General features: G+C 58.6%; 66 protein-coding genes, 1 tRNA gene, 1 pseudogene and 1 other annotated feature (2 of these 69 only partly in view). Of the genes and pseudogenes, 48 read left to right on the top strand and 20 right to left on the bottom strand.

Annotated features, from left to right (window positions below; all coding sequences use genetic code 11):
• Together EKL29_RS08060 and EKL29_RS08055 are read left to right on the top strand one after the other, a co-directional pair.
• Nucleotides 1-46, top strand: the 3' portion of a protein-coding gene (locus EKL29_RS08060) for a Panacea domain-containing protein (RefSeq protein WP_033748113.1). It extends 524 nt beyond the left edge of the window; the window shows 46 of its 570 coding nt (coding positions 525-570); the start codon falls outside the window, past its left edge; the stop codon is at nt 44-46.
• A complete protein-coding gene (locus EKL29_RS08055) occupies nt 43-447 on the top strand; it encodes a hypothetical protein (protein WP_072010385.1) in 405 nt (134 codons plus the stop codon). The genes EKL29_RS08060 and EKL29_RS08055 overlap by 4 nt, the downstream gene beginning before the upstream one ends.
• A 466-nt stretch (nt 448-913) precedes the next feature.
• Here EKL29_RS08055 and EKL29_RS08050 read toward each other — a convergent pair whose 3' ends face one another.
• The gene (locus tag EKL29_RS08050) at nt 914-1,120 is read right to left on the bottom strand and encodes a hypothetical protein (RefSeq protein ID WP_033748118.1); all 207 of its coding nucleotides are present in this window, start codon (nt 1,118-1,120) and stop codon (nt 914-916) included.
• A gap of 331 nt (nt 1,121-1,451) precedes the next feature.
• Here EKL29_RS08050 and EKL29_RS08045 point away from each other — a divergent pair, with 331 nt between their 5' ends.
• The 24 genes and pseudogenes from EKL29_RS08045 to EKL29_RS07940 all read left to right on the top strand — a co-directional run bounded on the left by EKL29_RS08045 (nt 1,452) and on the right by EKL29_RS07940 (nt 11,868).
• Complete coding sequence (locus tag EKL29_RS08045; protein WP_033748120.1) at nt 1,452-1,820, top strand: hypothetical protein; 369 nt, start codon at nt 1,452-1,454, stop codon at nt 1,818-1,820.
• 6 nt (nt 1,821-1,826) lie between these two features.
• Nucleotides 1,827-2,330: an HNH endonuclease gene (locus tag EKL29_RS08040; protein WP_033748122.1), complete on the top strand. Its 504-nt coding sequence runs from the start codon at nt 1,827-1,829 to the stop codon at nt 2,328-2,330.
• A gap of 102 nt (nt 2,331-2,432) precedes the next feature.
• Nucleotides 2,433-2,711 carry a hypothetical protein gene (locus EKL29_RS08035; protein ID WP_126689306.1) on the top strand — a complete coding sequence of 93 codons (279 nt, stop codon included), beginning with the start codon at nt 2,433-2,435 and terminating at the stop codon, nt 2,709-2,711.
• Between the two features lie 19 nt (nt 2,712-2,730).
• Nucleotides 2,731-2,979, top strand: a complete 249-nt coding sequence (locus EKL29_RS08030) for a hypothetical protein (protein WP_126689305.1) — start codon at nt 2,731-2,733, stop codon at nt 2,977-2,979.
• Nucleotides 2,980-3,288: 309 nt separating this feature from the next.
• The gene (locus EKL29_RS23085) at nt 3,289-3,429 is read left to right on the top strand and encodes a hypothetical protein (RefSeq protein WP_158618923.1); all 141 of its coding nucleotides are present in this window, start codon (nt 3,289-3,291) and stop codon (nt 3,427-3,429) included.
• Nucleotides 3,426-3,737 (top strand): hypothetical protein, encoded by a 312-nt coding sequence (locus tag EKL29_RS08025; RefSeq protein ID WP_126689304.1) that lies wholly within the window; start codon nt 3,426-3,428, stop codon nt 3,735-3,737. The genes EKL29_RS23085 and EKL29_RS08025 overlap by 4 nt, the downstream gene beginning before the upstream one ends.
• Nucleotides 3,737-4,555, top strand: a complete 819-nt coding sequence (locus EKL29_RS08020; protein WP_126689303.1) for a PD-(D/E)XK nuclease-like domain-containing protein — start codon at nt 3,737-3,739, stop codon at nt 4,553-4,555. Before EKL29_RS08025 ends, EKL29_RS08020 begins: the two co-directional genes overlap by 1 nt.
• On the top strand, nt 4,552-5,460 hold the full coding sequence (locus tag EKL29_RS08015; RefSeq protein ID WP_126689302.1) for a RecT family recombinase: 909 nt from the start codon (nt 4,552-4,554) through the stop codon (nt 5,458-5,460). The genes EKL29_RS08020 and EKL29_RS08015 overlap by 4 nt, the downstream gene beginning before the upstream one ends.
• Complete coding sequence (locus EKL29_RS08010; RefSeq protein ID WP_126689301.1) at nt 5,453-5,851, top strand: hypothetical protein; 399 nt, start codon at nt 5,453-5,455, stop codon at nt 5,849-5,851. The genes EKL29_RS08015 and EKL29_RS08010 overlap by 8 nt, the downstream gene beginning before the upstream one ends.
• Nucleotides 5,852-5,879: 28 nt before the next feature.
• On the top strand, nt 5,880-6,050 hold the full coding sequence (locus EKL29_RS23255) for a hypothetical protein (RefSeq protein ID WP_311778986.1): 171 nt from the start codon (nt 5,880-5,882) through the stop codon (nt 6,048-6,050).
• Nucleotides 6,037-6,486 carry a hypothetical protein gene (locus EKL29_RS08005; protein WP_126689300.1) on the top strand — a complete coding sequence of 150 codons (450 nt, stop codon included), beginning with the start codon at nt 6,037-6,039 and terminating at the stop codon, nt 6,484-6,486. Before EKL29_RS23255 ends, EKL29_RS08005 begins: the two co-directional genes overlap by 14 nt.
• The gene (locus EKL29_RS08000) at nt 6,486-6,698 is read left to right on the top strand and encodes a hypothetical protein (RefSeq protein WP_126689299.1); all 213 of its coding nucleotides are present in this window, start codon (nt 6,486-6,488) and stop codon (nt 6,696-6,698) included. The genes EKL29_RS08005 and EKL29_RS08000 overlap by 1 nt, the downstream gene beginning before the upstream one ends.
• Nucleotides 6,691-7,278, top strand: coding sequence for an HNH endonuclease (locus EKL29_RS07995; RefSeq protein ID WP_158618922.1), 588 nt, complete (start codon nt 6,691-6,693; stop codon nt 7,276-7,278). The genes EKL29_RS08000 and EKL29_RS07995 overlap by 8 nt, the downstream gene beginning before the upstream one ends.
• A complete protein-coding gene (locus EKL29_RS07990; protein ID WP_126689297.1) occupies nt 7,275-7,838 on the top strand; it encodes a hypothetical protein in 564 nt (187 codons plus the stop codon). The genes EKL29_RS07995 and EKL29_RS07990 overlap by 4 nt, the downstream gene beginning before the upstream one ends.
• A gap of 2 nt (nt 7,839-7,840) precedes the next feature.
• Entirely contained in the window at nt 7,841-8,269 is a 429-nt protein-coding gene (locus EKL29_RS07985) for a hypothetical protein (protein WP_126689296.1), read from the top strand.
• Nucleotides 8,266-8,571, top strand: a complete 306-nt coding sequence (locus EKL29_RS07980; RefSeq protein ID WP_311778985.1) for a hypothetical protein — start codon at nt 8,266-8,268, stop codon at nt 8,569-8,571. Before EKL29_RS07985 ends, EKL29_RS07980 begins: the two co-directional genes overlap by 4 nt.
• Before the next feature lie 85 nt (nt 8,572-8,656).
• Complete coding sequence (locus EKL29_RS07975) at nt 8,657-8,887, top strand: hypothetical protein (protein WP_311778984.1); 231 nt, start codon at nt 8,657-8,659, stop codon at nt 8,885-8,887.
• Nucleotides 8,888-8,915: 28 nt separating this feature from the next.
• Complete coding sequence (locus EKL29_RS07970; protein WP_126689294.1) at nt 8,916-9,161, top strand: DNA polymerase III subunit theta; 246 nt, start codon at nt 8,916-8,918, stop codon at nt 9,159-9,161.
• Nucleotides 9,158-9,406 (top strand): hypothetical protein, encoded by a 249-nt coding sequence (locus tag EKL29_RS07965; RefSeq protein WP_126689293.1) that lies wholly within the window; start codon nt 9,158-9,160, stop codon nt 9,404-9,406. The genes EKL29_RS07970 and EKL29_RS07965 overlap by 4 nt, the downstream gene beginning before the upstream one ends.
• A gap of 64 nt (nt 9,407-9,470) precedes the next feature.
• Nucleotides 9,471-9,683, top strand: coding sequence for a hypothetical protein (locus EKL29_RS07960; RefSeq protein ID WP_126689292.1), 213 nt, complete (start codon nt 9,471-9,473; stop codon nt 9,681-9,683).
• A complete protein-coding gene (locus EKL29_RS07955) occupies nt 9,680-9,991 on the top strand; it encodes a hypothetical protein (RefSeq protein WP_126689291.1) in 312 nt (103 codons plus the stop codon). The genes EKL29_RS07960 and EKL29_RS07955 overlap by 4 nt, the downstream gene beginning before the upstream one ends.
• Nucleotides 9,992-10,038: 47 nt before the next feature.
• Nucleotides 10,039-10,383, top strand: a complete 345-nt coding sequence (locus EKL29_RS07950; protein ID WP_126689290.1) for a hypothetical protein — start codon at nt 10,039-10,041, stop codon at nt 10,381-10,383.
• A 97-nt stretch (nt 10,384-10,480) separates the two neighbouring features.
• Nucleotides 10,481-10,573, top strand: a pseudogene (locus EKL29_RS23250) (helix-turn-helix domain-containing protein); the annotation flags it as partial.
• Nucleotides 10,574-10,707: 134 nt separating this feature from the next.
• Nucleotides 10,708-11,868: a site-specific integrase gene (locus EKL29_RS07940; RefSeq protein WP_311778983.1), complete on the top strand. Its 1,161-nt coding sequence runs from the start codon at nt 10,708-10,710 to the stop codon at nt 11,866-11,868.
• A gap of 18 nt (nt 11,869-11,886) precedes the next feature.
• Here EKL29_RS07940 and EKL29_RS07935 read toward each other — a convergent pair.
• Nucleotides 11,887-11,963, bottom strand: a tRNA-Arg gene (locus tag EKL29_RS07935).
• 181 nt (nt 11,964-12,144) lie between these two features.
• On the opposite strand from EKL29_RS07935, the gene folD reads away from it, so the two are divergent.
• Both folD and ybcJ read left to right on the top strand, forming a co-directional pair.
• Nucleotides 12,145-13,011, top strand: coding sequence for a bifunctional methylenetetrahydrofolate dehydrogenase/methenyltetrahydrofolate cyclohydrolase FolD (folD, locus tag EKL29_RS07930; protein WP_126689287.1), 867 nt, complete (start codon nt 12,145-12,147; stop codon nt 13,009-13,011).
• Nucleotides 13,011-13,223 carry a ribosome-associated protein YbcJ gene (gene ybcJ / locus EKL29_RS07925; protein ID WP_120451347.1) on the top strand — a complete coding sequence of 71 codons (213 nt, stop codon included), beginning with the start codon at nt 13,011-13,013 and terminating at the stop codon, nt 13,221-13,223. The genes folD and ybcJ overlap by 1 nt, the downstream gene beginning before the upstream one ends.
• 31 nt (nt 13,224-13,254) lie before the next feature.
• Here the strand turns inward: ybcJ and EKL29_RS07920 are convergent, their stop codons facing one another.
• Nucleotides 13,255-14,352, bottom strand: coding sequence for an AAA family ATPase (locus tag EKL29_RS07920; RefSeq protein ID WP_126689286.1), 1,098 nt, complete (start codon nt 14,350-14,352; stop codon nt 13,255-13,257).
• A gap of 58 nt (nt 14,353-14,410) precedes the next feature.
• Nucleotides 14,411-15,796, bottom strand: coding sequence for a cysteine--tRNA ligase (cysS, locus tag EKL29_RS07915; RefSeq protein ID WP_126689285.1), 1,386 nt, complete (start codon nt 15,794-15,796; stop codon nt 14,411-14,413).
• A gap of 216 nt (nt 15,797-16,012) precedes the next feature.
• Between cysS and ppiB the strand changes: the two genes are divergently transcribed.
• The 4 genes from ppiB to purK all read left to right on the top strand — a co-directional run bounded on the left by ppiB (nt 16,013) and on the right by purK (nt 18,925).
• Nucleotides 16,013-16,507, top strand: a complete 495-nt coding sequence (gene ppiB / locus EKL29_RS07910; RefSeq protein WP_120451344.1) for a peptidylprolyl isomerase B — start codon at nt 16,013-16,015, stop codon at nt 16,505-16,507.
• Nucleotides 16,507-17,223, top strand: a complete 717-nt coding sequence (lpxH, locus tag EKL29_RS07905) for a UDP-2,3-diacylglucosamine diphosphatase (RefSeq protein WP_126689284.1) — start codon at nt 16,507-16,509, stop codon at nt 17,221-17,223. Before ppiB ends, lpxH begins: the two co-directional genes overlap by 1 nt.
• Nucleotides 17,224-17,354: 131 nt before the next feature.
• A complete protein-coding gene (purE, locus tag EKL29_RS07900) occupies nt 17,355-17,864 on the top strand; it encodes a 5-(carboxyamino)imidazole ribonucleotide mutase (protein ID WP_126689283.1) in 510 nt (169 codons plus the stop codon).
• Nucleotides 17,861-18,925 (top strand): 5-(carboxyamino)imidazole ribonucleotide synthase, encoded by a 1,065-nt coding sequence (gene purK / locus EKL29_RS07895; RefSeq protein ID WP_126689282.1) that lies wholly within the window; start codon nt 17,861-17,863, stop codon nt 18,923-18,925. Before purE ends, purK begins: the two co-directional genes overlap by 4 nt.
• Before the next feature lie 211 nt (nt 18,926-19,136).
• Here the strand turns inward: purK and ybbP are convergent, their stop codons facing one another.
• Both ybbP and ybbA read right to left on the bottom strand, forming a co-directional pair.
• Nucleotides 19,137-21,554 (bottom strand): putative ABC transporter permease subunit YbbP, encoded by a 2,418-nt coding sequence (ybbP, locus tag EKL29_RS07890; protein ID WP_126689281.1) that lies wholly within the window; start codon nt 21,552-21,554, stop codon nt 19,137-19,139.
• Complete coding sequence (ybbA, locus tag EKL29_RS07885) at nt 21,551-22,237, bottom strand: putative ABC transporter ATP-binding protein YbbA (RefSeq protein ID WP_126689280.1); 687 nt, start codon at nt 22,235-22,237, stop codon at nt 21,551-21,553. The genes ybbP and ybbA overlap by 4 nt, the downstream gene beginning before the upstream one ends.
• On the opposite strand from ybbA, the gene tesA reads away from it, so the two are divergent.
• The 5 genes from tesA to EKL29_RS07860 all read left to right on the top strand — a co-directional run bounded on the left by tesA (nt 22,205) and on the right by EKL29_RS07860 (nt 25,983).
• Entirely contained in the window at nt 22,205-22,828 is a 624-nt protein-coding gene (gene tesA, locus EKL29_RS07880; protein WP_147402077.1) for a multifunctional acyl-CoA thioesterase I/protease I/lysophospholipase L1, read from the top strand. The genes ybbA and tesA overlap by 33 nt on opposite strands.
• Before the next feature lie 32 nt (nt 22,829-22,860).
• Nucleotides 22,861-23,634 (top strand): SDR family oxidoreductase, encoded by a 774-nt coding sequence (locus tag EKL29_RS07875; protein WP_126689279.1) that lies wholly within the window; start codon nt 22,861-22,863, stop codon nt 23,632-23,634.
• 68 nt (nt 23,635-23,702) lie between these two features.
• Nucleotides 23,703-24,560 (top strand): co-chaperone YbbN, encoded by an 858-nt coding sequence (locus EKL29_RS07870; RefSeq protein ID WP_120451338.1) that lies wholly within the window; start codon nt 23,703-23,705, stop codon nt 24,558-24,560.
• Nucleotides 24,561-24,622: 62 nt separating this feature from the next.
• Entirely contained in the window at nt 24,623-25,537 is a 915-nt protein-coding gene (locus EKL29_RS07865) for an SPFH domain-containing protein (RefSeq protein ID WP_120451337.1), read from the top strand.
• Nucleotides 25,537-25,983: an NfeD family protein gene (locus EKL29_RS07860; RefSeq protein WP_120451336.1), complete on the top strand. Its 447-nt coding sequence runs from the start codon at nt 25,537-25,539 to the stop codon at nt 25,981-25,983. Before EKL29_RS07865 ends, EKL29_RS07860 begins: the two co-directional genes overlap by 1 nt.
• Here EKL29_RS07860 and cueR read toward each other — a convergent pair.
• Complete coding sequence (gene cueR / locus EKL29_RS07855; protein WP_126689278.1) at nt 25,980-26,396, bottom strand: Cu(I)-responsive transcriptional regulator; 417 nt, start codon at nt 26,394-26,396, stop codon at nt 25,980-25,982. The genes EKL29_RS07860 and cueR overlap by 4 nt on opposite strands.
• Nucleotides 26,397-26,532: 136 nt before the next feature.
• Here cueR and copA point away from each other — a divergent pair, with 136 nt between their 5' ends.
• From copA to ybaK, 3 genes are all read left to right on the top strand, one after another.
• Nucleotides 26,533-29,046, top strand: coding sequence for a copper-exporting P-type ATPase CopA (gene copA / locus EKL29_RS07850; RefSeq protein WP_126689277.1), 2,514 nt, complete (start codon nt 26,533-26,535; stop codon nt 29,044-29,046).
• Nucleotides 29,047-29,114: 68 nt separating this feature from the next.
• A complete protein-coding gene (locus EKL29_RS07845; RefSeq protein WP_120451333.1) occupies nt 29,115-29,915 on the top strand; it encodes a TraB/GumN family protein in 801 nt (266 codons plus the stop codon).
• Between the two features lie 170 nt (nt 29,916-30,085).
• Nucleotides 30,086-30,565 carry a Cys-tRNA(Pro)/Cys-tRNA(Cys) deacylase YbaK gene (ybaK, locus tag EKL29_RS07840; protein ID WP_126689276.1) on the top strand — a complete coding sequence of 160 codons (480 nt, stop codon included), beginning with the start codon at nt 30,086-30,088 and terminating at the stop codon, nt 30,563-30,565.
• On the opposite strand, the gene EKL29_RS07835 is transcribed toward ybaK, so the two are convergent.
• Nucleotides 30,562-31,431: a LysR family transcriptional regulator gene (locus EKL29_RS07835; protein WP_120451331.1), complete on the bottom strand. Its 870-nt coding sequence runs from the start codon at nt 31,429-31,431 to the stop codon at nt 30,562-30,564. The genes ybaK and EKL29_RS07835 overlap by 4 nt on opposite strands.
• 88 nt (nt 31,432-31,519) lie before the next feature.
• Between EKL29_RS07835 and EKL29_RS07830 the strand changes: the two genes are divergently transcribed.
• Nucleotides 31,520-31,954: a multidrug/biocide efflux PACE transporter gene (locus tag EKL29_RS07830; RefSeq protein WP_120451330.1), complete on the top strand. Its 435-nt coding sequence runs from the start codon at nt 31,520-31,522 to the stop codon at nt 31,952-31,954.
• 227 nt (nt 31,955-32,181) lie between these two features.
• Here EKL29_RS07830 and ushA read toward each other — a convergent pair whose 3' ends face one another.
• Nucleotides 32,182-33,936: a bifunctional UDP-sugar hydrolase/5'-nucleotidase UshA gene (gene ushA / locus EKL29_RS07825; RefSeq protein WP_126689275.1), complete on the bottom strand. Its 1,755-nt coding sequence runs from the start codon at nt 33,934-33,936 to the stop codon at nt 32,182-32,184.
• Nucleotides 33,937-34,388: 452 nt separating this feature from the next.
• Between ushA and ybaL the strand changes: the two genes are divergently transcribed.
• Nucleotides 34,389-36,077, top strand: coding sequence for a YbaL family putative K(+) efflux transporter (gene ybaL / locus EKL29_RS07820; RefSeq protein ID WP_126689274.1), 1,689 nt, complete (start codon nt 34,389-34,391; stop codon nt 36,075-36,077).
• Nucleotides 36,078-36,162: 85 nt separating this feature from the next.
• Here the strand turns inward: ybaL and EKL29_RS07815 are convergent, their stop codons facing one another.
• The 4 genes from EKL29_RS07815 to EKL29_RS07800 form a co-directional block, all read right to left on the bottom strand.
• On the bottom strand, nt 36,163-37,464 hold the full coding sequence (locus tag EKL29_RS07815) for an inosine/guanosine kinase (protein ID WP_126689273.1): 1,302 nt from the start codon (nt 37,462-37,464) through the stop codon (nt 36,163-36,165).
• A 56-nt stretch (nt 37,465-37,520) separates the two neighbouring features.
• A complete protein-coding gene (gene hemH, locus EKL29_RS07810; RefSeq protein WP_126689272.1) occupies nt 37,521-38,480 on the bottom strand; it encodes a ferrochelatase in 960 nt (319 codons plus the stop codon).
• A 111-nt stretch (nt 38,481-38,591) separates the two neighbouring features.
• The gene (adk, locus tag EKL29_RS07805; protein ID WP_126689271.1) at nt 38,592-39,236 is read right to left on the bottom strand and encodes an adenylate kinase; all 645 of its coding nucleotides are present in this window, start codon (nt 39,234-39,236) and stop codon (nt 38,592-38,594) included.
• Nucleotides 39,237-39,379: 143 nt separating this feature from the next.
• Nucleotides 39,380-40,225: a DUF6024 family protein gene (locus EKL29_RS07800; protein ID WP_126689270.1), complete on the bottom strand. Its 846-nt coding sequence runs from the start codon at nt 40,223-40,225 to the stop codon at nt 39,380-39,382.
• A 182-nt stretch (nt 40,226-40,407) separates the two neighbouring features.
• Between EKL29_RS07800 and EKL29_RS07795 the strand changes: the two genes are divergently transcribed.
• On the top strand, nt 40,408-41,277 hold the full coding sequence (locus EKL29_RS07795) for a LysR substrate-binding domain-containing protein (RefSeq protein WP_120451323.1): 870 nt from the start codon (nt 40,408-40,410) through the stop codon (nt 41,275-41,277).
• Between the two features lie 262 nt (nt 41,278-41,539).
• Here EKL29_RS07795 and htpG read toward each other — a convergent pair whose 3' ends face one another.
• From htpG to EKL29_RS07765, 6 genes are all read right to left on the bottom strand, one after another.
• Nucleotides 41,540-43,414, bottom strand: a complete 1,875-nt coding sequence (htpG, locus tag EKL29_RS07790) for a molecular chaperone HtpG (RefSeq protein ID WP_126689269.1) — start codon at nt 43,412-43,414, stop codon at nt 41,540-41,542.
• Nucleotides 43,415-43,512: 98 nt separating this feature from the next.
• Nucleotides 43,513-44,118 (bottom strand): recombination mediator RecR, encoded by a 606-nt coding sequence (gene recR / locus EKL29_RS07785; protein ID WP_120451321.1) that lies wholly within the window; start codon nt 44,116-44,118, stop codon nt 43,513-43,515.
• Complete coding sequence (locus EKL29_RS07780) at nt 44,118-44,447, bottom strand: YbaB/EbfC family nucleoid-associated protein (RefSeq protein ID WP_081139342.1); 330 nt, start codon at nt 44,445-44,447, stop codon at nt 44,118-44,120. The genes recR and EKL29_RS07780 overlap by 1 nt, the downstream gene beginning before the upstream one ends.
• 55 nt (nt 44,448-44,502) lie before the next feature.
• A complete protein-coding gene (gene dnaX / locus EKL29_RS07775; protein ID WP_126689268.1) occupies nt 44,503-46,467 on the bottom strand; it encodes a DNA polymerase III subunit gamma/tau in 1,965 nt (654 codons plus the stop codon).
• Nucleotides 45,091-45,152 (bottom strand) — a sequence feature (DnaX frameshifting element). Its footprint overlaps the gene before it by 62 nt.
• A 139-nt stretch (nt 46,468-46,606) precedes the next feature.
• Complete coding sequence (gene apt / locus EKL29_RS07770; protein ID WP_120451319.1) at nt 46,607-47,158, bottom strand: adenine phosphoribosyltransferase; 552 nt, start codon at nt 47,156-47,158, stop codon at nt 46,607-46,609.
• 141 nt (nt 47,159-47,299) lie between these two features.
• Nucleotides 47,300-47,689 carry a DUF454 family protein gene (locus EKL29_RS07765; RefSeq protein WP_120451318.1) on the bottom strand — a complete coding sequence of 130 codons (390 nt, stop codon included), beginning with the start codon at nt 47,687-47,689 and terminating at the stop codon, nt 47,300-47,302.
• Nucleotides 47,690-47,745: 56 nt separating this feature from the next.
• On the opposite strand from EKL29_RS07765, the gene priC reads away from it, so the two are divergent.
• From priC to rsmS, 3 genes are read left to right on the top strand one after another with little or no spacing between them, the layout of a single operon-like run.
• Nucleotides 47,746-48,267: a primosomal replication protein PriC gene (gene priC / locus EKL29_RS07760; protein ID WP_126689323.1), complete on the top strand. Its 522-nt coding sequence runs from the start codon at nt 47,746-47,748 to the stop codon at nt 48,265-48,267.
• 36 nt (nt 48,268-48,303) lie between these two features.
• Nucleotides 48,304-48,549, top strand: coding sequence for a GlsB/YeaQ/YmgE family stress response membrane protein (locus tag EKL29_RS07755; protein ID WP_120451316.1), 246 nt, complete (start codon nt 48,304-48,306; stop codon nt 48,547-48,549).
• A gap of 9 nt (nt 48,550-48,558) precedes the next feature.
• The gene (gene rsmS, locus EKL29_RS07750; protein ID WP_120451315.1) at nt 48,559-48,714 is read left to right on the top strand and encodes a pleiotropic regulatory protein RsmS; all 156 of its coding nucleotides are present in this window, start codon (nt 48,559-48,561) and stop codon (nt 48,712-48,714) included.
• Here the strand turns inward: rsmS and acrR are convergent.
• Nucleotides 48,711-49,349 (bottom strand): multidrug efflux transporter transcriptional repressor AcrR, encoded by a 639-nt coding sequence (gene acrR / locus EKL29_RS07745; protein ID WP_120451314.1) that lies wholly within the window; start codon nt 49,347-49,349, stop codon nt 48,711-48,713. The genes rsmS and acrR overlap by 4 nt on opposite strands.
• Before the next feature lie 142 nt (nt 49,350-49,491).
• Between acrR and EKL29_RS07740 the strand changes: the two genes are divergently transcribed.
• Both EKL29_RS07740 and EKL29_RS07735 read left to right on the top strand, forming a co-directional pair.
• Nucleotides 49,492-50,694 carry an efflux RND transporter periplasmic adaptor subunit gene (locus EKL29_RS07740; RefSeq protein ID WP_120451313.1) on the top strand — a complete coding sequence of 401 codons (1,203 nt, stop codon included), beginning with the start codon at nt 49,492-49,494 and terminating at the stop codon, nt 50,692-50,694.
• Between the two features lie 16 nt (nt 50,695-50,710).
• Nucleotides 50,711-52,499: the 5' portion of a multidrug efflux RND transporter permease subunit AcrB gene (locus tag EKL29_RS07735; RefSeq protein WP_120451312.1), read on the top strand. Its footprint extends 1,367 nt past the window's final position; the window shows 1,789 of its 3,156 coding nt (coding positions 1-1,789); the start codon lies at nt 50,711-50,713; its stop codon lies beyond the right edge, outside the window.

The raw sequence follows: 52,499 nt of genomic DNA, 5'->3' as shown, positions 1-52,499 counted from the left end.
GAGAGCGCGCGACCAACTCAAAAAATTCAGCAGTGAGCTAGCATGACAGTTTACTCACCATACAGGAAAGGCACCGTATTGGCCCCTGTTGGTGGGTCTAAACATCTACATATCATTTGTAACGATCCAGTGTACCATCCTGTCCATGGTTGCGAATGCGTACTGGTCGTTAATATCACCACGGTATATCCGGCTCCAGTACACCACGATCCAGCATGTATTTTACGTGCTGGAGAGCACCCATTTGTGCATCATGACAGTTATGTTTTCTATGCCGATGCTATTGTATGGAAAGTCCCTAATGTGGTTTCTAGGGAAGAAAGCGGAGAATTGGAAAAACACGCTGATATGGAAGAAAGCGTTTTTCAGCGTGTACTATCAGGATTCGAATCTTCTGATTTTACACCTAACAAGGTGCTAAAGTTTTATCGCCAACACTGCAAATAAACCCGGCCACAGCGCCGGGTTTTTTATTGCGCCGATCCCCATATGACCGCCACCCTATCTCGTTGATATACCAGTAGAAGATCTCAATACCTTCAGTTTTGCCCGCCACACCGATCCCTATGGTTAACGATGTCATTAATGGTAAACGGTTTACCAATGGTGAACTCGTTGCCACTCCTGCACCCGCCACCGCACCGGGTTTTTCATGCCCACCCCTAAAGCTATCTCCTGCCGTGCCGATAACACTAATGTCCAGAGAGACACGGCCTCAGGGCCGGAACAAGCTGATTGTCCGCATCACTCTTGCCCGCCGTGTGCGGGCTTTTTTTGCCGCTTACGCTTGCAGGTAAAAAAATATCGGCCAATAATGAAAGTGAAATATATCCATCACTTTGCTTGTTGCTCGACAAGTTACCGCCAGCGCTGGTCTGGCGGTTTTTTTTGCCCGCAATCCTGACCTGCACCGTCAGTGCGTCGTCGACAGCAGAGCCAGCGCCATCTGCACTACTATGTCATCTGCTTTATCAGCATAAAGACCTGTTATCTTCTCCTTTATTGCCAGATTAGTTATCGCCCGCCCCTCCCTCAGCAGCTCCATAGTCCCCCTACCAAGAACCTCTCCCACCTCAGGCATCATCTTCCTGTGCAAGTCAGCCACATCTTTGTTTCTCATGCCACCAACCTCCTCCTGTTAAGCCATGAAATCTTAGCACTGAGTCGAGCGCTGTACGGGTTTTTTGCGGCTGTAGAAAAATAAATACACAAAAAAATCACACACATAGCGTGTCATATTAAATTTATACACAATTTGTGATTGACCATTAAATCACAATATGTGAATATCTCTCCATCAGCAGGACGCTGGCGCAGTACGAAACGGATAGCAGCTCTTTGTAACAACGAGCGGGAAGCTCTACGGAAGGTGCCGAGAACGCACCGAACTCAAACAGTGGTTACTGAGTGCATTGTTGCGACAGTGCAGCCAGTAACTAACCGGAGGATTTATGGCGAACATCGTCTATGGCAAATCACTTAACCCTGTTGGAAAAGATAACGCGAAGTCACGCCGCAACGCTCGCCGGGCTGAAGAGGCTATTAAGGCGCGTGAGATTGAAGCGATTCTGGCGAGCGCATTTAGTCAGGAAGCGCCGCAGCGTCGCGTGGAACTGAGCCGCGCTGAGATTGCCTGCAAACGGCCGGCAGCTGACCGCGTAGTCAAGGCTGTAGAAACAGAGACGGAGTATCACAAGCAGATTCTGGCGGGCGCTGAGAAGTATGTCGGCGGCCAAATCGAAAACGGCATGTGCCTGCCGCAAGTTTCCATCTACGCAGCTGGCTATCGCAAATCTAAAGACATCGTAACGGCACGGTAACTATCTATGAACCAGAGCAGAATCACGGCAGCCCGACTTAGGGAGCAACTCACCTACGACGAAGAAACCGGGGTGTTTTGCTGGAAGATTCAGAAGGGATGGAAGTTCCCCGGAGATGTGGCCGGGTACATCCGTCAGGACGGATACGTTTATATCAGGGTTGATGCAATTCTTTATGCCGCGCACCGTCTTGCCTGGCTATACATGTACGGTGAGTGGCCTAAGGAATGCGTTGATCACATCAACAATGTCAAAAGCGATAACAGCAAAAATAACCTTCGAGCTGCTACCAATCAGGAAAACATGTGGAATCGTGTTGCGCAGAAAAATAACACCTCTGGATATAAAGGTGTTGGCTTCAACAAGCAAACGAAGAAGTGGAAAGCCACGATCAAATGCCACGGTGTAAAGATTCCACTGGGCGAATTCAAAACGCCTGAGGAGGCCCACAAGGCTTACTCGGAGGCATCTGAGAGACTTCACGGAAAATTTTCAAATACGGGCCTGTAAGGCCTTTTTACTGGAGCCAACATGAGCAACCGTGACTGGATTATCTGCTGGATAGTGATAGCCGGGCTTATGTTGGCTGGTTATTTAGCGAGGGGGTGAGGAATGCAGAAGTTTAAAGGTACGTCCGGGAAATGGAGCTATCAGGGGCCGCTGGGTGAAATTAAAAGTGATACTGGCGGATTGATTGCCGACCTGATTGTTAACGGAAAAGAAGATGAAAATGGGCAATTGATGGCCGCGGCTCCTGAGCTGTTAGAGGCGCTTCAGTGCCTGAAGCGTGAACTTGTTCTGTCTGATGTAGACCTGGCTTATATCGAATCGCATTTCAGGCCGCATATCGACAGAGCATCAGCAGCAATCAAAAAGGCACTGGGCCAGTAACCACTACAGGAGAGAGAGGATGCCAAATCCATTGACGTTAGGATTTTCCGGTTTATCAGGAAAGATATTCGCAGGTCGCAGTAAGGCAATGGCTGGCGCTCCAGTGGGGATTCGCTTGTTCATAGGCGAAAAGCATGATGTCACGGATGATGCACTTAGCTGCGTTGCTGAAAAGATACTCAATCAGGGTGAGCCAGTTATGTGGGATATGGGCGACGGCAGGGTATTAAAGCTAAGCGTAGAAATCATTGAGATGCCAGCTGAGTAACACCGCAGAGGCGATTCACTGAGTCGCTTCGACGGTGCTAGTCACCAACGCCTTTAGAGGGCTTGAAATAACCAGACCGTAACACTCCCTATGGGCGCCGCAATGGTGCCCATTTTTTTACACCAACCAAATTTAATGAGGTATCCCCATGCGTCTTTCTTTCGCAGGGGCAGCATCGGGCTGCCCACAAAACACTATGTTCGCATTCAAATTAACCGGCGCAGACGTTATGTCGTGGAAGCCGAAGAGCCGCTTACAGAAGCTTGTAGAGCGCCTGATTCAGTCAGTCACACAGCCGGGTAATCCGCAATGACCGCCCCGGCAGCAGTTGAGCAGTACCGCAAGCAGCAGGAAGAGCTGGAGCGCCAGCGCGAGATGGTCGAGAAGACGAAGGATTTTACCTTCATCAACCTGATGCTGAAGTCACTCGGTCTTGGAGAGAAAAGATGAAACTTTCATGGCGAGCAAAACAGGAAGTCGAAGAGATTATCAAAAACCTCTCTGAGGAGGATTTAGAGCGCATCGGTGATGAAGTCGACGCGAGGATGGACCAGCACAAGATTAACCCGCTGATGACCGCGCTGTGCTCGTTCCTGCCGAAGCATTTTGATTACCCTGCCATAGAAATGGTCGACGAAGACGATGAGCAGTACGAAGCCGCAGAGCATTTCCTGCGTGATGCGCTGGTGAAAGTCGCTAAGCGGGAAATGGCGATCGGGATTTACTGTCAGCGACACGGAAATATGGAGGCTGCCTGATGGAGCCAGGCATCTATTACGACATCAGCAACGAGTCGTACCACAGCGGCCCCGGCATCAGCAAATCGCAGCTGGACGACATCGCTATAAACCCGGCCATCTTCCAGTGGCGCAAAGAAGCGCCCGAGGACGAAGAGAAAAAAGCTGCGCTGGATATGGGCACCGCCCTGCACTGCCTGCTGCTGGAGCCCGAAGAATTCGATAACCGCTTCATCGTGGCGCCAGAATTCAACCGGCGCACCAACGAGGGAAAGGCGAACGAGAAAGCTTTTCTGAAAGACTGCGCCGGGCTGGGCATGACTGTGATGGACGCCGAGGAAGGTCGCAAACTGAAGCTTATGCGCGCCAGCGCCCTCGCCCATCCGGCCGCGCGCTGGCTGCTGGAAGCTGAAGGCCATCAGGAAGCATCAATCTACTGGAACGACGAGCAGACCGGCGAGCTTTGCCGGATCCGGCCAGACAAGTTCCTGTCCGGCCAGCCTGTCATCGTCGACGTGAAAAAAGTGGCTGATATGTCCCGCTTTGCCCGCCACGTCGAAGAGTTCCGCTATCACGTTCAGGACGCCTACTACCGCGAGGGCTTCAGTAAGCACTTCGGCGAGTACCCGCTTTTCGTGTTCATCGCCGTCAGCGAGTCGATCGACTGCGGCCGCTATCCGGTGCGCACCTTCCAGCTTCAGGAGGACGATGTTGCCGTCGGCTATGACCTGTTCCGCCGCGACCTGACCACCTATCACGAATGCATGCTTACCGGTAACTGGGGCGGCATTGAAGAAATCACGCGCCCGGACTGGGCCAAAAGGAAGGATTACGCATGAGCAACGAAATTACGCACGCGCCGGTCAACGAGGCCGACACCAAAGCGGCAATCTTCAGCCCGAGCGGTCTGCAAAAGTTACAGGCTTTCGCCAAAGTCATGGCTGAAGGTCGTGCAACAGTGCCAGCCCACCTGGCAGGTAAACCTGCTGATTGCCTGGCAATTGCGTTACAGGCGGCCCAGTGGGGAATGAATCCATATGCGGTGGCGCAAAAAACGCATCTCGTTAACGGAACGCTGGGCTATGAGGCGCAACTGGTTAATGCAGTCATCACCAGTTCAACAGCCGTTCAGGGGCGTTTTAAATACGAATACGGCGGCGACTGGGGGAAATTCAAGCCTGGTGCAGCTAATGCGGCCAACGAGCGCGGCCTGTTTGTTCGTGTCGGCGCAGTGCTGCGCGGCGAAACGGAAATCACCTGGGGCGAACCGCTATTTATGGAGTACGTCACTACGCGTAACTCTCCGCTCTGGAAGACGGCGCCGAAGCAGCAACTGGCTTATCTGGCCGTCAAATACTGGGCGCGACTTTACTGCCCTGATGTGATTCTCGGCGTTTACACCCCGGATGAGTTCGAACCGGCGCAGCGCGCGGAACGCGACGTCACCCCGGCGCGCAGCCGGGCAGACCTGAACAACCTGATCAACAGCAAGCCCGAAACGCAGCAGCCCGAGCGCGAAATTAACCCGGCGACGAACACCAGTGCACCAGCGCGCACGCCGGACGAGTTGCTTGCCGATTTCACCACCGCTGCAGCTGAAGCGGAAAACGTTGCCGGTCTGGACCGCTGCTACAAATACGCGGCACGCATGCTGGCGAATGAGGCTGACACGCTCGAAAAAGCCACCGATGTTTACCTGCTTCGCAAAGCAGAGCTGGACGAGGACGGGGCCGCCAATGCGTAAGCTCGCACAGTATCGTCGTAACACCCACCCCAACAGCGGCTTTAAGGAAAAGGTCGCATGGCAGCTTTCAAAGGGACCACGTACAGGGCGCGAATTAAGCGCCCTTTTTCATATGACGCTCGGCGAGTTCAACGGGTTGATGCGCGGCTGTCTGCGCGGCAAAACGGTCGTTATCGAAGCAAGTGAGCCTGTGCCGATCGATGGCTGCACCGACTTTACTTACACGCTGGTCAGCACCCGGCGCATCACGCGTTCCCATCCCGAAACCATGATTGTCAGCCGCCGTTCGTTCGCAGAGCGCGGCGAGGACAAACGTCAGCAGAACATTATCGCAGCTGAGAAGCGCGCCAGGCTCATTAGCCGCGGCTGGTATCCCGGCTGTCTGGAATAAATCGCCGCCATTGGCGCAGGAGATACAGATGAGTGGACATTGCGATAACTGCGGTTGCCGTAAAGTTTCCGGCTACTGCACTAACTGCCAGGAAGAAGCCTATATCGTTTTCGAGCAGGCACCAGAAATGGAGTTCAGCGAAGAGTTTATGCAAAAGGCATGGGATCAGCAGAAGGAGGTTTCACGTGAAAATCACTGAAAACGAAATGCGCGGCCTGCTGGCGGGTAAGTGTCTCCCGTCAGATATTCTCGTTGGCGAGAATCTGGCTGCATATTTGGTACGGAAGTTCTCCGCGCTGCAGCAAAAGCTGGATGCAGCCGAAGAGGAGGCTGAAGCATATAAGGCTTTTGCAGAACAGGATTATTTCGGGAACTTGGTGATTCATGCCAGGGCCAGAGCAAGTAAGGCAATGAGTAAGTTTCCACAGCCTAATTACGTGCTGACGAAGGTAGCTGAAGAGTCTGGCGAGCTGGTAAAAGCAGGCGTGCATTTCGCAGAAGGCCGCGAAACATGGGGAGCAGTTGAGCAGGAGGCGATTGATACTATCGCCATGATAATTCGGCTCATGACAGAGGGTGATGAAGTGATCGGCTTATTCCCGCCCCAACTCCGCGCCGGTAAGGATGGTGAGTGATGGCTAAGCAAAACCGCTATATCTACCATTACTGCGCAGCGCAAGGTAATGCGACTGTCTCGGGTATCGCTCAGCTGACTTTCCGAATTGTCTCTCAGGAAGACCTGAACAGACTGAAGCAGTTTGTCTCTGACGATCTCAGCTTTCAGGCTGTCGCCATTGTTTCTCTCTCGTATTTAGGCCGAGAGAATGAGGATGCAGCCCATGCGTGAACGCCCAATCCTCTTAAACGCCGACATGGTGCGCAATACCAACACCAACGCCCGAATCTACCCAGGCAAAGGTTTAGACCAAAATTCACCTGAGCATTTGGCGCGCCGACTTGCAAATGGGTGCTGCATCAACGAACAAACCGAATGCTGGGAGTGGCAGCGGCACACCAACAATGCTGGTTACGGGAAACTAACCATCAATGGCCGTGGAGTTTATGCCCATCGACTGGCCTATCAGTTAACTAAAGGAGATTTACCACAAGGCATGGAGGTTTTGCACTCCTGCGACAATCCGGCGTGCATTAATCCAGCACACCTGGCTGCCGGAACTCACTCGCAAAACATGAAAGATTGCAGCGCCAAAGGTCGCGCCAAAATGCCAACCGTTATCGTGCGCGGAGAAAGAAATGGCGCTGCTAAGTTGCGCGAGGTGGATGTTCGTTCTATCAAGCGCCTTTTGGAAAAGGGTTGGACGCAAAGGGATATCGCTGAGCGGTTCGGCATATCGCAAAGTCAGGTCAGCCATATAAAGCTTGGCAGGGCTTGGGTCATCGAGTTTAAGCGCGTGGAGGTGGAATGATGCAGGGATATACGGAAGAGCAGAGAAAGGCGCTGGTTGATTGGCTTAAACCTCAAATCTCAGAACTAGAGGCGGTATGCGATGAAATCCCGTTCGGTCTGGATGAGGACGATTCAATGCAGTTACAGGTCATGAAAATCGCGCTCGCGTCGCTAACGGCGGAGCCTGAATATACGCGCTATGACTGCGGCTGTTGTGGTTTTGAAGTGATAGATGAGTGGCGTGATAACGATGTTTGCCCTAAATGCAATCACAAGCCGCTGGGAAAAACTGAGCTTTACACCGCACCGCCCGCCCCGGCGCTGCGCCTTCCTGACGCAGTTTCTTGTGATGGTTTCAACGAAAAAGAACCGGACGAAGCCAGAAATCTAGGACAGTGTGAGGGATGGAATGCGTACCGAGCCGAAGCTGTGCGCCTGAACGCCACCGCGCCGCAGCCGGTGAAAGTCAATTTGACCGGCATACTGGCTTCCTTCCCCGCTGTTGGCGAAGGGATTTATCTTGAAAAGGCTGGGGTTGAAAGAGCTATCCGACAAGCAGGCGGCCAGGTGGAGGAGTGATTATGGAAAAGCTGAATGAATTAGCTGAGTTGGCTCAAGCAATGATGAATGCTGAAACGCGCAAGGAAGCGTTTAGCATTGGAGAGGAATTTACTCTGGCTGCAAGTACTAATGCCATCCTCGCCATTGCCGAAGCATTCCGGGCGCTGGAGCAGCGCGCAGAAGCAGCAGAGGCGAAACTAGCGGAGATGCAGAGACAGGAACCGGTTGCCTATCGATGGGAAGGAAAGAAGAGCGGCAGCATCTGCTATGACGGGATAATGCCATTAGGTATTATCTGCCAGCCGTTATTCATCCGTCCTGCGCCAGCTATCAACCTGGCGGAGCTGGTGCCGGATGCAGAGCGCATTCATAACGAGTTCGACGACTGGCGAGAAGGCTGGAACGCCTGCCGCGCCGCCATCCTGCGCAAAATTGAGGAGGCGAAATGATTAGCTATGAGAGGCTAGAGGAAATAGCTTCAGGTAACGCCTGGCGAGTTGGGGAACTAACAGATATGGCGCAGGAGCTGCTGGCGCATCGTAAGGCGCGTGACGGATGGCAGCTCGTGCCGGTTGAGCCGACAGAGGGCATGGTGATTGCTGGCTTTGAGTCCGAACCTGACGAATCTTTTAGCACCGACGAAGAATGGGAAGCATACGAAGCAATGAGCGGATGTCAGCAGGCCGCACATAGGGCAAAGCTTTGTTATGCAGCAATGCTGGCAGCCTCTCCTGAACTCACCTCAGATTGACCCCCTCCCCGCCCTGATATACTGTTTATGCAAACAGTATTAAGGCGGATATATGCGCACATTCATAAGCGGAGTCGCGTTCTATATGCTTGATGAAGGCGAGCGCCTGACCAGGGCTCAAGTCTACAGCAATCAGCACACATGCGGCTATGTCATCTGGCCGCGTGACGGGAAGTGGGACGTGCGCAAAATGGGATTGCGGGGCTGGGAGAAGATAACCGACAAGCTATTCGACACGGAAAACGAGGCTTTAGTTTTCGCATACGATAAGTATTGCGATGAAGAAGAGATTAAGAGCCGGGCATGGCGTCGGTAGCGGTATACTCAGGGAAGGAGGAAAGCTCATGTCACATAATATCGCAGCACGCAGCAAAGAAGAACGCGACCGGATGAACGTCGATTTAGCCGCGTCCGGAGTGGCTTACAAGGAGCGTATGAACAAGCCTGTTATCCCGATGGAAGTGGAGTTGCAGCAGCCGGAAGCGTTGCGCGCCTACTTTAAGGAGCGGCTAGAATTCTACAGGGAAGAGTCGAATAAATACCCAAGGGGTACGGATCCGGTTTATTTGAAGCAGGAGGATGGAAAGTGATTCATACACTGTATTTTGATGATAATGGCAATAGCTCTATTGTGGATTCAGAGAAGCCCCGACTTGATATTGACCATTACATTGATGGTAAGGGTCATTTTACTAGCCGTGTTACTATCAGGACAGCCTCATGGATGACGGGGAAAGAGCAGAAAAGTTATTATGTAGCCTCTATACATCCTCTCAGTGATCTTGCATTTCGTGAAGCAGTTGAAAAGCATAATCCTATTCCTGTAAATGAATAAATCAGGTTCCAAACATACCAGACCTCGCCACGGCGGGGTTTTTTATTGCCTAAAGGAAACCGAAATGACACATCCAGATCCGATAGATGAAGCAGCGGAACGCGAGCAGCAGCTGATAGAGGTCGCGCTGGCGAATCGCCCGCGACCGACGGTTGAGTTCACAGGAAAGTGCCACTACTGCGACGAAACGATAAGCAAGGGGCATTACTGCGATGCGGGATGTCGTGAGGACCATGAACGCGCGCAGTGGGCGCAGAAGCAGAGGAGCGTGGCATGAACGCTGAATGGAATGGCGAAGGGGCGCCACCTGCTGGAAAGTGTCAGGCAAAACAGAAGGGTCAGATCGGGTGGAGTGATTTTGATGTGGTAGCTGAAAAGTTCGGTACTGTCTTTGGGTTCTGGATAAGAGCCGGTACTTGCGGCGCATTAGACCTTGATAGATGGGAGTTTAGGCCTATGCCGCACGAAGAGCTTATCAAGAGAGAGGAGGCAGTCAAAGCGCTTAATGATATTTGCTGGTCATGCGGTGATGATGTGTATGACGCAATTCTTGCAGGCAAAATCCCCCACATCACCCTGAAGTAACCCCCCACTCACCCTATTCACTATCGCGCTCTGCGTGAGGAGTTGTTATGTCTGATTTAGCCATGAAAGTTATGGAATGGCAGGCCACTGGTAATGTCGGCGTTAGTTCTGCAACGATGGCCTCGATTGCATTAGGAATGAAAAAGAACTTCTACGGTTCATATTTCTCCCCACCGTCCGACCCGGCAGATCTAAACCGATGCATGAATCTGGTTCAGCGCATCCCTGAGATAAAAGAAAGCTTCCCTTTAATAGCCGCTAAATGTCCACGATTTGCACCGGTAATCGAGAACTGGGAAGAGCTGACAAGTCTCCTGAGAAAAGAGCTTAAGAGACCTGACAAGCGCGCGCCGGAAACCTACGCCCGGATGAAAGAGCTATTAGGGCGATGAACACCCTTAGCGACATCTGCCCCGGCGAGTTCACTCTGTGGCTCGCCGTTTTTATTTGCTTAGCCGTGGCCTAGAACTGGCCGGATAAGGAGTAGATATGGAAAGTTACGCACTTTCTATGGATGAGGCGTGCGCATTTCTGGGCATATCCCGCCCAACCTGTCAGCAGTGGATACGCACCGGCAGGCTCACCGCCACGCGCAAAGACCCGTCCAAACCTAAGTCACCCTACCTTCTCACCCGTCAGGCCTGTATTGCCGCTCTCAACAATCCAATGCACACTGTCGCCGTGAGCGCGGCAGATACACATGAGGAGAAATCACCATGTCGATCTTCCGCAGGGGCTCCGTCTGGTACGGGAGCTACACGACGCCAGGCGGCAAGCGCATTAAAGAATCTCTTGGCACAGAGGACAGAAAGCAAGCGCAGGAGCTGCACGACCGCCGAAAGGCTGAGTTATGGCGAATAGAGCGTCTCGGGGATTTCCCGGACGTGACTTTCGAAGAGGCCTGCATGCGCTGGTTTGAAGAGAAGGCCCACAAGAAGTCTATCGATGCAGATAAAGGCCGGATTGGATTCTGGCTTATGCATTTTGAAGGGATGCTACTAAAGGATATAAGCGAGGCGAAGATATACGCCGCCGTCAGCAAGATGACCAACCGCAAGGCAGAGGAGAGATGGAATCAGCGCGCGGCAACGATGGCCAAGAAAGGTATCGAAATCGGAGCATTTAAAGCAGTTCCGGTATCAACCTCAACTAAGGCAAAGCACCTGGCATTAATGAAGGCTCTGATGCGGGCGGCCGAGAGGGAGTGGAAATGGATTGAGAAGTCGCCGGTTATCAGGGTTCCACAGGAAAGAAATAAGCGGGTGCGTTGGCTCGAACCCGCTGAAGCTCAGCGACTGATTGATGAATGCCCCGAACCCCTAAAGTCTACCGTAGAGTTCGCGCTGGCAACAGGCCTGCGACGCTCTAACATCGTGGACCTGAAGTGGCAGCAGATTGACATGCAGAGAAAGGTGGCATGGATATATCCAGAGGACAGCAAGTCAGGCCGGGCAATTGGCGTTGCCCTGAATGACACAGCCTGCGCCGTTCTGAAGAAGCAGATCGGCCGGCATCACAACTGGGTATTCGTACACACCGAATCAGCGAAGAGAAGTGACGGAACCACAACGGCAACCGTGCGCAAGACACGCGTGGATTCCAATACAGCATGGCGGGCAGCTCTGAAGCGAGCGGGCATTGAAGATTTCCGTTTCCACGACCTGAGGCATACGTGGGCGAGCTGGTTGATTCAGGCCGGGGTGCCACTGTCTGCGCTGCAGGAAATGGGAGGCTGGGAAAGCATCGAAATGGTACAGCGATATGCTCATCTTGCGCCTAACCATCTTACGGAGCATGCACGTCAAATAGACGCGATTTTTGGCAGTCGTGTCCCAAATATGTCCCAGGGGGAAATTTTGAAAGCGGAAGGAGAGTGATAACTCATTGAAAGATAATGGCACGCCCTACAGGATTCGAACCTGTGACCTACGGCTTAGAAGGCCGGTGCTCTATCCAGCTGAGCTAAGGGCGCACGGGGATGGCGAGGATTATACGGCGAGACCTCAACGAGTCAACGCTTTTGGCCGTACGTGCGATGCGTATGCCGAAGAATCAGACAACCGACGACGATTCAGAACCTGACAGCGCGTCACGCTTCTGACAGAATAGGCGCCTTTCCCCGATTTAACACAACACAGTGGATTTCCTCTCTGATGGCAGCAAAAATTATTGACGGTAAAACGATTGCGCAGCAGGTGCGCCTTGAGGTTGCGGAAAAAGTAAAGCAGCGTCTGGCGGCCGGTAAACGTGCGCCGGGTCTGGCAGTCGTTCTGGTGGGTGAAAACCCCGCTTCGCAGATTTATGTCGGCAGCAAACGCCGCGCCTGCGAAGAGGTCGGCTTCGTGTCTCGCTCTTACGATCTGCCTGCAACCACCAGCGAAGCTGAACTGCTGCAGCTGATTGACGATCTCAATAATGATCACGAGATCGACGGCATCCTGGTGCAGCTGCCGCTGCCGGCTGGCATCGACAACGTTAAAGTGCTGGAGCGTATTACGCCGGACAAAGATGTCGACGGTTTCCATCCTTACAACGTTGGCCGTCTCTGCCAGCGCGCGCCCACGCTGCGCCCGTGTACGCCGCGCGGCATCGTAACGCTGCTTGAGCGCTACAATATCGACACCTACGGCCTGAACGCTGTGGTCGTTGGCGCATCCAACATCGTGGGCCGTCCAATGAGCATGGAGCTGCTGCTGGCGGGCTGTACCACCACCGTCACGCATCGTTTCACCAAAGATCTGCGTCACCACGTCGAGCACGCCGATCTGCTGGTAGTCGCGGTCGGCAAATCAGGCTTTATTCCGGGCGACTGGATCAAGCCGGGCGCGGTAGTGATCGATGTCGGCATTAACCGACTGGAAAGCGGCAAAGTAGTGGGCGACGTTGATTTCGACGCAGCCTCTGAGCGCGCTTCTTACATCACCCCGGTGCCGGGCGGCGTAGGGCCGATGACCGTCGCCACGCTGATCGAAAACACGCTGCACGCGTGCGAAACTTATCACGATAAAGAGGAAGCATAATGGCGAGCTTTGCACTGGGTAAACACCCACACGTCGACCTGTGCGATCTGCTGAAGCTGGAAGGCTGGGTAGAGAGCGGCGCGCAGGCGAAAATCGTTATCGCCGACGGCGAAGTGACCGTTGACGGCGCGGTAGAAACCCGCAAGCGTTGTAAAATCGTTGCCGGACAAACCGTCGAGTTCGCCGGACAGCGTATTACTGTCACCGCATAAACCGGGGCGTCCTGCGGGACGCCCCCGCCAGCTACTCCTCCGCAATACGCGTCTCGCCTTCAGTCTGCTCCAGCCGAATATGATTCACCGGCGCGTACTGCGCAATCAGGTGCGCCAGACGCGGCGAATGGCTGGTGATCCAGAGCTGACAAAACTGGCTCGCTTCGGCAATCAGGTGCGCCAGCGCAGGCAGCAAATCCTCATGCAGGCTGTTCTCCGGCTCGTTAAGCGCCATAAACTGCGGCGGCCTTGGGCTGAGCAGCGCCACCACCAGACAGAGAAAACGCAGCGTGCCGTCTGAAAATTCCACGCTGTCGAGCGGACGCAACACGCCGCGTCGCGACATCTGCATCTGAAAGCGGCCGTTCTGTACATCAACGTGAAACTCGCTGTCGGGAAACGCCTGCGCGGTCACTGCATAGAGCAGCTCATGATGACCGCGCTCGACGATGGTCGCCCAGGCGGCGGCGAGATTGCTGCCGTCATGCGCCAGCACCGGCGAGCGGACGCCGGTCTGCGGCACGCGGATCGGCGATCCCGGCCAGACGGCAAACTCGTGATAGAAACGCCACTGTCGCAGCCGTTCGCGCAGCTGCGACAGTTCAGGATAGCGGTGCGGCTCAACCAGTTGGCCGAACAGCGACTCTTCAGGATGCAGCGTCGCCGGATAGGCCACGCGCTCCCCGTCAACGTTATGCAGAAACGCCGTCTGATTTTGCCGCTGCATAATGCAGGAGGCAGGTCGCCGCCGCTGGCCGCTCAGCCAGATACGCTCCTCTTTGACCAGCGGGTCGAGGTTGAAGAGTGAAGTCTCCAGCGGCTCCGGAAAACCGATATCAAGCTGATAGTCGAGATCGTCCATCTGCGCCGCCAGCGCCAGCCGTTTTGGGTCGTGGCGGCGATCGCCGCGACGCAGGCCGCCCGCCCACATGACTTTCTGAATGCCGCCCTCTTCCGCCAGCGCCGCCGCCAGCCGTCCGCTGGCGGCGTCGTGCAGCAGCTTAACCGCTTTGTAGAGGTTCGATTTGCCGCAGCCGTTCGGGCCGCTAATGACGTTAAGCTGCTGTAGCGACAGCGTCAGCTGGCGCACCGAGCGAAAACCGCGAATCTCAATCTTTTCAACTGGCATAGGTCAAAGAGGTTATCCGCTGTGGCATAAAAAAGGGCGCCAGCGCGCCCTTTTGGTTTTACTTACGACGCCAGGTAGAGCCTTGCGGCCCGTCTTCCACAATCACGCCCAGCTCGTTCAGCTTGTCGCGCGCGATATCAGCCTGCGCCCAGTTTTTCTCTTTACGCGCGTCGGCACGGGCCTGCACCCAGTGCTCGATTTCAGCCACTTCGTCGGCGTTGCTTTGCGCGCCGCTCTGCAGGAACTGCTCAGGATCCTGTTGCAGAATGCCCAGCACGTTGGCGATCTCGCGCAGCTTCGCCGCCAGGCCGTTAGCCGCATCGGCGTTTTCGCTTTTCAGGCGATTGACCTCGCGCGCCATATCGAACAGCACAGAGTAGGCTTCCGGCGTATTGAAGTCATCATCCATCGCTGCGCGGAAGCGTGCGTCAAACGCTTCGCCGCCCGCCGCCGTAGCGTTGCGGTCGGTGTGGCGCAGCGCGGTGTAAAGACGCTCCAGCGCCGCACGCGCCTGGTTCAGGTTCTCTTCGCCATAGTTGAGCTGGCTACGGTAGTGCCCCGACATCAGGAAGTAGCGCACCGTTTCAGCATCGTAGTGCTTCAGCACGTCGCGCACGGTGAAAAAGTTGCCGAGGGATTTCGACATCTTTTCGCGATCCACCATCACCATACCGGAGTGCATCCAGTAGTTAACGTAAGGACCGTCGTGGGCGCAGGTAGACTGCGCGATCTCATTCTCATGATGCGGGAACATCAGATCCGAGCCGCCGCCGTGAATATCGAAGTGCGCGCCAAGCTGTTTGCAGTTCATCGCCGAGCACTCAATATGCCAGCCCGGACGGCCGTTACCCCATGGCGAAGGCCAGGCGGGCTCGTCCGCTTTCGACATTTTCCACAGCACGAAATCCATCGGGTTGCGCTTCACTTCGGCCACTTCCACGCGCGCGCCAGCCTGCAGCTGCTCCAGATCCTGACGCGACAGCACGCCGTAGCTGGCGTCACTTGGCACGTCGAACATCACGTCGCCATTGTCGGCGACATAGGCGTGGCCGCGTGCGATCAAACGCTCTACCAGCTCGATAATCTCAGGAATATGGCGCGTGGCGCGCGGCTCCAGATCCGGCGGCAGAATGCCAAGCGCGGCGAAATCTTTATGCATCTCGCCAATCATGCGGTTGGTCAGGGTCTCGATGCTCTCGCCGTTCTCATTGGCGCGCTTGATGATCTTGTCATCGATATCGGTAATGTTGCGCACGTAGTTCAGACGATAGCCGCTGTAGCGCAGGTAGCGGGACACCACGTCGAAGGCCACGAAAGTGCGGCCATGGCCAATATGACAGAGGTCGTACACCGTGATACCGCACACGTACATGCCGATTTCGCCAGCATGAATAGGTTTAAATTCCTCTTTTTGTCGACTCAGGGTGTTATAAATCTTTAGCATTGAACAGTTCCGTTTAGACGAGTGCGGTAAACACTTTTATCAGGTTATTCAGTTATTGTGCCGTATTTTTCGCGCTTGCGCGACGGCAGCGTGCCAACAGCGCCGCGGGCGTGCTGACGCGCCATTGGAATTTATGATATAAGAAGCGTCGACTAAAATGGCCAGCGCGCTTTTGGCGGCCAGACGACTGACGACAACCTTTACAGGACGAGAATGATGGTTACCTTCCAGACCAACCACGGCGACATCGTAATTAAAACCTTCGACGATAAAGCGCCTGCTACCGTGCAAAACTTCCTCGAATACTGCCGTGAAGGTTTTTATGACAACACCATTTTCCACCGTGTTATCAATGGTTTTATGATCCAGGGCGGCGGTTTCGAGCCGGGCATGAAGCAGAAAGACACCAAAGCTGAAATTCGCAACGAAGCGAACAACGGCCTGAAGAATACCCGCGGCACCCTGGCGATGGCGCGTACTTCCGCTCCGCACTCCGCTACTGCGCAGTTCTTTATCAACGTAGCCGACAACGACTTCCTGAACTTCCGTGACGAAAGCCTGCAGGGCTGGGGCTACTGCGTGTTTGCTGAAGTCGTAGAAGGTATGGACGTAGTCGACAAAATCAAAGCGGTCTCTACCGGCCGTAGCGGCATGCACCAGGACGTACCGAAAGATGACGTTGTCATCCAGAAAGTAACCGTCAGCGAGTAATGTCGCGCACCCTGTTTATCGCAGATTTGCATCTGTGTCAGGAAGAACCGGCGATCACCGCCGGTTTTCTGCGTTTTCTGGCGCGTGAAGCGCCGCGCTGCGACGCGCTCTATATCCTTGGCGATCTCTTTGAAGCCTGGATTGGCGATGACGATCCTGACCCGCTGCACCAGCAGGTCGCCGACGCGCTGCGCGCGCTGCCGGTACCGGTCTACTTTATCCATGGCAACCGTGACTTTCTGCTCGGCAAGGCTTACGGCCGCGCCAGCGGCATGACGCTTCTGCCGGAAGAACAGGTGCTGGAGTGCTACGGCCATCGCGTGCTGATCCTGCACGGCGATACCCTCTGTACCGACGACGCAGGCTATCAGCGTTTTCGCGCCAAAGTGCATCAGCGCTGGCTGCAACGTCTTTTTCTCGCCCTGCCCCTGTTTATTCGCCAGCGCATCGCCGCACGCATGCGCGACGGCAGCAAACAGGCAAACCAGCATAAATCTCTCGCCATTATGGACGTCAACGCCGGGGCGGTTGAAGAGACGATGCTGCGCCAGCAGGTGAGCATTATGATCCACGGTCATACCCATCGTCCGGCAATCCACCGCTTCGTTTTAGAGGGCGCGCCTGCCGAACGTGCCGTATTAGGCGCATGGCATGAGCGCGGCTCGATGATCCAGCTCGACGCCAGCGGCATTCGCCTTATCGAATTCGACTTTTAAAACGCCGCGAAACGTGCCGGAATCACGGCGACGCAACCGTTTTCCTTGCGCCTTTCTCATGCTATTCTCTGTGCCCTTCTTTACCTGCCCGACCGGCCAGGTTCGTTTGTTTATTCACAGGAGTTGACCGCATGTCATCCAACGCCGCCCCGGCCCGCATTGCTATTGTAATGGGCTCCAGAAGTGACTGGTCCACCATGCAGTTCGCTGCGGAAATCCTCACCAGCCTGGACGTGCCCTTCCACGTTGAAGTGGTCTCCGCGCACCGCACGCCGGACAAACTGTTCAGCTTCGCCGAAACCGCCGCCGATAACGGCTTTCAGGTGATTATCGCGGGCGCGGGCGGCGCGGCGCATCTGCCGGGCATGCTGGCGGCGAAAACGCTGGTGCCGGTGCTGGGCGTGCCGGTGCAGAGCGCGGCGCTGAGCGGCATCGACAGCCTCTACTCTATCGTCCAGATGCCGCGCGGCATTCCGGTCGGCACCTTAGCCATCGGCAAAGCGGGCGCAGCTAACGCCGGTCTGCTGGCGGCGCAGATTCTGGCGCTTCACGATGCGGCGCTGGCTGCGCGGCTCGGCGAATGGCGCCAGGCGCAGACCGATGAGGTGCTGAATAACCCGGACCCGCGGGAGGACGCATGAAGCCAGTTTGCGTACTGGGCAACGGCCAGCTGGGCCGCATGCTGCGCCAGGCGGGCGAGCCGCTGGGCATCGCCGTCTATCCGGTCGGTCTTGACGCCGAACCTGACGCGCTGCCGATTGCGCAGAGCGTGATCACCGCCGAAATCGAGCGCTGGCCGGAAACCGCGCTGACGCGGGAGCTGGCGGACCACCCCGCCTTTGTGAACCGCGATATTTTTCCGCGCCTGGCGGATCGTCTGACGCAAAAACAGCTGCTCGACCAGCTTAACCTCGCTACCGCGCCCTGGCAGCTGCTGGCGGAGAAGAGCGAGTGGCCGCAGGTATTCGCCTCGCTGGGCGAGCTGGCGATCGTTAAGCGCCGCACCGGCGGCTATGACGGACGTGGTCAGTGGCGTTTGCGCGCAGATGAAACCGAGGCGCTGCCGGACGAGTGCTACGGCGAGTGCATCGTCGAGCAAGGCATCCATTTTTCAGGCGAGGTGTCGCTGGTCGGCGCGCGCGGTCAGGATGGTCGCACGGTATTTTACCCGTTGACCCACAACCTGCATCAGGAGGGCATTCTGCGCACCAGCGTCGCCTTCCCGCAGGCAGACCCCACGCAACAGACGCAGGCCGAAGCGATGCTCAGCGCGATTATGCATGAGCTGAACTATGTCGGCGTGATGGCGATGGAGTGCTTCGTCACGCCGGAAGGCCTGCTGATCAACGAGCTGGCGCCGCGCGTGCACAACAGCGGGCACTGGACGCAAAACGGCGCCTCCATCAGCCAGTTCGAGCTGCATCTGCGCGCCGTGCTGGGTCTGGCGCTGCCGCAGCCGGTGGTGTTCGCGCCGTCAGTAATGGTGAATCTCATCGGCACGGCGTTAAACCGCGACTGGCTGCAGCAGCCGCTGGTGCATCTGCACTGGTATGACAAAGAGGTGCGTCCGGGCCGCAAAGTTGGCCATCTGAACCTGACCGACAGCGACAGCGCGCGGCTGACGGCGGCGCTAAAGGCGCTGGTGCCAATGCTGCCGCCGGAGTACGCCAGCGGCATCGCCTGGGCGGTGGAAAAGTTCTGACGGTGGGCCTGTCCCGCTGAGGCTGTGAGTGGGCTGCCCACGTGGGCAATATTGTCCGCTCGCAAAGAGGCAAAAAGCCCTGCCAGCCCACGCCGATACGCACCTTAACCCTGAGGTGCGTATGTAACCGGGCCAGTGCGCCTCGTTGTGCCAAACGTCCCAGACGTTTTTGCGCTGGCTGGCTGCGGCCTGTCTCAGCCAGCGCAAACTGTCAGGCTGAATCAAAGCGCCGGAACAGCGCCTTGCCGCGCAGCAGCCGCACGCCCAGCCAGCCGCCGCACAGCGACAGCAGCAGCGCGCCGCTGAGCGGCAACGCCAGCCACAGCGTCCAGTCTGGCTGCCACGGGAAATCAAAAATCTTACGCTGCAGCGCCCAGAGCGCCGCCTCCGCGCCCAGCGCCGCCGCCATGCCGGACACCACGCCCAGCAGCGCGAACTCGCACCACAGCGTCGCGCGCAGCAGCTTCTTGCTGGCGCCCAGCGTGCGACAAACCACCAGCTCCTGACGCCGCTGCCGCATCCCGACCTGAATCTGCGCCAGCAGCAGCAGTACGCCGCAGAACGTTACCAGCACCACCATAATCTCCAGCGCCTGGCTCACCTGAGTCAGCACCTGGCCGATCTGCCGCATAATGCTGCCGATATCCAGCAGACTCAGCGTCGGAAACGCCCGGTTAAGCTGCGCCAGCAAAGCCGGATCGTTATCCAGTCTGAAACTGGTCAGCCAGGTCTGCGGCTGCGCATCCAGCGCGCCGGGCGGGAAGATAAAGAAAAAGTTTGGTCGCAGGCTTTCCCAGTCGACTTTGCGCAGGCTGGTGATTTTCGCGCTGAACGCCTGGGTATCGCCGGTGAAGGTCAGCGTATCGCCCAGCGTCACTCCCAGCCGGTCCGCCAGTTCCTTCTCCATCGACACTTCACCCGGCTTCGGCGGCCAGCTGCCCGCCACCAGCGGATTATGCTCGGGCCGCTCATTCATCCACGTCAGATTCAGCTCGCGGTTCAGGGCGTTATCCAGCTTCGGATCGGCCTCTTTGCCGTTCAGGCTGGTCAGGCGCACCCGCGCAACAGGATAGAAGGTTTCCGGCTTCACCTGATGCGAAGCGAGGAAAGCGCGCACCTGCGGCACCTGATCCTGCGTCATATTGAGCAGAAAATAGTTCGGGCTGTCCGGCGGCAACTGTTGCTGCCAGCGGTCCAGCAGATCGCCACGCATCACCAGCAGCAGCGCCAGCAGCATAAAAGAGAGCGAAAATGCCGCCAGCTGGCTCAGCGTCATGCCCGGCTGACGCAGCAGTCGGTTAATCGCCAGCCGCAGCGCCAGGCTGCGCACCACCAGCCGCCGCAGCAGCAACAGCGCGCCCCAGCCCAGCAGCGCCAGCACAGCCGCCAGCGCCACCACACCCGCCAGCAGCGCCCACAGCATCTTGCTGCCGCCCACCAGCAACGCCAGCAGCGTAACCACGACCACGCCCATCGCCGGGATATAGCGCTTCAGCGGCCAGATATCAGCGACCGCGTCGCGTCGCAGCACGCGCAGCGGCTGGGTCGCCAGCAGCAGTCGATAGGGACGCAGGCCTACCAGCAGCGAAATCACAAACAGGGAACCGATCGCCCAGAGCCACGGCCAGCCGCTGGCGGGCGGCAGGGCTGCAGGCAGCACCGGCTTCAGCATCTGCATCAACAGCGCCTCGACGCCCAGGCCGAGCGCCCCGCCGCACACGGTCGCCAGCAGCAGCACCGCCAGCCACTGCCCGACGATCAGCCGCCGCAGCGCGCGGCGCGTCGCGCCCAGCGTTTTTAACACCGCCACCAGATCGTAACGGCTGCGGCAGTAGTGGCTCATCGCCACCGCGACGGCGGCGATCGCCAGCATCAGCGTCAGCAAAGCGGAGAGCAGTAAAAACTGCTGGGCGCGCTGCATCGAACGGCCGAGCGCATCTTCAGAATTCTCTACGCTGATCCAGCGCTGATCCGCTTTCAGCTGCGGCTGGATCCAGCTGTCGTAGCGCGCCAGCTGCCGGGGTTCGCCGGCAAACTTATAGCGCCAGGTCAGGCGGCTGCCGGGCTGAATCGCGCCGGTCTTTTGCGCGTCGGCGAGATTAATTAGCAGGCGCGGCGCCATCTGGAAAGGGTTAAAACCGCCGTCCGGCTCCTGAATCACCTCGCCCGCGATGCGCAGGCTGGCGTCGCCAACATCCAGCCTGTCGCCCACCTTCAGGTTGAGCAGCGCCATCAGACGCGGTGCGGCCAGCGCCGTGCCGGGGGCGGGTTTCAGGCCTGGCGGATCGGTCTGCAAATCGCCGAACATCGGATAGCGATTATCCACCGCTTTGACCGCCGCCAGCTGCGGCGACTCACCGGCGAACGTCATGGTCATAAAGCTGAGCTGCCCGCTGACGGCTAACCCCTCTTCCCGCGCCTTCGCCAGCCAGGCGTCCGGTACAGGCGAACTGCTGCGCAGCGTGCGGTCGCCCGCCATAAAGTCACGGCTCTGCTGGCTTAGCCCTTTCTCCATGCGATCGCCGATCGCGCCAAGCGCCAGCACGCAGGCCACCGCCAGCGTCAGCGCCATCCAGACGATCAGCAGCGAGGGCGAGCGCCACTCGCGCCAGAACCAGCGCCAGATCATCGCTCCTCCCACACTTTGCCGTCGCGCAGCCGCAGACGACGATCGCAGCGCGCCGCCAGCTGTTCGTCATGCGTCACCAGGATCAGCGTGGTGGCGTAGTCGCGGTTGAGCAAAAAAAGCAGATCGGCGATGCGATCGCCGGTCTTACGATCGAGATTGCCGGTGGGCTCATCGGCGAACAGCAGGCCGGGACGGCCGTTAAAGGCGCGCGCCAGCGCCACGCGCTGCTGCTCGCCGCCGGAGAGCTGCGCAGGCAGGTGCGTCAGACGTTCGGCCAGCCCCAGCTGGGTTAACAGTTCGCGCGCCTGTTCGCGGCTCTGGCGGTCGCTCTCGCCGCGCAGCAGCGCGGGCAGCTGCACGTTCTCCAGCGCATTGAGCGTCGGCACCAGCATAAAAGACTGAAAGACAAAGCCGACCTGCGTCGCCCGCAACGCGGCGCGCTGCTCTTCATCCAGCTGATGCAAGGGTTGCCCCAGCAGGTTGACCTCGCCGCTGCTGCCGTCGTCGAGCCCCGCCAGAATGCCCAGCAGCGTCGACTTGCCGGAGCCGGACTCGCCGATCAGCGCGATGGTCTCGGCCCGTTTGACAATGAAGTCAACTCCGGTAAGGATGATCAACTGGTGTTCACCCTGACCGACGGACTTTGTAAGATGATGAACTTCAAGAATGTTTTCCGCTGGCATTATCCTTTCCTGTTTTTCGTTCTTCTGCTGGCATCGCATCTGGCCGCTGCGAACACCTTACTGGTTTTAGGCGACAGCCTGAGCGCCGGCTACCGTATGTCGGCCAGCGCGGCCTGGCCAAGCCTGCTGAACAACCGCTGGCAGCAGCCCAGCGTAGTCAACGCCAGCATCAGCGGCGACACCGCCGCGCAGGGTCTGGCGCGCTTACCGGCATTATTAAAACAGCATCAGCCGCAGTGGGTGTTAATCGAACTGGGCGGTAATGATGGTCTGCGCGGCTTTCCGCCGCAGGCTATCGAGCAGGATCTGCGTAAAATCATCGACGACGTGAAGGCGGCGAACGCCAGGCCGCTGCTGATGCAAATTCGTCTGCCCGCTAACTACGGGCGGCGTTATACGGAAGCGTTCAGCGGGATCTATCCCAGACTGGCACAGCAGTACAACATTCCTCTGGTGCCCTTTTTTATGGAGCAGGTCTACCTGAAGCCTGAATGGATGCAGCAGGACGGCATCCATCCGAACCCCGATGCGCAGCCCTTTATCGCCGAGCTGATGGCGAAAGAACTGGCCCCTTTAGTTAAGCATGAGTAATCTGCGGCGACGCGCTTTTTATGGGTAAAGATATGCAAAAAACCGTTGTAATTACCGGCTGTTCCAGCGGTATCGGTCGCGTCGCGGCGCAGGATCTGCAGGCGCGCGGCTACCGCGTGATCGCCGCCTGCCGTAAGCCGGAGGATGTGACCCAGATGCGCGCGCTGGGCTTTATCGCCGTTGTGCTGGATCTCGACGACGCACAGAGTATCGATCGCGCGGCTGATGAAATCCTGGCGCTGACGGATCATCGGCTGTTCGCACTGTTCAACAACGGCGGCTTCGGTCTTTACGGACCGTTGCGCACGCTGTCGCGCCAGCAGCTGGAGCGGCAGTTTTCCACTAATTTTTTCGGCACCCATCAGCTGACGATGCGGCTGCTGCCCGCGCTGGAGGCGAGCGGCGACGCGCGCATCGTCAACACCAGCTCCGTACTGGGACTCATCTCTACTCCTGGCCGTGGTGCCTACGCTGCCAGCAAATATGCACTGGAGGCCTGGAGCGACGCGCTGCGCCTTGAGGTGCGCCGCAGCGGCGTGCGCGTCAGCCTGATCGAGCCAGGCCCTGTGCAGACCCGCTTTACCGACAACGTGACGCAGGGCGAGCCGGGCAAACCGGTGCGCAATCCCGGCATCGCTGCGCGCTTCACCCTGCCGCCGGAAGCGATTTTGCCTAAGCTGCGCCACGCGCTGGAAAGCCCGCACCCGCGGCTGCGCTATCCGGTGACGCTGGTCGCACATGCGATGAGCATCCTGAAACGGCTGTTGCCAGGCTGGATGCTGGATCGCATTTTAAGCAGCCGCTGAGAATTCATCTTGAAGCGGGGACGTCCGGCCCCATATTCTTTATACACTTTCTGCCAAGAGACTTAGTCATGTCACCACAAGCTTCGATTATCGACGTCAACGAATCCAACCTGCACCAGACGCTGGAACACTCCATGCAGATCCCGGTGCTGTTCTATTTCTGGTCGGATCGCAGCCAACATTGCCAGCAGCTGACGCCGCTGCTGGAACGCCTGGCGCAGGAGTACGCCGGTCAGTTTATTCTGGCGAAGCTCGACTGCGACAAAGAACAAATGGTGGCCTCGCAGTTCGGCCTGCGCTCGATTCCGACGGTCTATCTGTTCCAGAACGGCCAGCCGGTCGACGGCTTCCAGGGTCCGCAGCCGGAAGAGGCTATCCGCGCGCTGCTGGAGAAAGTATTGCCGCGCGAAGAGGAACTCAAAGCGCAGCAGGCGCTGGCGCTGATGGATGAAGGCAAGCCGCTGGAGGCGCTGCCGCTGCTGAAAGAGGCGTGGCAGCTCAGCCGTCAGGCGAGCGAAATCGGTTTTCTGCTGGCGGAAGTCTTGATTAGCCTGAACCGCAGCGACGAAGCTGAAGAGGTGCTGGCGAAGGTGCCGCTGCAGGATCAGGATACGCGCTATCAGAGCCTGATGGCGCAGATCGATCTGCTGAAGCAGGCGGCGGATACGCCGGAAATCCAGCAGCTGCAGTCGCAGCTGGAGAGCGACCCGACCAATGCGGAACTAGCTGCTAAGCTCTCGTTACAGCTGCATCAGGTAGGACGCAACGAAGAGGCGCTGGAGCTGCTGCTCGGTTTTCTGAAGCGCGATCTGAATGCGGCTGACGGACAGGTGCGTAAAATGCTGCAGGAGATCCTGGCGGCGCTGGGCACTGGCGACGCGCTCGCTGCCCGCTATCGCCGTCAGCTCTACTCGCTGCTCTACTGATTCGGCACCGCTGTATCCGGGCCGAAGCGACTCGGCCCGTAAATTAACAACCGGGAGGTTATATGTTGACAGTGATCCCTGCGCTGATCGTACTGGCGCTTGTAACGGTTTGGGCGGGCGTAAAAATCGTACCGCAGGGCTATCAGTGGACCGTTGAGCGCTTCGGGCGCTACACCCGCACGCTGCAGCCCGGTCTGAGTCTGGTGGTGCCGTTTATGGATCGTATTGGTCGCAAGATCAATATGATGGAACGCGTGCTGGATATCCCCTCGCAGGAAGTCATCTCCAAAGATAACGCCAATGTCACCATTGACGCCGTCTGCTTTATTCAGGCGGTTGATCCAGCGCGCGCGGCCTATGAAGTCAGCAACCTTGAGCTGGCGATCATCAATCTCACCATGACCAATATCCGTACCGTCCTCGGCGGCATGGAACTGGATGAGATGCTGTCGCAGCGCGATAACATCAATACGCGTTTGCTGCATATCGTCGACGAAGCGACCAACCCCTGGGGCGTGAAAATCACCCGTATTGAAATCCGCGACGTGCGTCCGCCGCAGGAGCTGATTGCCGCCATGAATGCGCAGATGAAGGCAGAGCGTACCAAACGCGCCGACATCCTTGCGGCGGAAGGCGTGCGTCAGGCGGCGATTCTGCGCGCCGAAGGCGACAAGCAGTCGCGCATTCTGAAAGCCGAAGGCGAGCGAACCTCAGCGTTCCTGCAGGCGGAGGCGCGCGAGCGCCAGGCCGAAGCCGAAGCGCGCGCCACCAAAATGGTGTCCGAAGCTATCGCGGCGGGCGATATCCAGGCGGTGAACTACTTTGTGGCGCAGAAATATACCGACGCGCTGCAGAAAATCGGTGAAGCCAGCAACAGCAAGGTGGTTATGATGCCGCTGGACGCCAGCAGCCTGCTGGGATCGGTGGCAGGCATCAGCGAGCTGCTGAAAGGCACGTCTCCAGAGTCGAAACGCTAATGCTACTGGAAATCATCGCCCACCCGCACTGGTTCTGGCTGACGCTTGGCGGCCTGCTGCTGGCGGCGGAAATGCTCGGCACCAGCGGCTATCTGCTGTGGAGCGGCATCGCGGCGGTGCTGGTGGGTCTTGTGGAGTGGCTGGCACCCTTTAGCTGGACGGCCCAGGGCACGCTGTTCGCGCTGCTGACCTTAGTCTGCGTTTACCTCTGGTATCGCTGGATACGCCATCGCGAGCGCCATCAGCAGCCCAACTCTCTTAACCAGCGCGGCAACCAGCTGATCGGCACGCATCTGACGCTGGATGCGCCGCTGATTAACGGCATCGGTCATGTAAAGCTGGGCGACAGCAGCTGGCGCGTACAGGCCGACCAGGATCTGCCTGCTGGCACTCAGGTTATCGTTACGGGCGTAGAGGGCATTACGCTGCACATCACGCCGCGTTAACCGGACTGGCCCGGCGTATGGCCACAGCATCCCGCCAGGTTGTTGATGATGGGACACTCCGCGCTCTCATCGCCAGGGCAGGCGTCGGCCAGCGCCAGCAGCCGCATGCGCATCGCCTGTAGCTCTTCAATATGCGTGGCGATCTCCGCCGCTTTTTGCAGGGTGCGCGCTTTGACGTCGGCGCTGTGGCGCGCCGGATCGTTGAACAGCGTAACCAGCTCGCGGCATTCCTCAAGCGTAAAGCCCACCTGTCGCGCCTGACGCAGCAGGTTCAGCTCCTCAAGATGATGAGCGCTGTAGCGACGGTAGCCATTGTCGCTGCGCAGCGGCGGTGTCACCACGCCCTTCTCTTCATAGAAACGGATCGCTTTGCTGGTTAAGCCGGTTTTTTTCGCCACATCGCTGATATTCACTCTGCTCTCTCCTTAAAAACCGATCGCGGCTATTGCCTGTAAAAATAGTTTGACCTTCCCCTTGATGGAAGGTTTAGCCTGTATAACGAGTGATAAAAAGCTCGCATTGTTAACTGCGACACAACAGGAGCCCACTATGTCTCACACTATCTCGCTGGCGCTGGAAGGCCTTTCCTGCGGCCACTGCGTCAAACGCGTTAAAGAAGCGCTCGAGCAGCGCGACGATGTCGAACAGGCCAGCGTCACGCAGCAGGAAGCGCAGGTGATCGGCAGCGCCGACGCCGCGTCACTGATCGCCACCGTGGAAGAAGCGGGCTATCACGCCACGCTGAACGGCGACAGCCACCCAAAGCCTGAGCCGTTGACAGCTTCAGAGCCGCCGCCGGAGGCGCTGACAACGGTGGCGGAAACCCAACCGGCACAAGAGAGTGAAAGCGCGCAGTTCCTGCTGATCGAGGGCATGAGCTGCGCCAGCTGCGTCAGCCGGGTGGAAAAGGCGCTGGAAAAAGTGCCCGGCGTTACCCAGGCGCGGGTAAACCTTGGCGAACGCAGCGCGCTGGTCATCGGCGATGCCTCTGCACAGCAGCTGGTCGAGGCGGTCGACGCGGCGGGCTACCAGGCTCAGGTGGTGCAGGATGAACAGGAACGACGCGATAAACAGCAAAGCAGCGCGCGTCACGCAATGCGCCGTTTTAGCTGGCAGGCGGCGCTGGCGCTGGCTTTCGGTGCGCCCCTGATGATTTGGGGCATGATCGGCGACAATATGATGCTCAGCGACGCCAACCGCAACCTCTGGCTCGCTATCGGCATCGTGACGCTGTTGATCATGGTGGTCGCTGGCGGCCATTTCTACCGCAGCGCGTGGCGCAGCCTGCGCAACGGCAGCGCCACGATGGACACGCTGGTGGCGCTCGGTACCGCCGCCGCGTGGATCTACTCTTTCAGCGTCGCGCTCTGGCCTGACTTTTTCCCGATGCAGGCGCGCCATCTCTATTTCGAAGCCAGCGTCATGATTATCGGCCTGATTAATCTCGGCCACGCGCTGGAGCAGCGCGCGCGCCAGCGCTCCTCTAAAGCACTTGAGCGCCTGCTCGATTTGACGCCCGCCCAGGCGCGCCTTGTCAGCGAACAGGGAGAAATGCTGGTGCCGCTCAGCGCGGTACAGCCGGGTATGAAACTGCGCCTGACCACGGGCGATCGCGTGCCGGTAGATGGCGAAATTGAAGAGGGCGAAGCCTGGCTGGATGAGGCGATGCTGACCGGCGAAGCAGTGCCGCAGGGCAAAGGCGCAGGCGACAAGGTATTTGCCGGGACGCTGGTGCAGGATGGCGCGGTGCGCTTTGTGGCACGTGCTACCGGCCAGCACACCGCGCTGTCGCGTATTATTCATCTGGTGCGCCAGGCGCAAAGCAGCAAGCCAGACGTGGGCCGCCTCGCCGACCGTATCTCGGCGGTATTCGTGCCGGTGGTGGTTGCCATCGCCCTGATCAGCGCCGCGATCTGGTATTTCTTTGGCCCGCAGCCGCAGATCGCCTATACGCTGGTGATCGCTACTACAGTGCTGATTATCGCCTGTCCCTGCGCGCTGGGCCTGGCGACGCCGATGTCGATTATCGCGGGCGTCGGACGCGCCGCCGAGCTGGGCGTGCTGGTGCGCGACGCCGACGCTCTGCAGCGCGCCAGCCGTATCGATACGCTGGTGTTTGATAAAACCGGTACGCTGACGGCGGGAAGGCCGCAGCTTGACGAAGTATTGACCTGGAACGGCTGGTCGCGTGATGCCGTATTGCAGGCGGCGGCGGCGCTGGAGAAAAATGCCAGCCATCCGCTGGCGCAGGCGATTGTCGCGGCGACCGGCGCGACAGCCGATGGTGAGATTGCGCAATTTCGTACAATACGCGGTAAAGGTGTCAGCGGCATACTCGACGGCAGAACGCTGCTGCTGGGTAATGCGGCGCTAATGCAGGATAACCATATCGCTCTGCAAGAGGCGCAGCCGGATATCGAGCGGCTGTCGCATCAGGGTGCGACGCCGGTGCTGCTGGCGCAGAACGGTGAGCTTGTTGGCCTGATTGCGCTGCGCGATCGGCTGCGTCCTGAGAGCAAAGCGGCGCTGCAACGGCTGCATCAGGCGGGCTACCGGCTGATGATGCTCACCGGCGACAGAGAGGAGACGGCGCGCGCTATCGCTCAGGAAGCGGGCATCGACGAGGTAATCGCCGGCGTGCTGCCGGAAGCGAAAGCGCAGACCATCGCCGCGCTGCAGCAGCAGGGCCGTCGCGTCGCCATGGTTGGCGACGGCATCAATGACGCACCGGCGCTGGCGCGGGCGGATGTCGGTATCGCCATGGGCGGCGGCAGCGACGTGGCGGTGGAAACCGCACCCATTACGCTGATGCGCGCCGATCTCAACAGCGTGGCCGATGCGCTGGCGCTCTCCAGCGCGACGCTGCGCAATATTCGCCAGAACCTGCTGGGCGCGTTTATCTATAACAGCCTGGGCATTCCGCTGGCGGCGGGTGTGCTCTATCCGCTGACCGGCGCGCTGCTCAGCCCGGTCGTCGCGGGCGCGGCGATGGCGCTCTCCTCGATTACCGTTGTCAGTAACGCCAACCGGCTGCTGCGCTTTCGTCCGACGCCGCGACAATAGCCGTTATTGCCCTGTTTTTCAGCGGCGGGAATCGCTAGCATGGCGTTTTGACTGAGTAAGGACAGGGAATGACAGGCAGCATTTGGCGCAGTGTGCACGGGCTGATAAGCCGACTCTTTCCCGCGAGCTATCGCTGGCCCGCCCAGGATATACGGCTGGACGATCGCCTGCTGCACCTGGTCGGCAGCATTCATATGGGCACGCGCGATATGCAGCCGCTGCCCGCGCGTCTGCTGCGGCAGCTACAAAAGTCGGATGCGCTGATTGTCGAGGCGGACATTACCCAGGGCGGCTCGCCCTTTGACGATCTCGACCAGCGTGAGCCGCTTGAGGCTCGTCTGACGTCGGAGGATCGGGATCGTCTTGAGGCGTTGTGCAGCGAACTTCATCTGTCGCTGACGATGTTTGACACCCTGCCCGCCTGGCAAATCGCGCTGATGCTACAGGCGCAGCAGGCGCAGCGGCTTGGATTGCGCCCCGATTACGGCATCGATTTTCAGCTGCTGCAGGCGGCGAAAACGCTGAGCAAACCGGTCATCGAGCTGGAGGGCGCAGAGACGCAAATCGCGCTGCTAAAATCGCTGCCGGATGATGGCATGGCGCTGCTAAAAGATACGCTGACGCACTGGCATACCAATGCGCGCCTGTTGCAGATGATGGTGAGCTGGTGGCTGGACGCGCCGCCGCGTCAGCCGCGCATTGAACTGCCTTCGACATTTAGCTCAGCGCTCAACGATACGCTGATTGCGCAGCGCAACGCACAGTGGCGCGATCGATTACGGGCGTTGCCGTCCGGGCATTATGTCGTGGCGGTAGGCGCGCTGCATCTCTATGGCGAAGAAAATCTGCCTGAGCTTTTACGGCGGTAAAAAAGAAGGCCGGTATGATTACCGGCCTGTCAAAGAGGAATTTGTTTATCATTTTGGTTATCGCTCAGCCTTTCGGCTGGCGCGGAACTCATTCTCTCGCAAAGCACAAACTTTCGCCACTATTAATTTATTTAATTTAGGAATGAGATTTTTCCTATAAGGATGAATTTATGACGCCTGCTGTAAAACTTCTGGAAAAACAAAAGGTCCCTTTCACGCTTCATCCCTATGAGCATGACAGTCAGGAAACCAGTTTTGGCGATGAAGCGGTACGGAAACTTAATCTGGATGCGCGGCAGGTCTATAAAACGCTGCTGGTCGCGCTGAACGGCGATGCGAAACATCTGGCGGTGGCCGTGACGCCGGTTGCCAGCCAGCTCGATCTGAAAAAAGTCGCAAAAGCCTTAGGAGCGAAAAAAGCGGATATGGCCGATCCTCAGCTGGCGCAGCGTGTGACCGGCTATCTGGTGGGCGGCATCAGCCCGCTGGGGCAGAAAAAGCGGCTGCCGACGGTTATCGATAGCTCCGCCGCCGACTTCGCCACTATTTTTGTTTCCGGCGGCAAGCGCGGCCTGGATCTCGAACTGGCGGCGCAGGATCTGGCGCGCCTGCTCGACGCCCCGCTGGCGGATATCGCACGACGCGATTAACTGCGCGGCTGGGCGCAGAGCTGATCGATCATCCAGCGTCCGGCAGGCCCCGGCGGATTGCGTCGCGACCATATCGCCTCCACCGCGATATGCTGTGGCCAGCCCGGCAGCGCCAGCTCCTGCAAAAGGTCATGACCAAACTGCCTTACCAGCCAGCGCGGCAGTATGCTCCAGCCGAACCCCTGCTCCGCCATCTCCAGCAGTAGCAAATAGGTCGGCGCCGACCAGACGCGTCCCGGCGGCACGATCGCTTGCGGCTCAACCCAGGTGTTAAGCCGCAGCTGGCGTACCTGCTCCAGCGCGCTTTCCGTGACGCCGGGCTGCTGCGCCAGCGGATGATCGCGATGTATATAGATGGCCATTTCCGCATTCACCTGCAGCCGCGCGACGGCGATATCGGGCGGCAGAGCAGGCTGCGCGCGCACCACGCCCAGATGAACGCGTCCCGCCTGCAGTAAATCCAGGACGTCGGCATCCTCAGCAATCATGCATTCCAGCTCAATTTCCGGAAAGCGCGCGTCGAACTGCTTCAGCAGTTGCTCATGATGTTCGGTCTGCCAGAAATCTGACACGGCAAAGCTGAGACGCGGCTCGACGCCCTGCGCCAGCCTGATAGCCAGCGCATCCAGCCGCTCGCTGGCGGCGAGGATCTGCTGCACCTGTGCCAGCGCGCCCCGGCCCTGATCGGTCAGGATCGGCTGACGCCCGCTGCGATCGAACAGTTTGAAACCGAGATCGTCCTCCAGCCCGGCAACCGCCATGCTGATGGTCGACTGGCTTTTGCCGAGCGCACGCGCCGCGGCGGAAAAGGATCCGCTGCTGACGGTCTGCACAAAGGCTTCTAAAGATTCAGGGGAGTAGCGCATTTTCATCCATCGCTTTTATCGATAGGTCATCATTTTATCTTAACACCATGAGGTGCCAGAATGCCCACCTGTCTGATGGAGGTGAATAATGCGTACCCGTTCGCTTAAAGAACGTTTTTTACATGCGCTGGGTTTTGAAACCCTGGCGATCCTGACCGTTTCGCCGCTGGCTGCCTGGGCAATGGATAAGCCGTTGTTTGAGATGGGCGCGCTGGCGCTTATGCTCTCTACCGTCGCGATGCTATGGAACATGATATACAACACCATTTTCGACAGGCTTTGTCCGCCAGGCCAAATCCATCGCGGACTGCTGATCCGCGTTTTGCACGCGCTGCTTTTCGAAGGCGGGTTTATTTTAATTGGCTTGCCGATCGCCGCGTGGATGCTCGGCATCTCGCTGTGGCAGGCATTTTTGCTGGAAGTGGCGTTTTTCCTCTTTTTCCTGCCCTACACCATGGCGTACAACTGGGCATGGGACCGGCTGCGTCCGCGCTGGTTCGAACGTAACGCCTGCGAGGTGTAGTTTTTTAAACGGCTACGAGGGTAAAGAGTGAGTGGTATGGAGCGAGGCGCAAAGCACCCCGCGACAGGGACAAAAACGCCGGGAGCGTTTGAACAACGTAGCGTCCTGGCCCGGTGACTGGCGCACCTCAAGGATGAGGTGCGTATCTACGCGGGCCGAACGAGCATGAATGCGTTGAGCGATGTTGCGATCGGGCCATACTACCCACTTAGCATCCCGGCAGGCTTTCACGGCGCGTTATGCGCCGTTTCCCGTCCCCAGGGCCAGAGCCACGCCAGAAACATCTGCGGATAGCTTCGCTTGTGGGGTTTATCGCGCGCCTTTTTCTCCGCCTCCGTCAGCCTGTGAATAGCGTCCGTCGGGGCATAGTCGCTGGCTTTCAGCGGCGAGTGAGCTTTAACGTAGTCGCGCAGTACCTCGGCATCGATATTTCCGGCGTTTTGATAGCCAGTATGGGTATCGATACGCGGATAGCCGTCGCCGCCTGCGGCGTTAAAACTGTTGGTCGCCATGCGATAGGTTTTATCCTCCTGCAGCGGCTGACCGTTAATGCGCACATCGCTCACCGTGCTGCCGTCCGTCACCAGGCTGATGTGCGCGAACTGAGCGAAGCCGCCCGCGTCAGGCTTAATATTCGCCACCACATCGAGATATTTTTTCACCTCCGCGCCGGTCATCGTCACTGAAACGACCTGATTGCCGAACGGCTGTACCTGCAGCAGATCGCGCCAGCTTAGCTTGCCCACCGGGAGCGATGCGCGAATGCCGCCGCCGCTCATCACGGCGAAATCCGCCTGAGTAGTCGCCATTTGCGCACGTAAAATCAGCTGCCCAAGGTTGGTCTGGGTAAAACGCACCTGCTCGCGCTCGCCGTTAAACTGCCCTACCGTACTGCCGACGCTGACGTTCAGGCGCGCCTCGGCCCGCTTCTGATAGGGCATCAGCAGCTTCATCATCGCGGTATTTTTAGGGATCTCCTGCTGATACGTGAGCCAGGTTTCGCTGCCGTCGGCGTTTTTAATCTGATGTTTCAGGTTCACCGGCACCAGCGCGTAGGACTCCAGCGCGACTTCACCGTTGCGCCAGGTAAAATCGCCGCGTCCGACATATTCGCCCCACTTCCCGGCCTGCATAATCCAGACGCCGTTCTGCTTATCCGGCTGACACGCTGCGCCCGGCTGATACTCTTTGATCAGCACGTTGGCTTTCTCCATGCAAACCGTATCGTGCGAGTGGCCGCCGACAATCATGGAAACGGTGCCGGGCGGCAGGCTGCGCGCCAGGGTGACGTCGCCGGGCGCGTTGCTGCCGTGCTCGCCGTTGTCGTCATAGCCGAGATGGCTCAGTACCACGATAACGTCAGGTTTCTCACCTGCACGCAGCTCCGCCACCGCTTTTTCCGTTTCACTGACGGGATCGCGAAACTCGACTTCCCGCAGATAGGCCGGGTTCGCCAGCTTAGCGGTATCGGGCGTAGCCAGGCCCAGCACGGCGATTTTCAGCCCCATACGATTGAAAATCGCCCAGGGCTTAAAGAGGCGCTGGCCGGTGCTTTTCTGGTAAAGATTGGCGGCGAGAAAGGGAAAGCGCGCCCAGCTCTCCTGCTTGCGCAGCACGTCAAGCGGATGATCAAACTCATGATTGCCGAGCGCCATGGCGTCATAACCGATCAGGTTCATGCCGCGAATATCGGGCTCGGCATTCAGCTCGTCCGACTCGGGCACGCCGGTGTTGACGTCACCAGCGGAGAGTATCAGCGCGCCGCCGCCCCTGGCCTGTACGTCATAACGCAGCGTATCCATCAGGGTCTTTTGCGCCGCCAGGCCATATTCGCCCTGCGCGTTGTACCAGAAATGACCGTGTTCATCATTAGTGTGGAGAATGCTAAAGCGGTAAGTGCGATCCGCCTCGGCGGCCTGAGAAAGCGCAGGTGCCAGCGCCAGCAGCGCAAGGCCGGTTGCAGCCCATCGTGGTAACAGCAAAGCCCGTCTCCTTATTGTATGAAGTGCCCGTTCCGGGTGGTATCAGCATGCTGCCCCACTGTGTCGCATATTCCGCTGTTTAACTCAAGACGAAACACCGCTGTCGCTGGTACTAAACTCGTTTTAACACTGATAATCAAAAGAAAGCGGACGCAACAAAACTGATGTAAAGCTGCGCCTGACGACGCTGCTTTGCCTTTTAACGGCATTCCGCGCTGATAAGGGTCATCAGCCGCGCTACTTTTCAGGAAAATAGCGTTATTACATCCCGCGCTAATCTGCCTCATTGTGGCTTAGATTGAAGAAAAGAGATAAAAAAGGCCGTTCGGTTCCTCTTTCCGCTTAATTTCAAAGTTTTTCCTCATCATTTAGCAATTATTTCAGCGAAAGAGCGCTGCTTGCCTTAAACTTCTTTGTTACAGGCAGATACATTTGTACACAAGGAGACAGGCATGCATCACACCACACCGTTGATCACCACTATCGTCGGGGGACTGGTTCTGGCGTTTCTCCTTGGCATGCTCGCAAACCGGCTGCGCATTTCACCGCTGGTCGGCTACCTGCTGGCGGGCGTGCTGGCCGGGCCGTTTACGCCCGGTTTTGTCGCCGATACCAACCTTGCACCAGAACTGGCGGAGCTGGGCGTCATTCTGCTGATGTTCGGCGTTGGCCTGCACTTTTCGCTGAAGGATTTAATGGCGGTAAAGAACATCGCCATTCCTGGCGCCGTGGCGCAAATCGCCGTCGCTACGCTGCTGGGAATGGGACTCTCCGCCTGGCTGGGCTGGTCGCTGATGACGGGTCTGGTTTTTGGTCTTTGTCTCTCCACCGCCAGCACCGTGGTGCTGCTGCGCGCGCTGGAGGAGCGTCAGCTGATTGACAGCCAGCGCGGGCAGATCGCCATCGGCTGGCTGATTGTCGAAGATCTGGTGATGGTGCTGACGCTGGTGCTGCTGCCCGCCATTGCCGGCATGCTGGAACAGGGTAACGCCAGCCCACAGCTGCTGGCATGGGATCTGCTGCTGACCATCGGCAAAGTCGCTGCCTTTATGGTGCTGATGATGGTAGTAGGCCGACGCGTTGTGCCCTGGATCCTGTCGAAAAGCGCCGCGACCGGCTCGCGCGAGCTGTTTACCCTGGCGGTGCTGGCGCTGGCGCTGGGCATCGCCTTTGGCGCAGTAGAGTTTTTCGACGTCTCTTTCGCGCTCGGCGCTTTCTTTGCCGGGATGGTGCTGAATGAGTCAGAGCTGAGCCATCGCGCCGCCCATGACACGCTGCCGCTGCGCGACGCCTTCGCGGTGCTCTTTTTTGTCTCGGTGGGAATGCTGTTCGATCCGATGATCCTGGTAGAGCAGCCGCTGGCCGTGCTGGGCGCGCTGGTGATTGTGGTGCTGGGCAAATCTCTCGCCGCCTGGCTGCTGGTGACGCTGCTGGGCCATTCGCGCCGTACCGCGCTGACCATTTCCGTCAGCCTCGCGCAGATCGGCGAGTTCGCTTTTATTCTCGCCGGACTCGGCATTTCGCTCAATTTGCTCAGCAGCGAGGGGCGCAACCTGGTGCTGGCGGCGGCGATCCTTTCCATTATGCTGAATCCCATCTTGTTCAGCCTGCTGGAACGTTTTCTGGCGAAGAGCGAAAGCCGTCAGGAACAGGCGCAGCAAGAGGCGCCTGAAGAGGAGAAGCAGATCCCGGTAGATATTTGTCACCATGCGGTGATTGTCGGCTATGGCCGGGTCGGCAGCCTGCTGGGCCAGAAGCTGCTGGAGGCGGATGTGCCCTTCGTCGTCGTGGAGAACTCCCGCGCGCGCGTCGAGGCGCTGCGCGAACAAGGCATCAGGGCGGTGCTCGGTAATGCCGTGCGCGCCGAAACCATGGAGCTGGCGCGGCTCGACTGCGCGCGCTGGCTGCTGCTGACCATCCCTAACGGCTACGAGTCGGGCGAGATCGTGACTACCACGCGCGAAAAGTTTAACGATATTGAGATCATCGCGCGCGCGCACTACGACGAGGAAGTGGAGTACATCATGGCGCGCGGCGCGACGCGCGTCGTCATGGGCGAGCGCGAGATCGCCTCCAGTATGCTGCATATGCTGGAGGCGGAGATCGCTGAACACCCTGTCGTACGTGAGTGCCCCATCTGACCGCCCCGGCTTTCTGTCGGCGCGTCCTGCGCGTCATCTCCAGCGCGGGACGCGTCGCTCATCGCCTTTTGACCTCAGCGGCGGCTTAACGATCCCAGTAGGACTCTTCCAGGCTGTCTTCACGCTCCGGCAGGCCGCGCGTCAGGCGCGGCGAATGCTGGTTCAGCACCTGATAGCTGACGCGGTTGGCATATTTGCACACCTGCGCCAGCGACGAGTAAGTCAGGTACTCGCGCGCATGCTTGCTGGAATTGGGCACTTTCTGCCGGTGGTAGTTGTTCGCCGTGATGTCATGCAGCAGCGCCGCCAGCGCGCCGTCGCCTGCGCCGTTGGTGTTCATGATCTTCTCAGGTCCGCCCATATAAGGCGCGATATGCGAGAAGATGCGCAGCGGCTGCTCGCACTCCTGCTGGCGCATGGCGCGGCTGAATTCATACTGGTTGAATTCCGCGATCGCTCCCGGCAGCAACGGATGATTGGTTTTGCGCTTGAATTCATCTTCGGTATAGCCCGCCATATAGAGTCCGGTCGGACCGGCGGTGCAGAGCACCAGGTCAACCCACTCCAGCGCCATATCGGCCGCGCGCAGCGGATCCGATTCGCCGGTGAGCGCCAGCGCTTCCTCTTCGTTCATCGCCACGATAGTGACGTGATCGCGCAGGAAATCGCGCCAGAACTGCGGATTATCGCCGATAACATATTTGGTGCCCAGCGTAAGCACCACCGGCACGTTGTGGCGCTTCGCATATTCAATCGCCTGTAGCGTAGCCTGCGGCATCGGCTCCCCTTCGCCACAGCGCACCAGATAGGAGGTAAGCACCAGCGCCGACGCGCCGGCAATCACCGCTTCAGGGATGCTCTCGGCGCGTAGCTGATTCATCTGCCCTGGGCTGATGGCGAAGGTGCGTTCGCCCTGCTCGCCGATCAGCGTAAAGCACCGGCCAATGGCGCCGTCGACGCCCTGCAGATAGTTAAGATCCATTCGGCTGGAGGTGTTGCAGAGATAGCGATAGGCGTAGCCGCCAATCTGAATATTGTTGCACATTACGCCAAGCAGCACCGACCGGTCGTCGGCCAGTACGGAATAGTTGTGCAGCGTATTGCCAATAGTGCCGCCGGCAAACTGGTGGCTAATCAGGTTATCGCGCATCAGCTCGTGATAGAGCGCCTCGGCAACGTCGTCGGCGATCACTAAAGAGTGTCCGGCGCTCAGGCCATAGCGCACCAGAAAGGCGTCATCGACTTTAGCTTCGATATCGACCAGCGTCTGGTCGATTCCCACGACCCAGCTGCCCTCTTCCACCTCCTGCGAGGCGGCATGCAGTAACGGATCGCGAGCGCTAACGGGAAAATAGTGTTTGGATTTACGTTTGCCGGGAAATTTCATGATGGGTGCCGTCAGAAAAACAGGCGGAGGATGATAGCACATTCTCCGCCGCGGCTTTAACGACGCGCGTTGACCAGCTGCACCATCATGTCGATGTGGGCCGCATCCGCATTCAGCGCCGGGATATATTCGAACTTCTCGCCGCCGCCGTGCAGGAAGAATTCGCGGTTCTGTTCGCTGATCTCTTCCAGCGTCTCCAGGCAGTCCGCAGCAAAGCCCGGGCTCATCACCTGCACATGCTTAACGCCCTTCTTCGCCAGCCCCTGCATGGTTTCGTCAGTGTAGGGCTGCAGCCAGGGTTCGCGGCCAAAGCGCGACTGGAAGGTCATCATAATTTGATCGTCGCGCAGGCCCAGCGCCTGCTGCAGCAGCGCCGTGGTGTCGGCGCAGCGCAGCGGGTAGTCGTCGCCCTCTCTGGCGAAGCGCTGCGGAATGCCGTGATAGGAGAGCACCAGCAGATCTGGCTGACCGTGCGCCGCGAAAGAGCGCTCTACCGAGGCTTTCAGCGCGGCGATATAGGCCGGATGCTCGGCATAGTCGCGAATAAAGTGAATATCCGGCATAGTCCGCGCCGTTTTAAACGCGCTGTACAAACCGTCCCAGACGGCCGCAACGGTTGAGCAGGAGAACTGCGGATAGAGCGGCAGCACGATCATGCGCGTGACGCCCTGCGCCATCAGGCTATCTACTGCGCTCTGCAGGCTAGGGTTGCCATAGCTCATGCCCAGTTCGACCGGCATATCAACGCGCGCCGCCAGCGCTTCGCGCTGCTGCTTGCTGTAAACCATCAGCGGCGACCCCCCCTCCATCCAGACGGAGGCGTAAAGCTTCGATACGCGAGGCGAGCGAAACGGCAGAACGACGCCGTTGAGGATCGGCCACCAGAGCCAGCGCGGCGTATCCACGACGCGGGGATCGCTGAGAAACTGTTTCAAATAGCGCTTTACAGCAGCTGTAGTGGGCGCGTCTGGCGTACCGAGATTAACCAGTAACACGCCGGGCTTGTCTTGCCTCATTGTTATTCCTTGATAGCGAAGATGCGTGAAAACAGGAGGAATTGTAGCGGAAACCGGGGAAGGGAAAAGCAATTACTGCAAAAGGGGCTGGCACTGCCAGCCCCAGAGGCGTTAGCCGAGAATGCGCGCCAGCTGCTTGCTGACGTCGGCGACCGGCTGGGTGCCGTCGATTTTGTGATAAGCGGTGTTGCCCGCTTCCGCTTCTTTGCTGTAGTAGGCGATCAGCGGCGCGGTCAGCTGATGGTATTCCACCAGGCGCTTACGCACGGTCTCTTCCTGATCGTCTTTACGCGTGGTCAGCTCTTCGCCGGTGACGTCATCATGACCTTCCACTTTCGGCGGATTGTATTTAACGTGATAAACGCGGCCTGACGGCGCATGTACGCGGCGGCCAACGATGCGATCGACGATCAGCTCGTCCGGCACGGCGAATTCCAGCACGCAGTCAATTTTAATGCCGGCCTCTTTCATCGCGTCTGCCTGCGGGATGGTGCGTGGGAAACCATCCAGCAGAAAACCATTTTTGCAGTCTTCCTGCGCGATACGCTCTTTTACCAGCGCGATAACCAGCTCGTCAGTTACCAGTTTACCGGCGTCCATAATGGCTTTCGCCTGGTTGCCGAGCTCGGTGCCGGCTTTAACCGCCGCACGCAACATATCGCCCGTGGAGATTTGCGGGATGCCATATTTCTCCATGATGAACTGAGCCTGAGTGCCCTTACCTGCGCCCGGAGCACCGAGCAGAATAATACGCATTGCGTAAATCCCCTTGCGAATCGCATTGATCAATCTAGAAGGCGAAGACCATACCATTATGACCCGCTCACCACAAGAAAGGCGCGGGCGCCTTCCCGGCGACGGTAGCCCGTTTCTCCATAAAAGGCGGCGGACAGGCGCGGCTACGCCTTTTTTTCAGATTTGCCGCCGGGGCTAAACAGCGCCTGAACCCGTCTGCCGATCTGCGGCGTCAGGTTGGACTGCTTTCGCCCGCTGCCGCGCTGGCTGGCGCGCACCAGCAGATACCCCTGCTGCGGCCAGAGCTCCAGATCGCTGGCGGGCGTCAGCGCGGCCAGCAGCGTCTGCGGCAGCGCGAAGCTGGCGAAGGGCACGCCTGGCGTATGGCTGGAGGTGAGCAGCACCGGCGCGTTAAGGCTGATCGCGTTGACGCTGGCATGGTTATAAGGGCGCCAGCTTTGCTCTCTGATACGGGCCAGCGCGGCAAACACCGGCGCATCCAGCGGCAAACCCTGCTCGAACAGGCGCAGCTCGCTACGCACCAGCGTGCTGAAGTCGGCGGTGCGCAGCGCTACCAGCACCAGACCGTTCGGCAGATCGGCATGCCGATCGAGGCGCGCGACAAAGAGCCTGGCGTGCGCCATCACTTCCTCATGCAGTACGCTGGCGAAGCTTTCGCTGACGTCGACCACTCCCTGATGCTGGCACTCATGCAGCGATCGCACTCGCCCATGCGGCAGTTCCACGTGCGCGACGAAATTGATATTCCCGGCCATCAGCGGCACCGCAGGCAATACATTCAGCTCCGTAACGGGAAAGTGCGTGGCGTAGCGCGTCTGATTGCGCGCCTGCTCCTGCCGCAGGAAAAGCTGAGAAAGCAGGATGCGCGCCACGTGCAGCGACGGGGCGAAGAACACATCATACTGATCCAGCCGGTAATGCCGTGACAACAGGGTACGTAACCGGTCTCGCGCCTCGGAAGGTCGGTCGGCCCAGGGATGAAATGCCATCGCGTCGTGGTTCTCTTTTTATCTTTCGGGTGATGGCGGGTGTCGCGGTAACGCCAGACCACGCATAGCTTTGCCTGCGAGTCAACCCGCCATAATCAGCGGGCAAGGTTAGGGGAATGCGGCTGGACTTTAAAATGATATAAACTGACAATCCCTGTTAGGTTTTTACACAGGGGACGAGTATGACCCGGCTACCTCCGCTAAGGGCGCTGCACCATTTTCACCAGGCGGCGTTACACAGCAGCTTTAGCGTGGCGGCCGAAAGCCTGCACGTGACTCACAGCGCCGTGAGCCATCAGATTCGCCAGCTGGAGAGCTGGATGGGCAAGCCGCTTTTTGTGCGCACCAACGGACGCGTTAAATTAACCTCACACGGCGAGCGTTTGCTGCTCAGCTGTCAAAAAGCCTTTAGCGAACTTTCCACCACCTGCGCCAGCATTCGCACCGGCATGCGTCACCATCTGAATGTCTCCTGCGCCCCAAGTTTTCTGTCGCAGTGGCTGATTCCGCGCATCAGCACCTTTTATCAGCGCTATCCCGATATTGAAATTCACTTTCAGGGGCAGCTGGAGCTGAGTCAGCTGCGCAGCGAACATGTCGACGTCTTGATCCTCAGCTATGAGCAGCCGCCCGAGGGCGATATCGACGCCACGCTGATCGGCGATGATTATCTTGGGCCGCTCTGCGCGCCCCTGTTCGCCCCGCGCTTCCGCAGCGTGCAGGATCTCGCCGCCCTTCCTTTGCTGCACGCTGATACGCGCCTGCACGCCTGGGCGGAGTGGTCGAAAAGCGCCGAGGTACGCGGCAATTTCTGGTCGGGAAAACATTTTGACAACCTGACGCTCGGCATTCAGGCGGCGAAAAACGGGCTGGGCGTGATTGTGGCGCCGCGTCTGCTGGTGCGCAAAGAGCTTGAAGAGGGGTCGCTGATCGCGCCACTCGGCTTTGTCCGCGTCGATCGCGCGACCTGGATGATGACGAAGGAGTCGCGACGCAACGACGGCGAGATTACGCTGTTCCGCGACTGGCTGCGCGAGGCGGCGCAGCAATAAGGCGTGTTTAGAAAGTGAATCATTCGTGCAAGGGTGCAGAGTCTGCGCCGAAATAGCGCATGGTCAGAGGTGACGTAAAAGCAGGTCATCGACTTCAGGAGCGGGGCATTACCCGGGGAGCGAAGCGTCCCGCGACAAGATATCGTGGGCCGGGCTGGCACAGATGCCGCTTTTTGCGTCCTGGCGTTCGGGCCATGCCGTTCGCGACAGTCCCGTTTGAGCAAAAAACGGCCGGTATTTTACCGGCCGTTGTGTTAACTCATTACGCCGTCAGCAGCTGATTCATACGGCGGATAAACTGGTTAGGATCGTCCAGCGTGCCACGCTCGGCCAGCAGCGCCTGATCCAGCAGCAGCTCGATCCACTCGCCGAAGCGCGTTTCATCCTGCGTGTCTGCAACGCGTTTCACCAGCTGGTGGTCCGGGTTGATCTCGAAAATATACTTCACTTCCGGCACCGCCTGGCCCGCCGCGGCGAACAGCTTCGCCATCTGGGTGCTCATTTCATTGGCGTCGGTGGTGACGATGGCGGGCGTATCGGTCAGACGATGCGTCAGGCGCACCTCTTTCACGCGGTCGCCCAGCAGCGTTTTCACGCGCTCCACGAACGGCTCCAGCGCCTTCTCCGCCTCTTTCTGCTCTTCGCTCTCTTCGTCTGCCAGCTTGCTCAGCGACTCGTCCGCTTTGCTGACTGACTGGAACGCCTTGCCGTCGAACTCGGTAAGGTAGCTCATCATCCACTCGTCAATGCGATCGGAAAGCAGCAGTACCTCGATGCCTTTCTTGCGGAACAGCTCCAGATGCGGGCTGCTCTTCGCGGCGGCGTAGCTGTCGGCGGTGATGTAGTAGATCTTCTCCTGACCTTCCACCATGCGGCTGACGTACGCTTCCAGCGACACATTCTGATCGGCGCTGTCGTTGTGCGTAGAGGCGAAACGCAGCAGCTTAGCGATCGCTTCCTGGTTGGCGCTGTCTTCCGCCGGCCCCTCTTTCAGTACCAGACCAAACTCTTTCCAGAAGGTCTGGTATTTTTCAGCGTCATCTTTAGCCAGCTTCTCCAGCATCTGCAGCGTGCGCTTCGTCAGCGCAGCGCGCAGGGTCTGGGTAACGCGGCTGTCCTGCAGGATCTCGCGCGACACGTTCAGCGGCAGATCGTTGGAGTCGATCAGGCCACGCACGAAGCGCAGGTAGTTCGGCATAAACTGCTCGGCGTCATCCATAATAAAGACGCGCTGCACATAGAGCTTCAGCCCGTGCTTATGGTCGCGGTTCCACATATCGAACGGCGCGCGTGACGGGATATAGAGCAGGCTGGTGTACTCCTGCTTGCCCTCGACGCGGTTGTGGCTCCAGATAGCGGGATCGCTGAAGTCGTGCGCGATATGCTTATAGAACTCGTTGTACTCTTCGTCGCTGATCTCAGACTTGTTGCGCGTCCACAGCGCCTGGGCTTTGTTAATTTTCTCCCAGGTGGTGGTGTCGTTCTCTTCATCTTTGCTTTCGATTTCCACCGGCAGCGCGATGTGATCGGAGTATTTACCGATAATGCTGCGCACGCGCCAGGCGTCGAGGAACTCATCTTCGCCTTCACGCAGGTGCAGCGTGATTTCAGTGCCGCGATCGGCTTTGGTGATATCGGCGATGGTATATTCGCCTTCGCCCGCCGACTCCCAGAACACGCCCTCATCTGCCGCCGCGCCTGCTGCACGGGTACGGACCGAGACCTTGTCCGCCACGATAAACGCGGAGTAAAAGCCCACGCCGAACTGACCGATCAGCTGGCTGTCTTTCGCCTGGTCTGAACCCAGGGACTCGAGGAAAGATTTAGTGCCGGATTTAGCGATGGTGCCCAGGTTCTCAATCACCTCATCGCGACGCATGCCGATACCGTTGTCCGACAGCGTCAGGGTGCGCTTGTCCTTATCAACAGAGAGACGCACGCGCAGTTCGCCGTCGCCTTCATAGAGGCTGGCGTCCGACAGCGCGCGGAAGCGCAGCTTATCGGCGGCGTCCGAGGCGTTGGAAATCAGCTCGCGCAGGAAAATCTCTTTGTTTGAATAGAGGGAATGGATCATCAGGTGCAGAAGCTGTTTTACCTCTGACTGAAAGCCACGCGTCTCTTGTCCTTTCATGGTCATTGTTACCTCAACGGAATCAGGTTGAACGAACGTTGAGGTTGATGTGGGGATGGTGCGGAAAATTTCAAGCCGACGTCGTTAACGACGTCGGCAAGCGTTCAGAAAGTAATCTTGTGACGTCCAGCCAGCGAGTGCGACAGCGTCGTGCCGTCTACCATCTCCAGCTCGCCGCCTACCGGCACGCCGTGAGCGATGCGGCTGGCGTCAACGCCGTACTGGCCGCACAGCTCGGCGATATAGTTGGCCGTCGCTTCGCCTTCAACCGTGGGGTTGGTGGCGAGGATCACCTCTTTCAGGGTTTCTTTCTCCAGCCGCTGCTCAAGACGATCTAACCCGATATCCTGCGGGCCGATGCCGTCCAGCGGGGAAAGATGGCCCATCAGGACAAAGTAGCGTCCGGCGAACTGACCGGTCTGCTCAATGGCGTGAATATCCGCCGGGCTCTCCACCACGCAGATTTGCCCGTTTTGCTGACGCCGCGGATTGGCGCAGATGGTGCAAATTTCCTGCTCGGTGAAGGTGCGGCAGTCGGCGCAGTGGCCGATTTCAGACATTGCGCGCGTAAGCGCCTGCGCCAGCCGCATGCCACCGCTGCGATCGCGCTGCAGCAGCTGAAACGCCATGCGCTGCGCCGACTTCGGCCCAACGCCGGGCAGGCAGCGCAGCGCCTCCATCAGAGATTCAAGCAGTGGACTGGTTTGCATCAGAACGGCATCTTAAAGCCGGGCGGCAGCTGCATGCCGGCGGAAACAGAGGCCATTTTCTCTTTCTGCGTTTCGTCGATACGGCGAGCGGCATCGTTGAATGCAGCGGCGACCAGATCTTCCAGCATATCTTTGTCATCTTCCAGCAGGCTGGGATCGATCTCCACGCGACGGCAGTTGTGCGCGCCGTTGATGGTCACTTTCACCAGGCCTGCGCCCGATTCGCCGGTGACTTCCAGCGCGGCGATCTCTTCCTGGACTTTGGCCATTTTGTCTTGCATTTGCTGGGCCTGCTTCATCAGGTTGCCCAGTCCGCCTTTACCAAACATAGTTTTCTCTCTCAGCTGAGGCCGCATCGCTATCCATGAGACAGCGGCAGCGTGGTCAAACGGGTCGGATACTCTCTTCATCCAGATCGGCGTCGAAGAACCGGCGCAGCGTCTGAATGTGCGTATCGCTAATGATAGACTGGCGCGCCTGCGCCAGCTTCTCTTCGTAAATGGCCTGCCGCCACTCGAGTGGCGTCAATACCGCAGGATTATCATCTTCAATGATAGTCAGTTCAACTGGCTGTCCAGCGGCGTCGCTCAGCGCGGCGGCAAGCACCTGCTGCGCTGACGCGGAATTCAGATGGCGCTGAGTGGAGCGCAGATGCAGACAAACGCCCTGCTCCGTGCTCTCTTTCCAGGCGTTCAGCGCCAGCTGCTGCACCAGTTTGGGCAGCGGCAGCGCGGCGATTTCCGCCGCCCAGGCGTCGCGCTGCTGCGCTTCTTCCATCAGGCGCGCCGCCAGCTCAGGGGTTTTCTCATGCTCAAGCGCCGAACGCAAGGCTTTTGGCGTCGCTACCGGTTCGGGCGCCGCTTCGACCTGGGTTTGCGCTTTCCAGCGGTACGCCTCTTTTTTTGCCGGCGCCGTCTCACGCGGACGCGCCTGTACGCGTTCGGTGACGGATGCCAGGCGCTCCAGCGCGGAGTTGGCCGGCCGCGTCAGAGACGCTGCCGGCTCACTCTTTTTTGGTTTGCTGGCCCCCTGGCGCAGCAGCTGTGTGCGCGCCTGCAGGAGCTGGCTGGTGGTATCGGAGAACGAGCCGTCCGGCGCGGCGGCCGGCGGTGCGGCAACCGGCGGCGCAATGGGTTCCGGCGGTGGCGCGGGTGGCGCCATCTGCGGCTGTGCGGCGGCGGTCTGCGGCGACGGCGCAGCAACTGGCTGCGGCTCCGCCTGCGGCGTCATCGCCGGGCGCGCGACCGGCTCGGCAATTGCCGTTTGCGGATGAAAAGCCAGCGCGCGCAGCAGCGTCATCTCGACGCCCATGCGGCGATCGGGCGCCAGCGGCAGATCCTTGCGCCCCATCAGCAGCGTCTGATAGTAGAGCTGAACGTCGGCGGGCGGCACGACGCGCGCCAGTTCGCGCAGACGCGGTGCGTGGCTCTCCTCTTCATCATTGATCGAGCCGGGCAGCAGCTGCACCATGGCGATACGGTGCAGCAGACGCAGCATCTCCACCAGCAGCGCTTCCCACTCCACGCCGCGCGACGCGGCCTGGTTGAGCAGCGTCATAACCTGTTCGCCGCTGCCCTCCACGAGCGCCTCAATCAGACCCAGCGGCTGCTCGTCGTCCAGCGTGCCGAGCATCTGGCTGACAATAGTGCCGCTGACTATGCCCTGCCCCATCGCGATCGCCTGATCGGTCAGGCTGAGCGCGTCGCGCATGCTGCCGTCGGCGGCGCGCGCCAGCAGCTGCAGCGCGCGCGGTTCGCTCTCGATCTGCTCCTGCTGCAGCACATAGTCGAGCTGTTTGCGGATCAGTTCGACATCCAGCGCCTTGAGATGAAACTGCAGGCAGCGGGAGAGGATCGTTACCGGCAGCTTTTGCGGATCGGTGGTGGCAAGCAGAAATTTAACGTGCGAAGGCGGCTCTTCGAGCGTTTTCAGCAGCGCGTTAAAACTGTGGCGCGACAACATATGCACTTCGTCGATCAGATAGACCTTAAAGCGGCCGCGCGCGGGCGCATACTGCACGTTGTCCAGCAGATCGCGCGTATCTTCGACTTTCGTGCGCGACGCGGCGTCGATCTCGATCAGATCGACGAAGCGGCCCTGTTCAATCTCGCGACAGTTGTCGCACTGGCCGCACGGCGTGGCGGTGATGCCGGTTTCGCAGTTAAGCCCCTTCGCCAGCAGGCGCGCAATGGTAGTTTTACCTACGCCGCGCGTGCCGGAGAAGAGATAAGCATGATGGAGACGTCCCAGTGACAGTCCATTCGCCAGCGCGGTCAGGACATGTTCCTGACCGACAACGTCAGCAAATGCCTGGGGACGCCATTTTCGCGCAAGTACCTGATAGCTCATGTGGATTCGATCACTGGATGTGGTTGGAAAGATGAGCGCAGACGCGCTGCAACCCCTGTATATCGTTGCAGTAGTTTAACAGCGACGAGGGGCATTGCCTATCACTTGCTGGCCTCGCGCACGGCGAGGCCATCGTCACTCAGTGACCCGGGAAGTTGACCAGGCTGTAGCAGTTGATGCCCAGCGCTTTCAGGCGGGATTCGCCGGTCAGATCGAAGAGGTTGATCACAAAGGCAGCGTCTTTAACTTCGCCGCCTGCGCGGCGGATCAGCTTGACCGTGGCTTCGATGGTACCGCCGGTCGCCAGCAGATCGTCCACCACCAGCACCACGTCGCCAGGCTTAATGGCGTCTTTGTGCAGCTCGAGCGCATCGGTGCCATATTCCAGCTCATAGGATTCGCTGAAGGTTTCGCGCGGCAGTTTGCCAGGCTTACGCACCGGCACGAAGCCGACGCCTAACGCCAGAGCAACAGGCGCGCCAAACAAAAAGCCGCGCGCTTCGGTTCCGACGACTTTGGTAATGCCTTGATCGCGGTAGCGCTCAACAAACAGCGCGATAGTCGCGGCGTAGGCTTTGGGATCTTCCAGCAGGCTGGTGACGTCGCGGAAGAGGATCCCGGGTTTCGGGTAATCCGGGATGCTTTTGATGCTCTCTTTAATGAATTCAAGCTGCTGCGCAGTTGCGGTCATAATGTTACGCCTGGTAAAAACTTTATATCGCGCAGCTTCCATAGCGTCAGATTCCAAAATGAATCAGACGCAGAGAGTAAAAAAAGGGAAGCCACGCACGAAGATGCCCAAATCTAAGCAAATGGTCGGCTAAATGCAACCTTATCGCGGCGGCGCGCGATCGTCGGGCGATTCCGCCTTCACAGGAATTCGCCACATCATCAGCAGCAAGACGCAGAGCATTACGCCAAGAAAAACCCGTACCCACAGAATTTTCACCATCCAGAGCGACACGCCGAAGGTCACCAGCATCAGCGCAATGGCGCGCCCTTTCGCACCCGGCGGCATAGCGCGGTGCCGCTGCCAGTGGCGCAGATAGCGGCCGAACGGCGAACGCCACAGCAGCCAGTGATGAAAGCGCGGCGAGGATCGGGCGAAACACCAGGCGGCCAGCAGCACAAATGGCGTGGTCGGTAATAATGGTAATACAATGCCCAGCGCGCCAAGTATGATAGCCAGCCAGCCGAGAGTCAGAAGTAAAATACGTTGCATAGCGTTGCCTGGATCCTTTGCCTCCGCGCTACGTTAGCACAGATAAGGAAAAGATGATGACGGACGCCACCACACAACAGCGTCTCACCGCCTGCCTGGCGGCGCTTAAGGCGCAGATCGCCCGTCACCCCGACGGACACTGCCGTACGCCGCGCTTCGACAGGCAGCTGTTTATCACCACCGGCACGCGGCTGGCCGATTATCTGCAGGAGATCGAACGTAATCTGCAGCTGCTCTGCGCCTCCGCGAATGCGCAAGAGCGCGTCTGGCTGGCGGAGAAGCTGGTGAATCAAATCGCCGCCCTGCAGCGCGAAGCCAGCACGCAGCAGCTGCGTCCGCGGCGTGAACGGCCCGTCGCGTCGCCGCGCCAGCAGAAGCTGGAAGAGTACCGCGAATATGAAAGGCGGCTACAGGCGATGATCGACCAGCGCGAACAGCGGCTGGCGCTGGCGGAGAGCCTGGCGACGCAGCAGCAGCTCAAACAGGATCTTGAGGTGCTGGAAGGCCGTATGGCGCGCTGTCGTCAGGCGATTCATGCGGTGAGCTGGGCGCTTTCGCTGCGCGGCGACGCCATCTGACGCCTATACTTAGCGCCACTTGTTCAGGAGCCTGAAATGGGAATCGTAGCCTGGATTATCACTGGCGTGGTCGCGGGCTGGCTGAAGCGGCGGTTTTTCCCCGGTCGGCCCGGCGGTCTCGCCGCCACGCTGGTGCTGGCGGTTATCGGCGCGCTGGTCGGCGGCTATATCGCCAGCTACTTTGGGCTGGGCTCGCTGGCGACGCTTCATCCCGGCGCGCTCGGCATCGCGCTGGTCGGCGCGTTAACGATGATGCTGGTCGCGGCGAAACTGCGCATATGAGGAGTCACTATGTCACTGGAAAACGCACCTGACGAAATAAAACTGGCGGTGGATTTGATTCAGCTGCTGGAAGAGAACCAGTTGCCAGCCGACACCGTGCTGGCGGCGCTGGCGATTGTGCAGCGCGACTTTGAGAAGAAACGCGCCGCGGAACAGCGGGCCTAAGGTGAGGCCGTCAAGGTTGGGCTCAGGCGCAGCATATCGATAAACGCCTCGACGATTTGCGGCGCGGTCGCCGCCAGGTCGAAACTCTCCGGCGTAAACAGCCAGCTTTCCATCATACCGTTGACGTAGCCCCGCAGCAGCAGCGCCGCCTGCCGGGTATTGAGCGTGACGGGTAATTGTCCTGCCTCAATACACTCTTTCAAAACGTCTTCTATTTTGTCATAACATTCCGACAGTAAACTTTGCTGCATAATTTGCAGCGCAGCCATTTCGCCAACGAATTCGCACTTATGGAAAATGATCTCCATCAGCGCGCGGCGTTGCGGATCCTTTGCTGTCGCTTCAAAGATATAGATTAGCATTGCGCGTAAGACAGAAAGTGGATCGCCGGGGTATTTTGTCTGATACTCAAGTTCCACATCATCAAGCCCAGCGTCGGTGCGCAGCCAGATCTCGTGTAATACATCGGCTTTATTTTTAAAGTGCCAGTAGATCGCGCCCCGCGTCACGCCAGCCGCCGCCGCAATATCCGCAAGAGAAGTGGCGGAAACACCCTGGCAGGAGAAGAGTGCAAGGGCGGCATCAAGAATTTGGTGACGCGTTTCAAGCGCTTGGGCTTTGGTTTTTCGTGCCATAGGGAGCTTTTTTTACAAACTGGCAAGTTTACATACATTTATGAATGTATGTACCATAGCACGACCCGGGTTTTAGCGCAGCAATGGGTTTATCGGTTTGTGATCCATTGATCAATTGATATCGGACACTAGAGGTTTATTTATGAATAAAAACAGAGGATTAGCGCCTCTGGCGGCCGTCCTGATGCTTTCAGGCAGCTTTGTGTTAACAGGATGTGATGATAATAAATCCCAGCAAGCCGCCCAGCAACATCCGCCGGAAGTGGGCGTTGTCACCCTTAAAAGCGAACCCCTGAAGATCACCACCGAGCTGCCGGGTCGTACCTCCGCCTATCGCGTGGCTGAAGTGCGCCCTCAGGTTTCCGGTATCATTCTGAAACGTAACTTCGTGGAAGGCAGTGACATCAAAGCGGGCGAATCGCTTTATCAGATCGATCCTGCAACCTACCAGGCGAGCTACGACAGCGCGAAAGGCGATCTGGCGCAGGCGGAAGCCAACGCGCGCATCGCGCAGTTAACGGTTAATCGTTACAAGCCGCTGCTCGGAACGAAATATATCAGCCAGCAGGATTACGATAACGCCGTCGCCACCGCCGCGCAAAACGCCGCCGCCGTGCAGGTCGCTAAGGCGAATGTCGAAACCGCCCGCATTAACCTTGCCTACACTAAAGTGACCTCGCCTATCAGCGGCCGTATCGGCAAATCGTCCGTGACTGAAGGCGCGCTGGTGCAGAGTGCGCAGACCACCGCGCTGGCCACTGTGCAGCAGCTCGACCCGATGTATGTCGATGTAACCCAGTCCAGCGACGAGTTTATGCGCCTGCGCGCAGAACTGGAGTCTGGCCAGCTGAAGCAGGTCGACGGCAAGGCCAGCGTAACCGTGCTGATGCAGGACGGCAGCGAATCGCCGCAGAAAGGTACGCTGGAGTTCTCTGACGTAACGGTTGACGAGACCACCGGCTCTATCACTCTGCGTGCCATCGTGCCGAACCCGGATCACCGTCTGCTGCCGGGCATGTTCGTCCGCGCACGTCTGGAAGAAGGCACCAATCCGAATGCGCTGCTGGTTCCGCAGCAGGCTGTAGCGCGCACCCCGACCGGTCAGGCGACCGTGATGGTGGTTGGCGCGGACAACAAGGTTGAGGTACGCAATGTCAATGCCGCGCAGGCGATCGGCGACAAATGGCTGGTGACCTCTGGTTTGAAAGAGGGTGAACGTGTTATCAGCGTCGGCATTCAGCGCGCGAAGCCAGGCGCCCAGGTGACGCCGCAGGAAGTCTCTGCCGAGCAAAAATCTGACGCGAATGCGCAATCTCAGACCCAGTCTGAAAAATCTTCGTCTTAACAGGAGCCGTTGATACATGGCTAAGTTCTTTATCGATCGCCCCATCTTTGCGTGGGTAATCGCCATCATCGTGATGCTGGCGGGTGCGCTATCGATTCTCAAACTGCCGATCGAGCAATATCCCAACGTTGCTCCGCCGGCCGTACAGATTCGTGCCGCTTATCCAGGCGCGGATGCGAAAACGCTGCAGGATTCCGTGACGCAGGTTATCGAACAGAATATGAACGGTATTGATGGGCTGATGTACTTCTCATCAAACAGTGATTCTTCCGGTAACCTGCAGCTGACCCTGAGTTTCGAATCCGGCACCGATCCCGATATCGCGCAGGTCCAGGTGCAGAACAAACTGCAGCTGGCGATGCCGCTGCTGCCGCAGGAAGTGCAGCAGCAGGGTATTCAGGTGCAGAAATCCTCCAGCAGCTTCCTGATGGTGGCGGGTTTCGTCAGCGATAATGGCTCCATGACGCAGAACGATATCGCAGACTTCGTCGCATCGAATATCAAGGACCCCATTAGCCGTACCTCCGGCGTGGGCGATACCCAGATCTTCGGTGCGCAGTATGCGATGCGTATCTGGATGGATCCGGCCAAGCTGAATAACTATCAGCTGACGCCAGTCGACGTCATCAGCGCCATCAACACGCAGAACGCCCAGGTAGCGGCGGGTCAGTTGGGCGGCGCGCCTGCCGCGCCGAATCAGCAGCTTAACGCCTCGATCATCGCCCAGACGCGTCTGACCTCCACCGACGAATTCGGCAAAATTCTGCTGAAGGTCAATACCGACGGTTCGCAGGTGCGCCTGCGCGACGTGGCGAAAATCGAGCTGGGCGGCGAGAACTACGAGGTCGTTGCGCGCTTTAACGGCAAACCGGCATCCGGTATCGGTATCAAACTGGCGACCGGCGCCAACGCGCTGGATACCGCTAACGCGGTGAAGGCGGAGCTGGGCAAGTTGCAGTCCACCTTCCCGGCCGGCCTGAAAGTCGTTTACCCTTATGACACCACGCCGTTCGTTAAGATCTCGATCTTCGAAGTGGTTAAAACTCTGTTTGAAGCGATCGTACTGGTGTTCCTGGTTATGTATCTCTTCCTGCAGAACTTCCGCGCCACGCTGATTCCAACTATCGCGGTGCCGGTGGTGCTGCTTGGCACCTTCGCCATTATCAGCGCCTTCGGTTACTCGATAAACACGCTGACGATGTTCGGGATGGTGCTCGCCATCGGCCTGCTGGTGGATGACGCCATCGTGGTGGTGGAGAACGTCGAGCGCGTAATGGGCGAAGAGGGCCTGCCGCCGAAAGAGGCGACGCGCCGCTCAATGGAGCAGATTCAGGGCGCGCTGGTCGGTATCGCGCTGGTGCTGTCGGCGGTATTTATCCCGATGGCCTTCTTCGGCGGCTCAACCGGCGTCATCTATCGTCAGTTCTCCATCACTATCGTCTCCGCTATGGCGCTTTCGGTGCTGGTGGCGTTAATCCTGACGCCAGCGCTCTGCGCCACCCTGCTGAAGCCGATCCAGAAAGGCGAGCATGGCAAAACCAAAGGTTTCTTCGGCTGGTTTAACCGCCTGTTCGACAAGAGCACCAGCCACTACGTCGACAGCGTCGGTCATATCGTGCGCAGCACCGGCCGTTACCTGGTGATCTATCTGGTGATCGTAGTGGGTATGGCCTATCTGTTCCTGCGCCTCCCCTCTTCGTTCCTGCCGGAAGAAGATCAGGGTCTGCTGCTTGCTCAGGCGCAGCTGCCTGCGGGCGCGACGCAAGAGCGTACGCAGAAGGTGCTGGATCAGGTGACGGATTACT

Origin of the sequence: Pantoea sp. YU22 (assembly GCF_003970755.1) — a bacterium.
In the GTDB taxonomy this organism is placed as follows: Bacteria; Pseudomonadota; Gammaproteobacteria; order Enterobacterales; family Enterobacteriaceae; genus Pantoea; species Pantoea piersonii.
The sequence above is the reverse complement of the archived record's forward strand: the minus strand, read 5'-3'. Positions and strand labels throughout refer to the sequence as shown.

Excerpts from the sequence above, each read along its gene's own strand:
- EKL29_RS08055 (WP_072010385.1), top strand. The coding sequence starts at position 43 with ATGACAGTTTACTCACCATACAGGAAAGGCACCGTATTGGCCCCTGTT.
- EKL29_RS08050 (WP_033748118.1), bottom strand. The coding sequence starts at position 1,120 with ATGAGAAACAAAGATGTGGCTGACTTGCACAGGAAGATGATGCCTGAG.
- EKL29_RS08045 (WP_033748120.1), top strand. The coding sequence starts at position 1,452 with ATGGCGAACATCGTCTATGGCAAATCACTTAACCCTGTTGGAAAAGAT.
- EKL29_RS08040 (WP_033748122.1), top strand. The coding sequence starts at position 1,827 with ATGAACCAGAGCAGAATCACGGCAGCCCGACTTAGGGAGCAACTCACC.
- EKL29_RS08035 (WP_126689306.1), top strand. The coding sequence starts at position 2,433 with ATGCAGAAGTTTAAAGGTACGTCCGGGAAATGGAGCTATCAGGGGCCG.
- EKL29_RS08030 (WP_126689305.1), top strand. The coding sequence starts at position 2,731 with ATGCCAAATCCATTGACGTTAGGATTTTCCGGTTTATCAGGAAAGATA.
- EKL29_RS23085 (WP_158618923.1), top strand. The coding sequence starts at position 3,289 with ATGACCGCCCCGGCAGCAGTTGAGCAGTACCGCAAGCAGCAGGAAGAG.
- EKL29_RS08025 (WP_126689304.1), top strand. The coding sequence starts at position 3,426 with ATGAAACTTTCATGGCGAGCAAAACAGGAAGTCGAAGAGATTATCAAA.
- EKL29_RS08020 (WP_126689303.1), top strand. The coding sequence starts at position 3,737 with ATGGAGCCAGGCATCTATTACGACATCAGCAACGAGTCGTACCACAGC.
- EKL29_RS08015 (WP_126689302.1), top strand. The coding sequence starts at position 4,552 with ATGAGCAACGAAATTACGCACGCGCCGGTCAACGAGGCCGACACCAAA.
- EKL29_RS08010 (WP_126689301.1), top strand. The coding sequence starts at position 5,453 with ATGCGTAAGCTCGCACAGTATCGTCGTAACACCCACCCCAACAGCGGC.
- EKL29_RS23255 (WP_311778986.1), top strand. The coding sequence starts at position 5,880 with ATGAGTGGACATTGCGATAACTGCGGTTGCCGTAAAGTTTCCGGCTAC.
- EKL29_RS08000 (WP_126689299.1), top strand. The coding sequence starts at position 6,486 with ATGGCTAAGCAAAACCGCTATATCTACCATTACTGCGCAGCGCAAGGT.
- EKL29_RS07995 (WP_158618922.1), top strand. The coding sequence starts at position 6,691 with ATGCGTGAACGCCCAATCCTCTTAAACGCCGACATGGTGCGCAATACC.
- EKL29_RS07990 (WP_126689297.1), top strand. The coding sequence starts at position 7,275 with ATGATGCAGGGATATACGGAAGAGCAGAGAAAGGCGCTGGTTGATTGG.
- EKL29_RS07985 (WP_126689296.1), top strand. The coding sequence starts at position 7,841 with ATGGAAAAGCTGAATGAATTAGCTGAGTTGGCTCAAGCAATGATGAAT.
- EKL29_RS07980 (WP_311778985.1), top strand. The coding sequence starts at position 8,266 with ATGATTAGCTATGAGAGGCTAGAGGAAATAGCTTCAGGTAACGCCTGG.
- EKL29_RS07975 (WP_311778984.1), top strand. The coding sequence starts at position 8,657 with ATGCTTGATGAAGGCGAGCGCCTGACCAGGGCTCAAGTCTACAGCAAT.
- EKL29_RS07970 (WP_126689294.1), top strand. The coding sequence starts at position 8,916 with ATGTCACATAATATCGCAGCACGCAGCAAAGAAGAACGCGACCGGATG.
- EKL29_RS07960 (WP_126689292.1), top strand. The coding sequence starts at position 9,471 with ATGACACATCCAGATCCGATAGATGAAGCAGCGGAACGCGAGCAGCAG.
- EKL29_RS07955 (WP_126689291.1), top strand. The coding sequence starts at position 9,680 with ATGAACGCTGAATGGAATGGCGAAGGGGCGCCACCTGCTGGAAAGTGT.
- EKL29_RS07950 (WP_126689290.1), top strand. The coding sequence starts at position 10,039 with ATGTCTGATTTAGCCATGAAAGTTATGGAATGGCAGGCCACTGGTAAT.
- EKL29_RS07940 (WP_311778983.1), top strand. The coding sequence starts at position 10,708 with ATGTCGATCTTCCGCAGGGGCTCCGTCTGGTACGGGAGCTACACGACG.
- folD (WP_126689287.1), top strand. The coding sequence starts at position 12,145 with ATGGCAGCAAAAATTATTGACGGTAAAACGATTGCGCAGCAGGTGCGC.
- ybcJ (WP_120451347.1), top strand. The coding sequence starts at position 13,011 with ATGGCGAGCTTTGCACTGGGTAAACACCCACACGTCGACCTGTGCGAT.
- EKL29_RS07920 (WP_126689286.1), bottom strand. The coding sequence starts at position 14,352 with ATGCCAGTTGAAAAGATTGAGATTCGCGGTTTTCGCTCGGTGCGCCAG.
- cysS (WP_126689285.1), bottom strand. The coding sequence starts at position 15,796 with ATGCTAAAGATTTATAACACCCTGAGTCGACAAAAAGAGGAATTTAAA.
- ppiB (WP_120451344.1), top strand. The coding sequence starts at position 16,013 with ATGGTTACCTTCCAGACCAACCACGGCGACATCGTAATTAAAACCTTC.
- lpxH (WP_126689284.1), top strand. The coding sequence starts at position 16,507 with ATGTCGCGCACCCTGTTTATCGCAGATTTGCATCTGTGTCAGGAAGAA.
- purE (WP_126689283.1), top strand. The coding sequence starts at position 17,355 with ATGTCATCCAACGCCGCCCCGGCCCGCATTGCTATTGTAATGGGCTCC.
- purK (WP_126689282.1), top strand. The coding sequence starts at position 17,861 with ATGAAGCCAGTTTGCGTACTGGGCAACGGCCAGCTGGGCCGCATGCTG.
- ybbP (WP_126689281.1), bottom strand. The coding sequence starts at position 21,554 with ATGATCTGGCGCTGGTTCTGGCGCGAGTGGCGCTCGCCCTCGCTGCTG.
- tesA (WP_147402077.1), top strand. The coding sequence starts at position 22,205 with ATGATGAACTTCAAGAATGTTTTCCGCTGGCATTATCCTTTCCTGTTT.
- ybbA (WP_126689280.1), bottom strand. The coding sequence starts at position 22,237 with ATGCCAGCGGAAAACATTCTTGAAGTTCATCATCTTACAAAGTCCGTC.
- EKL29_RS07875 (WP_126689279.1), top strand. The coding sequence starts at position 22,861 with ATGCAAAAAACCGTTGTAATTACCGGCTGTTCCAGCGGTATCGGTCGC.
- EKL29_RS07870 (WP_120451338.1), top strand. The coding sequence starts at position 23,703 with ATGTCACCACAAGCTTCGATTATCGACGTCAACGAATCCAACCTGCAC.
- EKL29_RS07865 (WP_120451337.1), top strand. The coding sequence starts at position 24,623 with ATGTTGACAGTGATCCCTGCGCTGATCGTACTGGCGCTTGTAACGGTT.
- EKL29_RS07860 (WP_120451336.1), top strand. The coding sequence starts at position 25,537 with ATGCTACTGGAAATCATCGCCCACCCGCACTGGTTCTGGCTGACGCTT.
- copA (WP_126689277.1), top strand. The coding sequence starts at position 26,533 with ATGTCTCACACTATCTCGCTGGCGCTGGAAGGCCTTTCCTGCGGCCAC.
- EKL29_RS07845 (WP_120451333.1), top strand. The coding sequence starts at position 29,115 with ATGACAGGCAGCATTTGGCGCAGTGTGCACGGGCTGATAAGCCGACTC.
- ybaK (WP_126689276.1), top strand. The coding sequence starts at position 30,086 with ATGACGCCTGCTGTAAAACTTCTGGAAAAACAAAAGGTCCCTTTCACG.
- EKL29_RS07835 (WP_120451331.1), bottom strand. The coding sequence starts at position 31,431 with ATGCGCTACTCCCCTGAATCTTTAGAAGCCTTTGTGCAGACCGTCAGC.
- EKL29_RS07830 (WP_120451330.1), top strand. The coding sequence starts at position 31,520 with ATGCGTACCCGTTCGCTTAAAGAACGTTTTTTACATGCGCTGGGTTTT.
- ybaL (WP_126689274.1), top strand. The coding sequence starts at position 34,389 with ATGCATCACACCACACCGTTGATCACCACTATCGTCGGGGGACTGGTT.
- EKL29_RS07815 (WP_126689273.1), bottom strand. The coding sequence starts at position 37,464 with ATGAAATTTCCCGGCAAACGTAAATCCAAACACTATTTTCCCGTTAGC.
- hemH (WP_126689272.1), bottom strand. The coding sequence starts at position 38,480 with ATGAGGCAAGACAAGCCCGGCGTGTTACTGGTTAATCTCGGTACGCCA.
- adk (WP_126689271.1), bottom strand. The coding sequence starts at position 39,236 with ATGCGTATTATTCTGCTCGGTGCTCCGGGCGCAGGTAAGGGCACTCAG.
- EKL29_RS07800 (WP_126689270.1), bottom strand. The coding sequence starts at position 40,225 with ATGGCATTTCATCCCTGGGCCGACCGACCTTCCGAGGCGCGAGACCGG.
- EKL29_RS07795 (WP_120451323.1), top strand. The coding sequence starts at position 40,408 with ATGACCCGGCTACCTCCGCTAAGGGCGCTGCACCATTTTCACCAGGCG.
- htpG (WP_126689269.1), bottom strand. The coding sequence starts at position 43,414 with ATGACCATGAAAGGACAAGAGACGCGTGGCTTTCAGTCAGAGGTAAAA.
- recR (WP_120451321.1), bottom strand. The coding sequence starts at position 44,118 with ATGCAAACCAGTCCACTGCTTGAATCTCTGATGGAGGCGCTGCGCTGC.
- EKL29_RS07780 (WP_081139342.1), bottom strand. The coding sequence starts at position 44,447 with ATGTTTGGTAAAGGCGGACTGGGCAACCTGATGAAGCAGGCCCAGCAA.
- dnaX (WP_126689268.1), bottom strand. The coding sequence starts at position 46,467 with ATGAGCTATCAGGTACTTGCGCGAAAATGGCGTCCCCAGGCATTTGCT.
- apt (WP_120451319.1), bottom strand. The coding sequence starts at position 47,158 with ATGACCGCAACTGCGCAGCAGCTTGAATTCATTAAAGAGAGCATCAAA.
- EKL29_RS07765 (WP_120451318.1), bottom strand. The coding sequence starts at position 47,689 with ATGCAACGTATTTTACTTCTGACTCTCGGCTGGCTGGCTATCATACTT.
- priC (WP_126689323.1), top strand. The coding sequence starts at position 47,746 with ATGACGGACGCCACCACACAACAGCGTCTCACCGCCTGCCTGGCGGCG.
- EKL29_RS07755 (WP_120451316.1), top strand. The coding sequence starts at position 48,304 with ATGGGAATCGTAGCCTGGATTATCACTGGCGTGGTCGCGGGCTGGCTG.
- rsmS (WP_120451315.1), top strand. The coding sequence starts at position 48,559 with ATGTCACTGGAAAACGCACCTGACGAAATAAAACTGGCGGTGGATTTG.
- acrR (WP_120451314.1), bottom strand. The coding sequence starts at position 49,349 with ATGGCACGAAAAACCAAAGCCCAAGCGCTTGAAACGCGTCACCAAATT.
- EKL29_RS07740 (WP_120451313.1), top strand. The coding sequence starts at position 49,492 with ATGAATAAAAACAGAGGATTAGCGCCTCTGGCGGCCGTCCTGATGCTT.